This window comes from Pseudomonas sp. 20P_3.2_Bac5, assembly GCF_025466035.1.
In the GTDB taxonomy this organism is placed as follows: Bacteria; Pseudomonadota; Gammaproteobacteria; order Pseudomonadales; family Pseudomonadaceae; genus Aquipseudomonas.
In genome coordinates this window covers 55,122-112,792 of record NZ_JANLOA010000126.1, presented here as the reverse complement: position 1 = coordinate 112,792, position 57,671 = coordinate 55,122, and the positions used below count along the sequence as shown (strand labels likewise).

The 57,671-nt window shown below is 64.5% G+C and carries 49 protein-coding genes (2 of these 49 cut by a window edge); 34 read left to right on the top strand and 15 right to left on the bottom strand.

Annotated elements, in window-relative coordinates:
• Positions 1–154: the 3' portion of a hypothetical protein gene (locus NTD88_RS23620; protein ID WP_095156276.1), read on the top strand. Its footprint begins 107 nt before the window's first position; only the last 154 of its 261 coding nucleotides appear in the window; its start codon lies beyond the left edge, outside the window; the stop codon is at positions 152–154.
• Between the two features lie 94 nt (positions 155–248).
• Here the strand turns inward: NTD88_RS23620 and NTD88_RS23615 are convergent, their stop codons facing one another.
• A complete protein-coding gene (locus NTD88_RS23615; RefSeq protein WP_095156277.1) occupies positions 249–1,352 on the bottom strand; it encodes a GlxA family transcriptional regulator in 1,104 nt (367 codons plus the stop codon).
• A gap of 393 nt (positions 1,353–1,745) precedes the next feature.
• A complete protein-coding gene (locus NTD88_RS23610; protein WP_110970385.1) occupies positions 1,746–3,122 on the bottom strand; it encodes an L-serine ammonia-lyase in 1,377 nt (458 codons plus the stop codon).
• A gap of 450 nt (positions 3,123–3,572) precedes the next feature.
• On the opposite strand from NTD88_RS23610, the gene NTD88_RS23605 reads away from it, so the two are divergent.
• From NTD88_RS23605 to NTD88_RS23590, 4 genes are all read left to right on the top strand, one after another.
• On the top strand, positions 3,573–4,520 hold the full coding sequence (locus NTD88_RS23605) for a choline ABC transporter substrate-binding protein (protein ID WP_095156279.1): 948 nt from the start codon (positions 3,573–3,575) through the stop codon (positions 4,518–4,520).
• Between the two features lie 66 nt (positions 4,521–4,586).
• The gene (choW, locus tag NTD88_RS23600) at positions 4,587–5,435 is read left to right on the top strand and encodes a choline ABC transporter permease subunit (protein WP_410017310.1); all 849 of its coding nucleotides are present in this window, start codon (positions 4,587–4,589) and stop codon (positions 5,433–5,435) included.
• Entirely contained in the window at positions 5,432–6,610 is a 1,179-nt protein-coding gene (gene choV, locus NTD88_RS23595; RefSeq protein WP_110970383.1) for a choline ABC transporter ATP-binding protein, read from the top strand. The genes choW and choV overlap by 4 nt, the downstream gene beginning before the upstream one ends.
• A 124-nt stretch (positions 6,611–6,734) precedes the next feature.
• On the top strand, positions 6,735–8,294 hold the full coding sequence (locus NTD88_RS23590) for a sensor domain-containing diguanylate cyclase (RefSeq protein WP_262156325.1): 1,560 nt from the start codon (positions 6,735–6,737) through the stop codon (positions 8,292–8,294).
• A gap of 88 nt (positions 8,295–8,382) precedes the next feature.
• Here the strand turns inward: NTD88_RS23590 and NTD88_RS23585 are convergent, their stop codons facing one another.
• On the bottom strand, positions 8,383–10,329 hold the full coding sequence (locus NTD88_RS23585) for a BCCT family transporter (protein WP_262156390.1): 1,947 nt from the start codon (positions 10,327–10,329) through the stop codon (positions 8,383–8,385).
• A 480-nt stretch (positions 10,330–10,809) separates the two neighbouring features.
• Between NTD88_RS23585 and betI the strand changes: the two genes are divergently transcribed.
• From betI to selO, 6 genes are all read left to right on the top strand, one after another.
• Positions 10,810–11,475, top strand: coding sequence for a transcriptional regulator BetI (gene betI, locus NTD88_RS23580; protein ID WP_262128892.1), 666 nt, complete (start codon positions 10,810–10,812; stop codon positions 11,473–11,475).
• Between the two features lie 29 nt (positions 11,476–11,504).
• Positions 11,505–12,977: a betaine-aldehyde dehydrogenase gene (gene betB / locus NTD88_RS23575; RefSeq protein WP_262156326.1), complete on the top strand. Its 1,473-nt coding sequence runs from the start codon at positions 11,505–11,507 to the stop codon at positions 12,975–12,977.
• 83 nt (positions 12,978–13,060) lie between these two features.
• Positions 13,061–14,758 (top strand): choline dehydrogenase, encoded by a 1,698-nt coding sequence (betA, locus tag NTD88_RS23570; protein WP_262128890.1) that lies wholly within the window; start codon positions 13,061–13,063, stop codon positions 14,756–14,758.
• Between the two features lie 192 nt (positions 14,759–14,950).
• Positions 14,951–16,693, top strand: a complete 1,743-nt coding sequence (locus NTD88_RS23565; protein ID WP_095156287.1) for a potassium/proton antiporter — start codon at positions 14,951–14,953, stop codon at positions 16,691–16,693.
• Positions 16,694–16,733: 40 nt separating this feature from the next.
• A complete protein-coding gene (gene mscK, locus NTD88_RS23560) occupies positions 16,734–20,075 on the top strand; it encodes a mechanosensitive channel MscK (RefSeq protein ID WP_262128888.1) in 3,342 nt (1,113 codons plus the stop codon).
• Positions 20,076–20,133: 58 nt separating this feature from the next.
• Positions 20,134–21,594, top strand: a complete 1,461-nt coding sequence (gene selO / locus NTD88_RS23555; protein WP_262156327.1) for a protein adenylyltransferase SelO — start codon at positions 20,134–20,136, stop codon at positions 21,592–21,594.
• A 174-nt stretch (positions 21,595–21,768) separates the two neighbouring features.
• Here the strand turns inward: selO and NTD88_RS23550 are convergent, their stop codons facing one another.
• Positions 21,769–22,542 (bottom strand): ParA family protein, encoded by a 774-nt coding sequence (locus tag NTD88_RS23550; RefSeq protein WP_175652732.1) that lies wholly within the window; start codon positions 22,540–22,542, stop codon positions 21,769–21,771.
• A gap of 318 nt (positions 22,543–22,860) precedes the next feature.
• Between NTD88_RS23550 and NTD88_RS23545 the strand changes: the two genes are divergently transcribed.
• The 22 genes from NTD88_RS23545 to NTD88_RS23440 are packed head-to-tail and all read left to right on the top strand — an operon-like array spanning position 22,861 to position 41,756.
• Positions 22,861–23,577 (top strand): beta-ketoacyl synthase chain length factor, encoded by a 717-nt coding sequence (locus NTD88_RS23545; RefSeq protein WP_262156328.1) that lies wholly within the window; start codon positions 22,861–22,863, stop codon positions 23,575–23,577.
• Positions 23,553–24,368: a lysophospholipid acyltransferase family protein gene (locus NTD88_RS23540; RefSeq protein ID WP_262156329.1), complete on the top strand. Its 816-nt coding sequence runs from the start codon at positions 23,553–23,555 to the stop codon at positions 24,366–24,368. The genes NTD88_RS23545 and NTD88_RS23540 overlap by 25 nt, the downstream gene beginning before the upstream one ends.
• Complete coding sequence (locus tag NTD88_RS23535) at positions 24,340–24,609, top strand: phosphopantetheine-binding protein (protein WP_095156293.1); 270 nt, start codon at positions 24,340–24,342, stop codon at positions 24,607–24,609. The genes NTD88_RS23540 and NTD88_RS23535 overlap by 29 nt, the downstream gene beginning before the upstream one ends.
• 9 nt (positions 24,610–24,618) lie before the next feature.
• Positions 24,619–24,873 (top strand): acyl carrier protein, encoded by a 255-nt coding sequence (locus tag NTD88_RS23530; RefSeq protein WP_095156294.1) that lies wholly within the window; start codon positions 24,619–24,621, stop codon positions 24,871–24,873.
• The gene (locus NTD88_RS23525) at positions 24,870–25,415 is read left to right on the top strand and encodes a hypothetical protein (protein WP_262156330.1); all 546 of its coding nucleotides are present in this window, start codon (positions 24,870–24,872) and stop codon (positions 25,413–25,415) included. Before NTD88_RS23530 ends, NTD88_RS23525 begins: the two co-directional genes overlap by 4 nt.
• The gene (locus NTD88_RS23520) at positions 25,412–27,085 is read left to right on the top strand and encodes an acyl-CoA synthetase family protein (RefSeq protein WP_262156331.1); all 1,674 of its coding nucleotides are present in this window, start codon (positions 25,412–25,414) and stop codon (positions 27,083–27,085) included. The genes NTD88_RS23525 and NTD88_RS23520 overlap by 4 nt, the downstream gene beginning before the upstream one ends.
• Entirely contained in the window at positions 27,078–27,812 is a 735-nt protein-coding gene (locus tag NTD88_RS23515; protein WP_095156297.1) for a glycosyltransferase family 2 protein, read from the top strand. The genes NTD88_RS23520 and NTD88_RS23515 overlap by 8 nt, the downstream gene beginning before the upstream one ends.
• Positions 27,809–28,741, top strand: a complete 933-nt coding sequence (locus tag NTD88_RS23510) for a glycosyl transferase (protein WP_262156332.1) — start codon at positions 27,809–27,811, stop codon at positions 28,739–28,741. Before NTD88_RS23515 ends, NTD88_RS23510 begins: the two co-directional genes overlap by 4 nt.
• The gene (gene hutH, locus NTD88_RS23505; RefSeq protein WP_262156333.1) at positions 28,722–30,266 is read left to right on the top strand and encodes a histidine ammonia-lyase; all 1,545 of its coding nucleotides are present in this window, start codon (positions 28,722–28,724) and stop codon (positions 30,264–30,266) included. The genes NTD88_RS23510 and hutH overlap by 20 nt, the downstream gene beginning before the upstream one ends.
• Positions 30,259–30,684, top strand: a complete 426-nt coding sequence (locus NTD88_RS23500) for an acyl-CoA thioesterase (RefSeq protein ID WP_095156300.1) — start codon at positions 30,259–30,261, stop codon at positions 30,682–30,684. The genes hutH and NTD88_RS23500 overlap by 8 nt, the downstream gene beginning before the upstream one ends.
• Positions 30,681–31,280, top strand: coding sequence for an outer membrane lipoprotein carrier protein LolA (locus NTD88_RS23495; protein WP_095156301.1), 600 nt, complete (start codon positions 30,681–30,683; stop codon positions 31,278–31,280). Before NTD88_RS23500 ends, NTD88_RS23495 begins: the two co-directional genes overlap by 4 nt.
• Positions 31,270–33,588 carry an MMPL family transporter gene (locus NTD88_RS23490; protein ID WP_262156334.1) on the top strand — a complete coding sequence of 773 codons (2,319 nt, stop codon included), beginning with the start codon at positions 31,270–31,272 and terminating at the stop codon, positions 33,586–33,588. The genes NTD88_RS23495 and NTD88_RS23490 overlap by 11 nt, the downstream gene beginning before the upstream one ends.
• Complete coding sequence (locus NTD88_RS23485; RefSeq protein ID WP_262156335.1) at positions 33,585–34,745, top strand: sodium:proton antiporter; 1,161 nt, start codon at positions 33,585–33,587, stop codon at positions 34,743–34,745. Before NTD88_RS23490 ends, NTD88_RS23485 begins: the two co-directional genes overlap by 4 nt.
• Positions 34,732–35,979, top strand: coding sequence for an NAD(P)/FAD-dependent oxidoreductase (locus NTD88_RS23480; protein ID WP_262156336.1), 1,248 nt, complete (start codon positions 34,732–34,734; stop codon positions 35,977–35,979). The genes NTD88_RS23485 and NTD88_RS23480 overlap by 14 nt, the downstream gene beginning before the upstream one ends.
• On the top strand, positions 35,976–36,719 hold the full coding sequence (locus NTD88_RS23475; protein WP_262156337.1) for a class I SAM-dependent methyltransferase: 744 nt from the start codon (positions 35,976–35,978) through the stop codon (positions 36,717–36,719). Before NTD88_RS23480 ends, NTD88_RS23475 begins: the two co-directional genes overlap by 4 nt.
• Complete coding sequence (locus NTD88_RS23470; protein ID WP_262156338.1) at positions 36,716–37,210, top strand: hypothetical protein; 495 nt, start codon at positions 36,716–36,718, stop codon at positions 37,208–37,210. The genes NTD88_RS23475 and NTD88_RS23470 overlap by 4 nt, the downstream gene beginning before the upstream one ends.
• Positions 37,207–38,406: a beta-ketoacyl-[acyl-carrier-protein] synthase family protein gene (locus NTD88_RS23465; RefSeq protein WP_262156339.1), complete on the top strand. Its 1,200-nt coding sequence runs from the start codon at positions 37,207–37,209 to the stop codon at positions 38,404–38,406. Before NTD88_RS23470 ends, NTD88_RS23465 begins: the two co-directional genes overlap by 4 nt.
• Positions 38,403–38,870, top strand: coding sequence for a hotdog family protein (locus NTD88_RS23460; protein ID WP_095156307.1), 468 nt, complete (start codon positions 38,403–38,405; stop codon positions 38,868–38,870). Before NTD88_RS23465 ends, NTD88_RS23460 begins: the two co-directional genes overlap by 4 nt.
• Positions 38,867–39,595 (top strand): 3-oxoacyl-ACP reductase FabG, encoded by a 729-nt coding sequence (gene fabG, locus NTD88_RS23455; RefSeq protein WP_262156340.1) that lies wholly within the window; start codon positions 38,867–38,869, stop codon positions 39,593–39,595. Before NTD88_RS23460 ends, fabG begins: the two co-directional genes overlap by 4 nt.
• Positions 39,595–40,821: a beta-ketoacyl-ACP synthase gene (locus NTD88_RS23450; RefSeq protein ID WP_262156341.1), complete on the top strand. Its 1,227-nt coding sequence runs from the start codon at positions 39,595–39,597 to the stop codon at positions 40,819–40,821. The genes fabG and NTD88_RS23450 overlap by 1 nt, the downstream gene beginning before the upstream one ends.
• Before the next feature lie 28 nt (positions 40,822–40,849).
• The gene (locus tag NTD88_RS23445) at positions 40,850–41,293 is read left to right on the top strand and encodes a hypothetical protein (RefSeq protein ID WP_262156342.1); all 444 of its coding nucleotides are present in this window, start codon (positions 40,850–40,852) and stop codon (positions 41,291–41,293) included.
• Between the two features lie 16 nt (positions 41,294–41,309).
• Complete coding sequence (locus tag NTD88_RS23440; protein ID WP_262128871.1) at positions 41,310–41,756, top strand: excinuclease; 447 nt, start codon at positions 41,310–41,312, stop codon at positions 41,754–41,756.
• Between the two features lie 6 nt (positions 41,757–41,762).
• On the opposite strand, the gene NTD88_RS23435 is transcribed toward NTD88_RS23440, so the two are convergent.
• Positions 41,763–42,650, bottom strand: a complete 888-nt coding sequence (locus NTD88_RS23435) for a LysR family transcriptional regulator (protein WP_262156343.1) — start codon at positions 42,648–42,650, stop codon at positions 41,763–41,765.
• Positions 42,651–42,878: 228 nt separating this feature from the next.
• Here NTD88_RS23435 and NTD88_RS23430 point away from each other — a divergent pair, with 228 nt between their 5' ends.
• The gene (locus NTD88_RS23430; protein ID WP_256587761.1) at positions 42,879–44,036 is read left to right on the top strand and encodes an MFS transporter; all 1,158 of its coding nucleotides are present in this window, start codon (positions 42,879–42,881) and stop codon (positions 44,034–44,036) included.
• Positions 44,037–44,071: 35 nt separating this feature from the next.
• Here the strand turns inward: NTD88_RS23430 and NTD88_RS23425 are convergent, their stop codons facing one another.
• From NTD88_RS23425 to NTD88_RS23380, 10 genes are all read right to left on the bottom strand, one after another.
• Complete coding sequence (locus tag NTD88_RS23425; protein ID WP_095156314.1) at positions 44,072–44,425, bottom strand: NirD/YgiW/YdeI family stress tolerance protein; 354 nt, start codon at positions 44,423–44,425, stop codon at positions 44,072–44,074.
• A gap of 106 nt (positions 44,426–44,531) precedes the next feature.
• Positions 44,532–45,596 (bottom strand): uroporphyrinogen decarboxylase, encoded by a 1,065-nt coding sequence (gene hemE, locus NTD88_RS23420; RefSeq protein WP_262156344.1) that lies wholly within the window; start codon positions 45,594–45,596, stop codon positions 44,532–44,534.
• Between the two features lie 128 nt (positions 45,597–45,724).
• Positions 45,725–47,143 carry an FAD-dependent oxidoreductase gene (locus tag NTD88_RS23415; RefSeq protein WP_110970348.1) on the bottom strand — a complete coding sequence of 473 codons (1,419 nt, stop codon included), beginning with the start codon at positions 47,141–47,143 and terminating at the stop codon, positions 45,725–45,727.
• Positions 47,144–47,230: 87 nt separating this feature from the next.
• Positions 47,231–51,676, bottom strand: coding sequence for a glutamate synthase large subunit (gene gltB / locus NTD88_RS23410; protein ID WP_175652712.1), 4,446 nt, complete (start codon positions 51,674–51,676; stop codon positions 47,231–47,233).
• A 364-nt stretch (positions 51,677–52,040) separates the two neighbouring features.
• On the bottom strand, positions 52,041–53,687 hold the full coding sequence (locus tag NTD88_RS23405; protein WP_095156319.1) for an SPOR domain-containing protein: 1,647 nt from the start codon (positions 53,685–53,687) through the stop codon (positions 52,041–52,043).
• 16 nt (positions 53,688–53,703) lie between these two features.
• A complete protein-coding gene (aroB, locus tag NTD88_RS23400) occupies positions 53,704–54,801 on the bottom strand; it encodes a 3-dehydroquinate synthase (RefSeq protein ID WP_095156320.1) in 1,098 nt (365 codons plus the stop codon).
• A gap of 100 nt (positions 54,802–54,901) precedes the next feature.
• Positions 54,902–55,420 (bottom strand): shikimate kinase AroK, encoded by a 519-nt coding sequence (aroK, locus tag NTD88_RS23395; protein ID WP_095156321.1) that lies wholly within the window; start codon positions 55,418–55,420, stop codon positions 54,902–54,904.
• Between the two features lie 4 nt (positions 55,421–55,424).
• Positions 55,425–56,693 (bottom strand): type IV pilus secretin PilQ, encoded by a 1,269-nt coding sequence (locus NTD88_RS23390; protein ID WP_410017308.1) that lies wholly within the window; start codon positions 56,691–56,693, stop codon positions 55,425–55,427.
• A gap of 20 nt (positions 56,694–56,713) precedes the next feature.
• Positions 56,714–57,595, bottom strand: coding sequence for a type 4a pilus biogenesis protein PilO (gene pilO / locus NTD88_RS23385; RefSeq protein WP_262156345.1), 882 nt, complete (start codon positions 57,593–57,595; stop codon positions 56,714–56,716).
• A protein-coding gene (locus NTD88_RS23380; protein WP_262156346.1) for a PilN domain-containing protein crosses the window boundary here: on the bottom strand, positions 57,592–57,671 show its final stretch. Its footprint extends 469 nt past the window's final position; 80 of the gene's 549 nt are visible here — the last part of the coding sequence; the start codon falls outside the window, past its right edge — the gene reads right to left on this strand; its stop codon occupies positions 57,592–57,594. The genes pilO and NTD88_RS23380 overlap by 4 nt, the downstream gene beginning before the upstream one ends.

Below are 57,671 nucleotides of genomic sequence, written 5' to 3'. Positions count from 1 at the left end.
GGTGCGCGGGCTGAGCGAGCCACAGGCCAAGGCGCTGAAAGGAATGGTCGAGCAGATGTACACCGGCAGCGCGACGATCTTGCCGGCGGTACGTCAGGCGATTGAAAAGCAGTTGTTGCCGGCGCTGGCGGAGTTCAAGGCGGCTCATCGGTAATCGAAGTCGCTCCACAAGCCACTCCAGACCTGTAGGAGCGAGCTTGCTCGCGATGGGGCCAGCGGCCCCAAGAGAATCGCGAGCAAGCTCGCTCTTACAACCTCACACTCGCAAACGTCGACTCGTTCCGCGCCTGGCTCAACGCCGCCATCGGCCCCGCCAGCGGCGAGAGCACCAGCGCCTGCGGGATCGGCATCATCGCCACCTGCTGGGCCGTATTGGAACCCACACGCTCATCCCGCGGCGGAATGCCGAAGTACTCGCGGTAGCACTTGGAGAAGTGCGGCGTGGAGACGAACCCGCACACCGACGCCACTTCGATGATCGACATCGGCGTCTGCTTGAGCAACTGCCGCGCGCGGATCAGGCGCAGCTTGAGGTAGTAGCGCGACGGCGAGCAGTGCAGGTATTTCTGGAACAGCCGTTCGAGCTGGCGCCGCGATACCGAGACGTATACCGCCAGTTCGTCCAGGTCGATTGGCTCTTCAAGGTTGGCTTCCATCAGCGCGACGATTTCCTGCAGCTTCGGCTGGTTGGTGCCGAGCATGTGCTTGAGCGGCACACGCTGGTGATCCTGTTCGTTGCGGATGCGCTCGTAGACAAACATTTCCGAAATCGCCGCCGACAGTTCGCGGCCGTGATCGCGGCTGATCAGGTGCAGCATCATGTCCAGCGGCGCGGTGCCACCGGAGCTGGTGAAGCGGTTACGGTCGAGGGTGAACAGGCGGGTGCTCATGCTCACCCGCGGGAAGGCTTCCTGCATCGCCGCCAGACATTCCCAGTGCACGCTGCAATCGAAACCATCGAGCAGGCCGGCACAGGCCAGCGCCCAACTGCCGGTGCACACCGCGCCGAGGCGGCGCGACTGGCGGGCCTGGCTCTGTAGCCAGGTGACGTGTTCACGGGTCACGGTGCGCTGGATGCCGATGCCGCCGCAGACGATCACGGTGTCCATCGGCGGCGCCTTGTGCATCGCTGCATCGGGGGTGATCTGCAGACCGTCGCTGGCCCAGACCTGGCCACCGTCCACGCTCAGGGTATGCCAGCGATACAGCTCGCGGCCGGACAACTGGTTGGCCATGCGCAGCGGTTCAACGGCGGATGCCAGGGAAATCAGCGTGAAGTTGTCCAACAGCAGGAAACCGATGGATTGGGGCGTGCGGGTTTGGGGTTGGGCCCCGGAGTTGTACGACGTCATCGCGATCTCTCCTCACACAATGCAGGTTGCGCCTCAGGCACGGGCTTTTTGTATTTGCCCCGGTTCGAATGCAGGGGCTTTGCCAATCTCAACGCAAATGCCATGCCTGAAATTGAACAGCTATTCAATAAATCCTGAAAACGACGTCGCGACACGTCTAAAAAGCGCCCTCGACCAGCCGCTCCAGTGAACGGAAAGGGCCGGTCCAGGGCTCATCGGCAGGCGTGGTGAGCAGTTCGGTAGCACTAGCGGGAAAGTTGCCCAGAAGCGACACGAAAGAGTGTCACCTGAGGTAGTACGGAGGGATTTTCAGCGTAGGAAAAACTGGCCTTTCGCCCACGCGCCAAAAGGCGGCGCGGGCGTAGGCAGGTGAGCGAAAACGGCGCAGCGCACTCAGCACTCGATGGCGCTGACCGCCAGACCGCCGCGGGAGGTTTCCTTGTACTTGTCGTGCATGTCGGCGCCAGTATCGCGCATGGTGCGGATCACCCGGTCGAGGGAAATGAAGTGCTCACCATCCCCTCGCAGAGCCATCTGCGCGGCGTTGATCGCCTTGACTGCGGCGATGGCATTGCGCTCGATGCACGGCACCTGGACCAGCCCGCCGACCGGATCGCAGGTCAGCCCCAGGTTGTGTTCCAGGCCGATTTCGGCGGCGTTTTCCAGTTGCGCCGGAGTCGCGCCGAGCACTTCCGCAAGCCCCGCCGCAGCCATCGCGCAGGCCGAGCCGACCTCGCCCTGGCAACCGACTTCGGCACCGGAAATCGACGCGTTCTTCTTGCACAGGATGCCCACCGCCGCGGCAGCGAGGAAGAAGTCCACCACACAGGCTTCGCTGACTTCATCGCTGAAGCGCATGTAGTAGTGCAGCACCGCAGGAATGATCCCGGCCGCGCCGTTGGTGGGCGCGGTAACCATGCGCCCGCCCGCAGCGTTTTCTTCGTTGACCGCCAGGGCGTAGAGGTTGACCCACTCCATCGCGCTCAGGGTCGAGCCGATCACATTGGGCTTGCCCAGCTCCTGAAGGCTGCGGTGCAACTTGGCTGCGCGGCGTTTCACATTGAGGCCGCCGGGCAGGATGCCTTCGTATTTCAGGCCGCTTTCCACGCAATCCTGCATGGCCTGCCAGAGCTTCATCAGGCCGGCGCGAATCTCCGCTTCACTGCGCCAGACCTTCTCGTTTTCCAGCATCAATTGCGACACGCGCATGTCGTTTTGTTTGCAGCGTTCGAGCAGTTCCTCGGCGCTGTTGAAATCGTAGGGCAGCACGGTGTTGTCGCTGTCCAGCACACCGCTGGCGGCCTGCGCCGCGTCGACCACAAAGCCGCCACCCACCGAGTAATAAGTGTCGCTGTGCAGCTCGCCGTCAGCGCCTTCGGCCACCAGGGTCATGGCGTTGGGATGATAGGGCAGGTTCTCGTCCAGCAGGCGCATGTCGCGCTGCCAGATAAAGGGTACGGGCAGGCGGCCGTCGAGCAGCAGGGTGTCGGTTTCGCGCAGGGTGGCGATGCGGATGCCGATCTGCGACGGGTCGATCGCGTCCGGCCATTCGCCCATCAGGCCCATGATCACGGCGTTGTCGCTGCCGTGGCCGACACCGGTGGCCGACAGCGAACCGTAGAGGCGCACTTCGACGCGGCGCACCTGCTCCAGCTCACCCCGCTCGCGCAGGCCCTGGACGAACAGAGCCGCAGCGCGCATGGGGCCGACGGTATGGGAACTGGACGGGCCGACGCCGATCTTGAACAGGTCGAACACACTGATGGCCATGGCCACGAACCTCCTGATTGGGCAGGCGTACGCAGCCCGGGCACGGAGGCCACAGCTGCTACGCTGACTGGGCGGCAATCCGCCGATTCCGCGCATCATCAGGCTTTTGGCAACACCCCTGACGTCTGCAACCGACTCACTCTTGTCCAGCAACGCCGCCCTTTGCGAGCGGCCTGAAAGCGCCGTTTTTTTGCGGTGCAGACGGGGCGAAAGAGTGTTTATCGGGGCCGATGAATCCATATGCGACCTCATTGGCACTGGATGCGACCCTGCCTGTACTGGTTACGACGCACCCTGTAGGCGTTTGTTTTTCGCTGGTAGATGATCGGTATCGACTCGATTGCACGGCACTCGTCCCGCTGTCGCCCGGCAGCCAGGCCCGACCGAATGCAGACATAAAGCACGGCGGTCCCGTGGGACGTCCGAAAAAAAACACTAAGGAGTCCATTCATGAAAGGTTCACCTTCGCTGTTACTGGCCGCGCTACTGAGCCTCCCGGCGCTGGCCCAGGCCGCCGAGCCTGAAGCGTGTCACACCGTCAACTTCTCCGATGTCGGCTGGACTGACATCACCGTGACCACCGCTGTGACCAGCGCCGTTCTCGAAGCGCTGGGCTACAAGACCCGCACCACCATGATCTCCGTCCCGGTGACCTACAAGTCGCTGGCCGACGGCAAGAACATGGACGTGTTCCTCGGCAACTGGATGCCGACCATGGAAAACGACATCAAGCAGTACCGCGATGCCGGCACCGTGGAAACCGTCCGCGCCAACCTGGAAAACGCCAAGTACACCCTCGCGGTCCCGCAGGCGTTGTATGACAAAGGCCTGAAGGACTTCGCCGATATCGCCAAGTTCAAGAAGGAGCTGGACGGCAAGATCTACGGCATCGAGCCCGGCAACGACGGCAACCGCACCATCCAGAGCATGATCGACAAGAACGCCTTCGGCCTGAAAGACGCCGGTTTCAAGGTGGTCGAATCGAGCGAGGCCGGCATGCTGTCGCAAGTCGATCGCGCAGCACGACGCGGCACCGATGTGGTGTTCCTCGGTTGGGAACCGCACCCGATGAACAAGCGCTTCAAGATGCAGTACCTGAGTGGCGGCGATGACTTCTTCGGCCCTGACTTCGGCAAGGCCACCGTGCTGACCAACACCCGCAAGGGTTACACCCAGGAATGCGCCAACGTCGGTCAACTGCTGAAAAACCTGTCCTTCACCCTGGACATGGAAAGCACGCTGATGGGCAACGTCCTCGACGACAAGACCAAACCCGACGCCGCCGCCAAGGCCTGGCTGAAAAACAATCCGCAGGTGCTCGACACCTGGCTGGCCGGCGTAACCACCGTAGACGGCAAACCCGGCCTGGAAGCGGCCAAGGCCAAACTCACGCAGTAAGCACGCCCCCGCGGCGGCACTGACCGCCGCGGGGAGTTTTCGAATCCTTGCAGGTGGACGCTCGCTATCATGCTGATCGATCAAAAAATACCCTTGGGCCAGCACATCGCGGCCTTCGTTGAATGGCTGACCCAACACGGCGCCAATTACTTCGATGCCTTCGCCGCGGCGCTGGAATGGATGATTCACGGGGTGACCGGGGCACTGACCTGGTTCAACCCGTTCGTCCTCATCGGGCTGATCGCACTGGGCGCACACCTGATCCAGCGAAAGTGGGCGCTGACCGCCTTTTGCGTGACGTCGTTCCTGCTGATCCTCAACCTGGGTTACTGGCAGGAAACCATGGAGACCCTGGCCCAGGTGCTGTTCGCCACCCTGGTCTGCGTGGCCATCGGCGTGCCGCTGGGCATCGTCGCCGCGCACAAGCCGATGTTCTATACCGCCATGCGCCCGGTCCTCGACCTGATGCAGACGGTCCCCACCTTCGTTTACCTGATCCCGACCCTGACCCTGTTCGGTCTGGGTGTGGTTCCCGGGCTGATTTCGACGGTGGTGTTCGCCATCGCCGCGCCGATCCGCCTGACCTACCTGGGTATCCGCGACGTACCCCAGGAACTGCTCGACGCCGGCAAGGCCTTTGGCTGCTCGCGCCGACAACTGCTGTCCCGTATTGAACTGCCCCATGCGATGCCAAGCATCGCGGCCGGTATCACCCAGTGCATCATGCTGTCGCTGTCGATGGTGGTGATTGCCGCGCTGGTGGGGGCCGATGGCCTGGGCAAACCCGTGGTCAACGCACTGAACACTGCCGATATCGCCCTGGGCTTCGAAGCGGGCCTGGCGATCGTCCTGCTGGCAATCATGCTCGACCGTATCTGCAAACAACCCGATGTACAGGTAAGGGGTGAGGCATGAGCATCATTCGCTTTGAAGACGTAGACGTCATCTTCTCCAATCGACCGCGTGAGGCACTCAGCCTGCTAGACCAAGGCCTTACGCGGGAGCAAATCCTCAAGAAGACCGGGCTGGTGGTGGGCGTGGAAAAAGCCAACCTGGACATCAATAAAGGCGAAATCTGCGTGCTGATGGGCCTGTCCGGCTCGGGCAAATCCAGCCTGCTGCGCTGCATCAACGGCCTCAACACCGTCAGCCGCGGCAAGCTGTACGTCGAGCATGAAGGCTCGCACATCGACATCGCCCACTGCACCCCGGCGGAACTGAAGATGATGCGCACCCAGCGCATCGCCATGGTGTTCCAGAAGTTCGCCCTGATGCCCTGGCTGACGGTGCGCGAGAACATCAGCTTCGGCCTCGAAATGCAGGGCCGCCCGGAGAAAGAGCGGCGCAAGCTGGTGGACGAGAAGCTGGAGCTGGTGGGCCTGACCCAGTGGCGCAACAAGAAGCCCGACGAACTCTCCGGCGGCATGCAGCAGCGCGTCGGCCTCGCCCGCGCCCTGGCCATGGATGCCGACATCCTGCTGATGGACGAACCGTTCTCCGCCCTTGATCCGCTGATCCGCCAAGGCCTGCAGGACGAGTTGCTGGAACTGCAACACAAGCTGAACAAGACCATCGTTTTCGTCAGCCACGACCTGGACGAAGCGCTGAAGCTCGGTACCCGTATCGCCATCATGAAAGACGGCAAGATCATCCAGTACAGCAAGCCGGAAGAGATCGTCCTCAACCCGGCGGACGACTACGTGCGCACCTTCGTGGCTCATACCAATCCGCTCAACGTCCTCTGCGGTCGCAGCCTGATGCGCACGCTGGACCAGTGCAAACGCATCAATGGCTCGGTGTGCCTGGACCCGAGCGGCGATTCCTGGCTCGACCTGGCCGAAGGCAACACCATCAAGGGTGCCCGCCAGGGCGTGAACGGCCTCGACCTGCAGAACTGGGCGCCGGGCGAAGCCGTGGAAGGCCTCGGCCGCAAACCGACGCTGGTCAACGTCAACATCGGCATGCGCGAAGCGCTGCAGATCCGTTACCAGACCGGCAACAAGCTGGTGCTGCAAGAGGACAACCGCGTGGTGGGGATTCTCGGCGACAGCGAGCTGTATCACGCGCTGCTGGGCAAAAACCACGGCTGATCCGCAGAGCCTCATCGCTGCGCTTCGGGGCGCCGAACCGCAGCGATGAGGCCCTGAAACAACATCCCGCGGAGATTCCCGCCTATTCTTATCGCGTGCCACTCTTCAGGACGTCCTGCACGCAATGAAACTCTCCACCTTCCGCTCCCTCGATCTGCGCAGCCTGATTCTGCTCCTCGCCCTGTTTTCGGCGCTGGCCACCCTGGCCAACAGCCTGGTGGTCGCCTACGGTGTGCAGCGCGACGCGCTGATCCAGTCGACCCTTGAAGCCAACCGCGCCTACGCGGCCAAGGTGGCCTCCAGCATCGACGGCTTTCTGAAATCAGCCCAGTCGCACCTGGACTACAGCGGCCACCTGCTGGTCCGCGACTTCGACAACCCCCTGCTGCTGCGCGCCGAAACCCTGCGGCTGCAGGCTCAGGATGAAGACTTCGATGCCGTGGTCATCACCGATGACACCGGCAGGGTGCTGCAGGTCTACCCCGAAGACCGGAAGATCATCGGCAGCCTGCTGCGCTCCGAAGAAATGCAGCAAGCGGTCAAGGAACGTCGCCCGTTGATCAGCCACGCCTACGAGTCGGCCGGCGGCAAACTGATGGTGTTCATCTCAAGGCCTCTGATCGACCCCGGCGGCAAGTTCCTCGGCGTACTTGGCGGCGCGGTCTACATTCACACCAGCAACGTACTGAGCGGCCTGATCTCCAGCCACTTCCACCACGACGGCACCTTCGCCTTCGTCGTCGACGAAAACCGGCGCCTGCTGCACCACCCCGACGACCCGCGCATCGGCGAAATCCTGGGCGCCAGCAAGACCGTCGATGCCGCGCTACGCGGCGAAAGCGGCAGCATGCAGATGAAAAACTACAAAGGCATCCCGATGCTCGCCGGCTACGCGCCCGTGGCCAGCGCCAACTGGGCCGTGGTCGCCCAACAACCCAGTGAGCAAGCGCTGGCCACCCTGGGTCAACTGATGAAGAACATGATCATCGACCTGCTCCCGGCCAGCCTCGTGGGAATGGCGCTGCTCTGGGGCGGCGCCCTGCTGATCACTCGGCCACTGCAGCAACTGGCGGTCAGCGCCACACAACTGTCCCAGCCACAGACCACCGAGCAGTTGCGCAAGATCGATGCCTGGTACAAGGAACCGGCGGCCATTCGCCAGGCGCTGATCACCAGCGTGCAACTGATCCAGCAGAAAATCGGCCGGCTGCGCGAACAAGCCCAGAGCGACCCGATGACCGGCCTCGCCAACCGCCGCGCGATGGATGCCACGCTGGCCCTGTTCGACCAGTCGCAACAACCCTATTCGGCGCTTGAGCTGGATATCGACTTCTTCAAGCGGGTCAACGACACCTACGGCCACGATGCCGGCGACGTCGCGCTCAAGCAGGTGGCCACGATCATCGCCCGGCATTCCCGCAGCGGGGACCTGGCGTGCCGCGCGGGCGGCGAAGAGTTCGTCCTGCTGCTGCCAGACACCGACCTCAGCGCGGCCTGCGCCATTGCCGAGCGGATCCGCGCCAGCATCGAGACCACCGCCGTGACCGGGGTTGGTCACATCACCCTGTCCATCGGCGTCGGCTGCCGCGGACCGCACGCGAACAGCGCCGCCGAAGTGCTCAAGCAAGCGGACGAGAACCTCTATCGGGCCAAGCAGGGCGGGCGTAATCGGGTGGTGGGGTAGCGGCGTCCCACAGGCTCCGCCGCCATAAATGAAAAAAAGGGCCTCACCGTCACCGGCAAGGCCCTTTCTTCATTTCAGCGATCGGCGATCAGCTATACACCCGCCCCAGCAACTGGCGGTGGCTGTCGAACTGATCCAGCACGTCACGGGTGATCTGGTCGGGCGTGAAGCCCATCAGGTCATATTCCTGACTGCCGTTGTGCAGGTAGACCTCGGCGCGGTAGAAGCGCTGGCGCACTTCGCTTTCGCCTTCCGCCGGCGCCTCGTTCGGCGCGGCCAGGTAACCGTCCAGGCTCACTTCGTAGACGAAGGGGTTGCCCTCTTCCATGGTCACGCGCAGGCCCAGGGACGAACGCGACTGACCGACGCGGGTTTCCACCGTCAGACCCATGCTGCGCAGTTGCTCGGCGGCGTCTTTCAGCGCCGGGCTGACGTGCTTGTCCATGAAGCGCTGGACCATCGCCTGGGTCGGTTGCAGGTCGAGCTGGCTCAGCCGCTCGCTGAAACCACGACGACCGCGCGCGGCCAGTTCGGCCTGTTCCTGCTCGACCTGGCTGTCCTGTTTCATCGCCTTGTACAGGCCGAACATGAACACCACCAGCACCACCGAGAACGGCAGGCCGGCCAGCACCACCATGGTCTGCATCGCCTCGAAGTTGCCGGCGAAGAGCAGGCCGACGGTGACGATGGTGATGATCGCGGACCAGAGGATACGCAGCCAGTGCGGCGCGTCTTCGTCGACGCTGCCGCCTTTGCACGACAGGTTGGCCATCATCACCGCGCCGGAGTCGGCGGGGGTCAGGAACAGCACGAAACCGACGAACACCGCGACGCCGACGACAATCTTCGCCGCCGGGAAGTGCTCCAGCAGTTGATAGATCGACATCGACGGCTGCTCCAGCGCCGTTCGTCCCAGCTCCACCGCGCCGTGGTTCATCACCAGGTCCAGCGCGGTGTTACCGAAGATCGACAGCCACGCCAGGGTGAAGCCCAACGGGATCAGCAGCACACCGGCTACCAGTTCGCGCACGGTGCGACCGCGGGAGATCCGGGCGATGAACATGCCGACGAACGGGCCCCAGGAAATCCACCAGGCCCAATAGAACACGGTCCACAGGCCCAGCCAGCGTTCCGACTTGGCCGCATCGCCTTCATAGACGTAGAGGTCGAAGGTCTTGAGGATCGCGCCGTTGAGGTAGTCACCGATGTTCTGCACGAAGCTATTAAGCAGGTGCAGGGTCGGGCCGTTGAGCAGGACGAACAGCAGCAGGCCGCTGAACAGAATGATGTTCAGGTTGGACAGGCGGCGGATGCCGTTTTCCACACCCGACACCGCGGCGATGGTCGCCACCGTGCTCATGACCAGGATCACGATCAGCAGGTTGGTGTTGCTGTGCTCCATGCCGAACAGGTATTCCAGGCCCGACGACACCTGCATCGAACCGATGCCCAGGTTGGTCACCAGGCCCAGCAGGGTCACGAACATGCCGAAGATGTCCACGGTATGCCCGGCGGCACCCTTGACCCAACGCTCGCCGACCAGCGGGTACAGCGCCGAGCGCAGCGCCAGCGGCTGATTGTGACGGTAGGCGAAGTAAGCCACGGCCAGACCGACCAACGCGTAGATCGCCCAGCCGTGCAGGCCCCAGTGCAGGAAGGTCAGTTGCAGGCCAGCGCGGGCCGACTGCAGGCTGGCCGAAGCACCTTCGGGCGGATTGTAGTAGTGATCCAGCGGCTCGGAAGCACCGAAGTACAACAGCGAGATGCCGATGCCGGAGGAAAACAGCATGCCGGCCCAGGCGCCGTAGCTGAAGTCCGGCTTGTCATCCTTGCCGCCGAGCTTGAGCTTGCCGTAGGACGAAAAGGCGATGGCGATGACGAACACCAGGTAGCCACCGATCACCAGCATGTAATACCAACCGAAGCTGCGCGACAGCCAGGCCTGAGCCTGACCGAGCACATGGCCTGCGGTTTCCGGAACTGCGATCAGCAAGGCAGTCAACAACAGGATCAGCAGGGTGGAGGTGAAAAACACCACGCTGTTGACCCGGACCCTCTCGACGGGGGTCTTTATCAGGGAGGCAGAACTCATTGCACGGATGCTCCAGGCGGTGCGTGAGAAAAAGTGAAACGACCCGTTCACCCGCGCAATTGGTGCAATAGCCCTATTGCGTCAGGTGTTATAAAAGCACCTTGAAAAACCGTGGTCCCAAATCGAATGCGTTGAAAAACAGGCTGAAAACCCCGGCTCGAGGGTTGCGCCGCGCGGCCACTGGCCGGACGGCAACGCTGTTCAACGGTGCGTCTATGCGCGTGAAACACCATGTTTTACGGGGCTCCACGGCTTTCCGGGGTGCCAATTCGTGCCTTCTGACGGGCTCAAAATCCTGTCAATGGCACAAATTGTCGCAGAGCTTATTCTTTGTTGATTGAACGTTCAATCAAAACAAAATAGACTGGCCTTCGCCGAGTCAGCCGCTTGTCGTCTGCTCGCAGGCCTGAGGAGATTTGCCAGATGCCCAAGGTCGGTATGCAACCCATTCGCCGCCAGCAGTTGATCGAAGCCACACTCACGGCTATCGACCAGGTCGGCATGGGTGATGCCAGCATTGCGCTGATCGCCCGTTTGGCCGGTGTGTCGAATGGCATCATCAGTCACTACTTTCAGGATAAGAACGGCCTGATCGCAGCGACCATGCAATATTTGATGACGGTGTTGAGCGAGGGCGTCGCCGCCCGCCGCCAGGCACTCACGGACGACAGCCCGCGTGCCCACCTGCAGGTGATCATCGAAGGCAACTTCGACGCCAGCCAGGTCAATGGCCCGGCAATGAAAACCTGGTTGGCGTTCTGGGCCACCAGCATGCACCAGCCGTCCTTGCACAGGTTGCAGCGGATCAACGATCACCGCCTGTATTCCAACCTGTGCAGCCAGTTCCGCCGAGTATTGCCGCTGCCCGAAGCACGCAGCGCAGCCCGCGGCCTGGCAGCGTTGATCGACGGTCTGTGGCTGCGCGGTGCGCTGTCCGGAGACGCCTTCGACACCACCCAGGCGCAACAAATCGCTTACGAATACATGGATCTACAACTGGCGAAACAGACGAGCCCGGACGTACAGAACCAGGCCTCTGAAACCCCGCGCAGCAAGACCCGAAAGAAATCGGGAGTCGCCGCCGGATAGCCAAAACACATTGCACTTGCGAGGACACTATGGCCCGTTTCGAAACGCAAAAACTCTACATTGATGGTGGTTATGTCGACGCTGGCAGCGATGCCACTTTCGAAGCCATCAACCCGGCCAACGGCGAAGTCCTCGCCCATGTGCAACGTGCTACCGAGGCTGACGTCGAGCGCGCCGTCGAAAGCGCCGAGCGTGGCCAGAAAGTCTGGGCGGCGATGACCGCCATGCAGCGTTCGCGCATCCTGCGCCGCGCCGTCGACATCCTGCGCGAGCGCAACGACGAGCTGGCCGCCCTGGAAACCCTGGACACCGGCAAGTCCTACTCGGAAACCCGCTACGTCGACATCGTCACCGGCGCCGACGTGCTGGAATACTACGCAGGCCTGGTCCCGGCCATCGAAGGCGAGCAGATCCCGCTGCGCGAATCGTCGTTCGTCTACACCCGTCGCGAGCCGCTGGGCGTCACCGTCGGTATCGGCGCGTGGAACTACCCGATCCAGATCGCCCTGTGGAAATCCGCCCCGGCCCTGGCCGCCGGCAACGCGATGATCTTCAAGCCAAGCGAAGTCACCTCGCTGACCACTCTGAAACTGGCCGAGATCTACACCGAAGCCGGCCTGCCGGACGGTGTGTTCAACGTCCTGACCGGCAGCGGCCGCGAAGTCGGCACCTGGCTGACCGAGCACCCGCGCATCGAGAAAGTCTCCTTCACCGGCGGCACCGTCACCGGCAAGAAAGTCATGGCCAGCGCCTCCAGCTCCTCGCTGAAGGAAGTGACCATGGAACTGGGCGGCAAATCGCCACTGATCATTTGCGACGACGCCGACCTGGACAAGGCCGCCGACATCGCCATGATGGCCAACTTCTACAGCTCCGGTCAGGTCTGCACCAACGGCACCCGTGTGTTCGTTCCGGCGTCGTTGAAGGCCGCTTTCGAAGCGAAAATCGTTGAACGTGTCGCCCGCATCCGCGTCGGCAACCCGGAAGACGAGAACACCAACTTCGGTCCGCTGGTCAGCTTCGCGCACCTGGAAAACGTCCTCGGCTACATCGCCAAGGGCAAGGAAGAAGGTGCCCGCGTCCTGTGTGGCGGCGAGCGCCTGACCGACGGCGAATTCGCCAAGGGCGCCTTCGTCGCGCCGACCGTGTTCACCGACTGCTGTGACGACATGACCATCGTCAAGGAAGAAATCTTCGGCCCGGTCATGAGCATCCTCAGCTACGAAACCGAAGAAGAAGTGATCCGTCGCGCCAACGACACCGAATACGGCCTGGCCGCTGGCGTCTGCACCAACGACATCAGCCGCGCCCACCGCATCATCCACAAGCTCGAAGCCGGCATCTGCTGGATCAACGCCTGGGGCGAGTCGCCGGCGGAAATGCCGGTCGGTGGCTACAAGCAATCCGGCGTCGGCCGCGAAAACGGCGTCAGCTCGCTGGCCCAGTACACCCGCATCAAGTCGGTACAGGTCGAGCTGGGTTCCTACACCTCGGTGTTCTAAGCGCCCTTTTGTAGCCGCGCCCGGTCCTTGCTGGCCGGGCGCCTCCCACTCTCCCCGCCTCCTGCCCAATGAGGGAACTGAACATGTCCCATATTTTCGACTACATCATCGTCGGTGCCGGCTCGGCCGGTAACACCCTGGCGACCCGCCTGACCGAAGACGAAGGCGTCACCGTCCTGCTGCTGGAAGCCGGCGGCCCGGACTACCGCGCCGACTTCCGCACCCAGATGCCGGCCGCACTGGCCTTCCCGCTACAAGGCCGCCGCTACAACTGGGCCTACGAGACCGATCCCGAGCCGCACATGGACGGCCGCCGCATGGAATGTGGTCGCGGCAAGGGCCTGGGCGGTTCTTCGCTGATCAACGGCATGTGCTACATCCGCGGCAACGCTCTGGACTTCGACGGCTGGGCCAAGCTGCCCGGCCTTGAAGACTGGACCTACCTGGATTGCCTGCCGTATTTCCGCAAAGCGGAAACCCGCGACATCGGCCCGAACGACTACCACGGCGGCGACGGCCCGGTCAGCGTGGCCACGCCGAAAGCCGGCAACAACCCGCTGTTCCACGCCATGGTCGAAGCCGGCGTGCAAGCCGGTTACCCGCGCACCGAAGACCTCAACGGCTACCAGCAGGAAGGCTTCGGTCCGATGGACCGCAGCGTGACCAAGAACGGCCGTCGCTCCAGCACCGCCCGCGGTTACCTGGACACCGCCAAGAAGCGCTCGACCCTGACCATCGTCACCCACGCCCTGAGCGACCGCGTGCTGTTCGAAGGCAAGCGCGCCGTTGGCGTGACCTACCTGGTCGGCGCCAGCGAAGAGCGCGTGGAAGCCCGTGCGCGCAAGGAAGTCATCGTCTGCTCCGGCGCCATTGCCTCACCGCAACTGCTGCAACGTTCCGGCGTCGGCGCCCGCGCGCTGCTGGAAAGCTTCGATATTCCGGTGGTCCACGACCTGCCGGGCGTCGGCGAAAACCTTCAGGACCACCTGGAGCTGTACCTGCAATACGCCTGCACCCAGCCGGTGTCGCTGTACCCGTCGCTGTTGTGGTGGAACCAGCCGGCCATCGGTGCCGAGTGGCTGTTCAAAGGCACCGGTATCGGCGCCAGCAACCAGTTCGAGGCCGGTGGTTTCATTCGTACCCGCCCGGAATTCGAATGGCCGAACATCCAGTACCACTTCCTGCCGGTGGCGATTAACTACAACGGTTCCAATGGCGTGAAGGAACATGGCTTCCAGGCGCACATGGGCTCGATGCGTTCGCCGAGCCGTGGCCGTATCCAGTTGAAGTCGAAGGATCCGCGCCAGCACCCGAGCATCCTGTTCAACTACATGGCAACCGAGCAGGACTGGCAGGAATTCCGCGACGGCATCCGCCTGACCCGCGAAATCATGGCTCAGCCGGCGCTCGACGCTTACCGTGGCCGCGAAATCAGCCCGGGCGAGCACGTGCAGACCGATGAGCAACTGGACCAGTTCATCCGCGAGCACGCCGAGACCGCGTTCCACCCGTCCTGCTCTTGCAAGATGGGCGACGACGAGATGGCGGTGGTAGACGGCCAGGGCCGAGTGCACGGGATGGAAGGTCTGCGAGTGGTCGATGCGTCGATCATGCCGATCATCATCACCGGCAACCTCAACGCCACGACGATCATGATCGCCGAGAAAATCGCCGACAAGATCCGCAATCGCCAGCCATTGCCGCGCAGCACCGCCAAGTACCATGTGGCCAATGGCGCACCGGTGAAGGGCAAGCCGGCTCGCGAGTTCAAACAGGGTTGAGTGTATTTGGGCCTGCTTTAGGCGCCTAACCGTCGCGATCAGGCCAACACATGAAAGGCACCTCCCGCAGGTGCCTTTTCTACATCTGCGGAAACGCTTTACAGCCCGCCAATTCATCAGGTTAGAATCGGTTGGCACGCGACCTGCTTATCAGACAGGTCCTCTTCCCCGCGATGTCCCGGAGTAACGCCTTTGGATGCGAGCACCATCAACAGCCTGTTCTTGATCGGCGCTTTGCTGGTGGGTGCAAGTATTCTGGTCAGCTCGCTGTCGTCACGGCTGGGCATCCCTATCCTGGTCATCATCCTCGCGGTCGGCATGGTCGCGGGTGTCGATGGTGGCGGGATCATCTTCAACAACTACCCCGTCGCCTACCTCGTGGGCAACCTGGCGCTGGCCGTGATCCTGCTGGACGGCGGTCTGCGCACCCGGGTGGCAAGTTTCCGCGTGGCACTCTGGCCGGCATTGTCGCTGGCAACGGTGGGCGTGCTTATCACCACCGGCCTCACCGGCATGGCAGCGGCCTGGCTGTTCGACCTGAACCTCATGCAAGGCCTGCTGATCGGCGCCATCGTCGGCTCCACCGACGCCGCTGCGGTGTTCTCGCTGCTGGGCGGCAAGGGCCTGAACGAACGGGTCACCGCCACCCTGGAAATCGAGTCCGGCAGCAACGACCCGATGGCCGTGTTCCTCACCGTCACCCTCATCGACATGATCGCCAGCGGCCAGACCGGCCTGCACTGGAGCCTGTTGCTGCACCTGGTGCGCGAATTCGGCATCGGCGGCGTGCTCGGCCTGGGCGGCGGCTGGCTGATGCTGCAACTGGTCAACCGGATGAACCTGGCCGGCGGCCTCTACCCGATTCTGGTGATCGCCGGCGGCCTGGTGATCTTCTCCATGACCAACGCCCTGCACGGCAGCGGCTTCCTCGCCGTCTACCTGTTCGGCCTGGTGCTGGGCAACCGCCCGATCCGCAGCCGCCACGGCATCCTGCACATGCTCGACGGCATGGCCTGGCTGTCGCAGATCGGCATGTTCCTGGTCCTCGGCCTGCTGGTCACGCCCCACGACCTGCTGCCCATCGCCCTGCCGGCGCTAGCCCTGGCGCTGTGGATGATCCTGTTCGCCCGGCCGCTCTCGGTGCTGGTCGGCCTGCTGCCGTTCAAGGCCTTCCATGGCCGCGAAAAAGCCTTTATTTCCTGGGTTGGCCTGCGCGGCGCGGTGCCGATCATTCTCGCCGTGTTCCCGCTGATGGCCGGCCTGCCCCAGGCCCAGCTGTACTTCAACCTGGCGTTCTTCATCGTGCTGGTCTCGCTGCTGGTGCAGGGCACCAGCCTGCCGTGGGTCGCGCGCCTGCTGAAAGTGACCGTACCGCCGGACCCGGCGCCAATCTCGCGTTCGGCCCTGGAAGTGCACATCACCAGCGAGTGGGAGCTGTTCGTCTACCGCCTCGGCGCGGAAAAATGGTGCATCGGCGCTGCCCTGCGCGAGCTGAAAATGCCCGAAGGCACCCGCATCGCCGCCCTGTTTCGCGGCCAGCAACTGCTCCATCCGTCGGGTAGTACGGTGCTCGAAGTCGGCGACCTGCTCTGCGTGATCGGTCACGAACACAACCTTTCGGCCCTCGGAAAACTGTTCAGCCAGGCGCCGCAACGTGGCCTCGACCTGCGCTTCTTCGGCGACTTCGTGCTCGAAGGTGACGCAGAACTGGGGGCTGTAGCCGCGTTGTACGGTCTGCAACTCGACGGCCAGGACCCGCAAATGCCGCTGGCACACTTCATCCAGCAGAAGGTCGGCGGTGCGCCGATCGTCGGTGACCAGATCGAGTGGAACAACACGACCTGGACCGTTGCGCTGATGGAAGGGAACAAGATCCAGAAAGTGGGGATCAAATTCCCGGAAGGTAGCCGACCCGGCCCCGGGTTGTTCCTCTAAACTTCAGTCTTTCCAGCCTGGTTGCACGAATTCTCTGCCTATGTCCCTGCGCACACTGTCCTGCGCGGCCCTGCTCGGGCTGTGCCTGTCTCTCTCCTTCGCCTTCGCGGCGGAGCCACCCACCACCGCCAGCGTCCAGCACAGCCTCGACAAGATCGCCGAGCGCAAACTGCCGGAGGCCGACCAGAAAGCGCTGCAACAGGTGCTCGAACAGACCCTGTCGCTTCTGGCCAGCAAGGACGACTACGACAAGCGCCTGACCGCGCTCAAGCAGCAACTGGCCGACGCGCCGAAGCAGACCGCCGAGAACCAGCGCGAACTGGCCAGGCTGCTGGCCAGCAAGTCGGTGCCGGTGGCCCAGCGCTACGCCGCGATGAGCGTGCCGCAGCTGGAACAGGTGCTCTCCGAGCGCACCACCGAGCAAGGTGAACTGCAAAAGGCGCTGTCCGAAGCCAACAGCCTGATCATCAATTCCCAGACCCGCCCCGAGCGCGCCCAGGCCGAGATCAGCAACAACCAGACCCGCAGCCAGCAGATCAACACCAGCCTCAAGCTCGGCAAGGACGGCGGCAAGGCCCTCTCCGCCGACCAGCGCAACCAACTCAATGCCGAGCTGGCTTCGCTCAATGCCCTGACCCTGCTGCGCCGCCAGGAACTGGCCGGCAACAGCCTGCTGCAAGACCTCGGCAACAGCCAGCACGACCTGCTGATCGAACGCGCCGCGCGCATGGAGCAGGAAATCCAGGACCTGCAGACGCTGATCAACGAGAAGCGCCTGGCCCAGTCGCAGCAGACCGTCACCGAACAATCGATCGAGGCGCAGAAGGCCGGCGGCAGCACGCTGCTGGCGACGGAAAGCGCCGCCAACCTGAAGCTCTCCGACTACCTGCTGCGCAGCACCGACCGCCTCAACGAGCTGACCCAGCAGAACCTCCAGGCCAAGCAGCAACTGGACAGCCTGACCCAGGCCGACCAGGCCCTCGACGAGCAGATCAGCGTGCTCAAGGGCAGCCTGCTGCTGTCGAAGATCCTCTACAAACAGAAGCAGGCGCTGCCGCACCTCAAGCTCGACCGCGACCTGGCCGACCAGATCGCCGACATCCGCCTCTACCAGTTCGAGGTCAACCAGCAGCGCGAACAGATCAGCACGCCGAGCCAGTACGTCGACAAACTGCTGGAAAACCAGCCGGCCGAACAGGTCACGCCGAACCTGCGCAAGGCCCTGCTGGAAGTCGCGATCACCCGCTCCGACCTGCTGGAACGGCTGAACCGCGAACTGAGCGCGCTGCTCAACGAATCCATCACCCTGCAACTGAACCAGAAGCAACTGCTGAGCACCGCGCAGAACCTGCGCGCCACCCTCGACGAACAGATGTTCTGGATTCCCAGCAACAAGCCGCTGGACCTGGAATGGCTGCGCAGCGTCCCCGAGCGCCTGCAAAAACAGGTGGTGAGCCTGCCGTGGGGCGCCGGAATCAACGAGCTGGCCGACGGCCTGCTGCAACGCCCGCTGCTGTTCCTGCCGTTGCTGCTGCTGATCGGCGCGCTGCTCTGGCGGCGCAAATACCTGTATCAGCAACTGAGCAAGGTCCACGGCGACGTCGGCCACTTCAAGCGCGACAGCCAGTGGCATACGCCCCAGGCCATCCTGATCAACATTCTCCTGGCGCTGCCGGTCAGCCTGTTCCTGGCGCTGTGCGGCTATGCCCTGCAGATCGACGCCCGCGGCCAGAACGCCAACCTCGGCGCCGCGCTCTGGCAGATCGCCCAGGCCTGGCTGGTGTTCTACACCGCCTATCGGGTGCTGGCCCCGGGCGGCGTCGCCGAGCTGCATTTCCGCTGGGAAAAACCGCAGGTCGAGTTCCTGCGTAGCTGGATTCGCCGCCTCGGCACCGTGGTCCTGGCCCTGGTCGGCGTGGTGGCGGTGGCCGAGCACCAGCCGTCGGCGCTGGCCGATGACGTGCTGGGCATCGGCGTCGTACTGACCTGCTACGCGCTGATGGCCTGGCTGCTCAGCCGCCTGCTGCTGAGCAGCCCGACCCACCGCAACACCTCGCTGTTCCGCAAGGCCGTGGGCGTGGCGTTCACCGCACTGCCGATCGCGCTGTTCGTCGCCGTGTGCTTCGGCTACTACTACACCGCGCTGAAACTCACCGACCGGCTGATCGACACCCTGTACCTGCTGATGTTCTGGCTGGTGATCGAAGCCGCCTTCGTCCGCGGTCTCGCCGTGGCGGCGCGGCGCCTGGCCTACCAACGGGCGCTGAGCAAGCGCCAGGCGGTCAAGGAAGGCCTGGACGGCGAAGTGGTGGTGGAAGAGCCGACCCTGGACATCGAACAGGTCAACCAGCAGTCCCTGCGCCTGATCCGCCTGGCCCTGCTCGGTGGCTTCCTCGCCGCGCTGTACTGGGTCTGGGCCGACCTGATCAGCGTGTTCGCGTACCTCGACAACATCACCCTGTACGAATACACCAGCGGCACCGGCGCGAGCATGAGCATGGTGCCGATCAGCCTCGGCGACCTGATCGGCGCCCTGGTGATCATCGGCATCACCATCGCCCTGGCCGGCAACCTGCCGGGGCTGCTGGAAGTGCTGGTGCTGTCACGCCTGAACCTGGCGCAAGGCAGCGCCTACGCCACCACCACCCTGCTCTCCTACGTGATTGCCGGGGTTGGTTTCGTCTCGACCCTGTCGGCCCTCGGCGTGAGCTGGGACAAACTGCAATGGCTGGTGGCCGCGCTGTCGGTGGGCCTGGGCTTCGGCATGCAGGAGATCTTCGCCAACTTCATCTCCGGCATCATGATCCTGTTCGAGCGCCCGGTACGGATCGGCGACACCATCACCATCGGCAACCTGTCGGGCACGGTGAGCAAGATCCGCATCCGCGCCACCACCATCACCGACTTCGACCGCAAGGACATCATCGTCCCGAACAAGACCTTCATCACCGGCCAGTTGATCAACTGGTCGCTGACCGACACGGTCACCCGGGTAACCCTCAAGCTCGGCGTCGACTACGGTTCGGACCTGGACCTGGTGCGCACCCTGCTGTTGCAGGCGGCCAATGAAAACCCGCGGGTGCTCAAGGAGCCGGCGCCGATCGTCTACTTCCTCAACTTCGGCGAAAGCACCCTGGACCACGAACTGCGCATGCACGTGCGTGACCTCGGCGACCGCAACCCGGTGCTGGACGAGATCAACCGCTACATCAACAAGGAGTTCAAGCGGCAGCACATCAACATCTCGTTCCGCCAGATGGAGATCTACCTGAAGAACACCCAAGGCCAGGAGTACAAGCTGGTCCCGACCGAAGCCAAGGAGAAAACCATCCTGCCGCCACCGGAAAACCACGACGGCGCGGCGGACAACAAGCCCGCCTGACTGGACGCCAACGGCCATACCCTTGCAGAATGCTCAGGTTTTCCCAAGGAGATGGCCGTTGAAAGCCCTCGACGAACTGACCTTCGACAATCGCTTCGCCCGCCTGGGTGATGCGTTCTCTACCTCGGTGCTGCCCGAGCCGCTGGACGACCCGCAATTGGTGGTCGTCAGCGAGGCCGCCATGGCCCTGCTCGACCTCGAACCCACCGAGGCCCATTCCCCCGTCTTCGCCGAAATATTCAGCGGCCACAAGCTGTGGTCCGAAGCCGAGCCGCGGGCGATGGTGTATTCCGGCCACCAGTTCGGCTCCTATAACCCGCGCCTGGGTGACGGGCGCGGGCTGTTGCTCGGTGAAGTGCGCAACGACGCCGGCGACACCTGGGACCTGCACCTCAAAGGCGCCGGCCAGACGCCCTGGTCGCGTATGGGCGACGGCCGCGCGGTGCTGCGCTCCTCCATCCGCGAGTTCCTCGCCTCCGAAGCGCTGTTCGCGCTGGGCATTCCCAGCAGCCGGGCCTTGTGCGTGATCGGTTCGAGCACCCCGGTGTGGCGCGAAACCAAGGAAAGCGCGGCCATGCTGCTGCGCATGGCGCCAAGCCATATCCGCTTCGGCCACTTCGAATACTTCTACTACACCCGCCAGCCAGAGCAGCAGCGCATCCTCGCCGAGCACGTGCTGAACCTGCACTTCCCGGAATGCCGCGACGCCGACGAGCCTTACCTGGCGATGTTCCGCACCATCGTCGAGCGCAACGCGGAACTGACCGCCAAGTGGCAGGCCTACGGCTTCTGCCATGGCGTGATGAACACCGACAACATGTCGATCCTCGGCATCACCTTCGACTTCGGTCCGTTCGCCTTCCTCGATGATTTCGACGCCGGCTTCATCTGCAACCACTCCGACGACCAGGGCCGCTACAGCTACAGCAACCAGGTGCCGGTCGCCCACTGGAACCTCAGCGCGCTGGCCCAGGCGCTGACGCCGTTCATCAGCGTCGAGGCGCTGCAGGAAAGCCTTGGGCTGTTCCTGCCGCTGTACGAAGCGCACTACCTCGACCTGATGCGCCGCCGCCTCGGCCTGACCACCGCCGAGGATGACGACAAGGTGCTGATCCAGCGCCTGCTGAGCCTGATGCAGCCCGGCGCGGTGGATTACACGCTGTTCTTCCGCAAGCTGGGTGACCAGCCGGTGGAACAGGCGCTGAACGTGGTGCGGGATGATTTCATTGATTTGGCGGGCTTTGATGGCTGGTCGGCGGATTACCTGGCCCGCGTGGCGCGGGAACCCGATAACGCCAGCGGGCGTCGCGAGCGCATGCATGCCGTGAACCCGCTGTACATCCTGCGCAACTACCTGGCGCAGCGCGCCATCGAAGCGGCGCAGGGCGGGGATTTCTCGGAAGTGCGGCGGCTGCATGAAGTGCTGACCCGGCCGTTCGAGGAACAACCGGGGATGGAAGCCTATGCCGAGCGGCCGCCGGAGTGGGGCAAGCATCTGGAGATCAGTTGTTCTTCCTGAGCTAGCGCCGACCGCACATCGCGACGGTTCGGCGCCCCGGCAAGCTCGCCCCTACAAACCTGCGCACCTGCGCCATCCGCAAATCGCGAGCAAGCTCGCTCCTACAGGTCACACCAGCTCAGAATCCTGTAGGAGCGAGCTCGCTCGCGATCGAGCTTCAGGACAAAAAAGCTCTCAAGCGTTCTCCTCAAGCAACGAATGCAACTCAACAAACTGCTGAGTCAGCTTATGCCGCGGCTCAAGGTGAATCAGCGGCAGATTGGCCTCATGTGACTCACGCATCTTCACCGAGCTGTTGAGGTACACCGGCAACACCGGCAAGCCCTCGGCCAGCAGCTCATCAAGCATCTGCTGCGGCAGGCTCGCACGGGGCTGGAACTGGTTGACCACGATCCCCTCGACCTGCAGGTCTTCGTTGTGGTCTTCCTTCAGCTCTTCGATTTCCGCCAGCAGCCCATACAGCGCCTGACGCGAGAAGCTGTCGCAGTCGAAGGGAATCAACACGCGATCAGCAGCAATCAGCGCGGACACCGCGTAGAAGTTCAGCGCAGGCGGGGTATCCAGGTAGATCCGGTCGTAATCCTCGGCCAGCTCATCGAGCAACTTACGCAGCTTGTTGATCTTGTGCTTGGCCTCAAGCTTGGGCTGCAAGTCGGCCAGCTCCGCGGTAGCGGTAACCACGTGCAGGTTGTCGAACGGCGTTTCGTAGATATCGACCTTGTTCTTCTTGGCAAACGGCCCGGAAGACAGGGTCTGCTTGAAGAAGTCGGCAATCCCCATGGGAATGTCCTCGCCGGTGAGGCCGGTGAGGTACTGGGTGGAGTTGGCCTGGGCATCCAGGTCGATCAGCAGGGTCCGATAGCCTTCATTGGCACTCACCGCCGCGAGATTGCAGGCGATGCTGGACTTGCCCACGCCACCTTTCTGATTGAACACCACGCGCCGCATGGAAAGACCTCCGTGTATCAGGGAATGTCCGAGTATGTGATTCCGCCACCGACTTGACCAGCGCTGTGACGCTCAAGAATCGGGGTAGCCGACCGACAACCCGATACCACCGCCTGTCGGGAAAGCCCCGCGCCCGGGAATACCACGGGCAAGCTTGGGTCTGACGGTCCCAGTCAAGCCATTTTATTTGACAGTTTGTTTGCTACGAGCCCACTGCACCCGGATAATGCGCGGCACTCGGCGATAGTGTCGCCCCTGCTGGCCGTTGCCCCGAGTCCCCCCTCGGCAAGGAAGTCCCTCAGGGCGAGAATCAACACCGTGATCAATTTCAATATCAGCCAGTGGCGCGCTTGGGCGCCGGGCCTTCAAACGGTGGGCGACTGGCAGCAATGGAGCCAGGGCGCCAGCATCGCCGATGACGGCGTGCAAGCGCCGGACGTGTCGTTCCTGCCGGCCATGCAGCGCCGTCGCCTCAGCCGCCTGGCACGCATGGCGTTCGCCGTGGGCTGGCCGTTGGCCGAGGGTCTGGACGACCTGCCGCTGGTCTTCGTCTCCCGCCATGGCGAGACACCCCGCACCTTCGAAATCCTCAGCGACCTCGCCAACGGCGAACCACTGTCGCCCACCCAGTTCAGCCTGTCGGTGCACAACGCGGTGATCGGCCTGTGGTCGATCCTGCGCGGCGAACGCAGCGAGATGAGCGCCATCGCCGCAGCCGACGACGGTTTCGAGCAGGGCGTGCTGGAAGCCGCCGGGCTGCTGCACGACGGCGCGCCCGCCGTGCTGCTGATCGTGGCCGAAGAAACACCGCCCGAAGCCTATCGCCCGTGGATCACCGATGTGCCGTTCGCCTACGCCGTCGGCCTGCTGCTGACCCCGGGCGACGACTGGAGCCTGTCCCTGGCCCCGCCATCGGGCAGCGCCGGCGTCGCCGAACCTCACGCCTTGAGCTGGCTGCGCAGCCGGCTCGATGACCAGTCCGCTTTCCAACACTCGCTGAAGGGCCGCACATGGAACTGGCAACGCAAGGCCTGAGCCGTCCGAAGGACGCCTACCTCTGGCGCCTCGTCGCCACGGCCATCAGCTTCCTGCTGTTCGGCCTCGGCGGGATGTGCCTGCGCTTGCTGGTGTTTCCGCTGCTGGCCTGCCTGCCCGGTGACAGCGTCCGCCACCGGCAACGCGCGCGCCACACCATAAGCTGGCTGTTCTGGCGATTCATCCGGTTCATGGCCGCCTGCGGCGTGCTCACCTATGAAGTCAGCGGCGCGGAAAAGCTCGGCCGCCCCGGCCAGATGATCATCGCCAACCACCCGTCGCTGATCGACGTGGTGTTCCTCATCGGCCTGGTGCGCCAGGCCAACTGCGTGGTCAAGCAGAGCCTGTTCCAGAACCCGTGCACCCGCGGCCCGGTGTCCTCGGCGCAGTACATCAGCAACGACGGCAGCATGGACATGCTCGACGCCGCGGTCGGCGCCCTGCAAAGCGGCCAGACGCTGATCATCTTCCCCGAAGGCACCCGCACCGTGCCCGGCCAGGCCCCGGCCTTCCACCGTGGCGCCGCGGCCATCGCCCTGCGCGGTGCGCATTTCATTACCCCGGTCACCATCCGGGTCAACCCCAGCACCCTGACCAAGGCCGAGCCCTGGTACCGGATACCGCCGCGCCGGGTGCACTTCAGCCTGCACGTCGGCGCCGATATCACTATCCAGGATTTCGCCAGCCAAGGCCCGGCACCCCAGGCCTCGCGCAAACTCAACGACCATCTGCACCAGTACTTCATCAAGGAGCTCGCCGAAGATGAGCGATCCAACCCACCTGAACAATGACATCAAGCTGTTGATCATCGAGGCCCTCGGCCTGGAAGACATCAGCGCCGCAGACATCGGCGACGACCAGACGCTGTTCGGCGAAGGCCTCGGCCTGGATTCGGTCGACGCCCTCGAACTGGGCCTGGCCATCCAGAAGCGCTATGGCATCAAGATCGACGCCGACGCCAAGGACACCCGCAACCATTTCACCAGCGTGGCCAGCCTTGCGGCTTTCGTCACCGCCAAACAGGCAGCCTGAGACCGCACCATGCAAACTCGCGAAGACATCTTCAACATCCTGCGCGACGCGCTGGTCGAACTGTTCGAACTGGACGCCGCGCGCATCACCCTGGACGCCAACCTGTACCAGGACCTGGAAATCGACAGCATCGACGCCGTCGACCTGATCGACCACATCAAGCGCCAGACCGGCAAGAAAATCGCCGCCGAAGAGTTCAAGGCCGTGCGCACCGTCAACGACGTGGTCGAAGCCGTGTACCGCCTGGTCGCCCAGGAAGCATGAAGCGCCTGATCGGCCTCGGGCTGGTCCTGGCCGGTCTGCTTTATCCGTTCGCGGTGCATTTCGGCATGGAGCATTTCGCGCCGTGGCAGTTCGGCCTGCTGTTGGGCGGGCTGTGGCTGGCGCGGGCGCTGACCCAGCCGAACAACCAGGGCGGGCGCTGGATGGCCCTGGTGGCGATCGGTTTCTGCGTGCTGCTGGCGGTGCTGGACGACCCGGCGCTGCTGCGCTGGTACCCGGTGCTGGTCAGCGCGTTCATGCTCGCGCTGTTCGGCCTGAGCCTGAAATTCGGGCCGCCGATCGTCGAGCGCCTGGCGCGCCTGACCGACCCGCAGCTTCCGGACATCGCCATCCGTTACACCCGCCGGGTGACCTGGGTGTGGAGCGGCTTCTTCCTGGTCAACGGCCTGGTCGCCGCGGCGCTGACCCTGTGGGCGCCGCTGAGCTGGTGGACCCTGTACAACGGCCTGATCGCCTACGGCTTGATGGGCCTGCTGTTCGCCATTGAATGGCTGATAAGACAACGTGTGCGAGGACGCTCATGAAATGGATCAACCTTGAGCGACTGTTGCTGCCGGCTGACGCCGCGCGGCCAGTCACCTTCGCCCCGGCGCTGGATCACGCCGACCTGGCCGGACACGCCCTGCAACTGGCCGCGGGCCTGCAACGCCGGAGCATTCGCCAGGTCGCCGTGCACCTTGAAGACGCCGCGCAACTCGCCGTGGCCTTGCTCGGCGCCTGGCGCGCCGGGGTCCGGGTCTTGCTGCCGGCGGACTTGCAAGCGCAAACCCGCCAACGCTGGGCCGAACAGGTCGACCTGTGGATCAGCGAGCAGGACCACAGCCCGCAATCGCTGTTCGACACCCCGCTGGCGCCGGCCGAACTGGACCTGCGCGACTGCCATGTCAGCCTGTGCACCTCCGGCTCCAGCGGCGAACCCAAGCGCATCGACAAGCAACTGCGCCAACTGGCCGCCGAAGTGCGGGTGCTGGAAGACCTCTGGGGCGCCGACCTCGGCCCGGCCTGCATCATCGGCAGCGTCGCCACCCAGCACATCTACGGTTTGCTGTTCCGCGTGCTCTGGCCGCTGTGCGCCGGTCGCCCGTTCGTGCGCCGGCAACTGCCGTTCCCCGAAGACCTGCAACGCGCCAGCCGCGAGCACCCGGCGTTCGCCTGGGTCGCCAGCCCGGCGCTGCTCAAGCGCATGGGCGACAACCTCGACTGGCCGGCGCTGAGCCCGGTGCGCCGGGTGTTTTCCTCCGGTGGCGAACTCACCGCCAGCGCCGCGCAGGCCTTGCAGGAACGCCTCGGGCAACGGCCGACGGAAATCCTCGGCAGCTCGGAAACCGGCGGGATCGCCTGGCGCCAGGACGACAGCCTGTGGCAGCCCTTCGCCGGGATCCACCTGAGCCAGAGCGACGAAGGCGCGCTGCGCATCGCGTCGCCCTACCTGCCCGAAGGTCATGTGGAACAGAGCGCCGACGCCGTGTCGTTCGACGAGCACGGGCGCTTCCGCCTGCTTGGCCGGCTGGACCGCATCGTCAAGCTGGAAGAAAAACGTATCGCCCTGCCGACCCTGGAACAGGCGCTGCTGGAACACCCATGGGTCGAAGACACCCGCCTGGGCATGATCCAGGAACGCCGGGCCTTCCTCGGCGCGCTGGTGCAACTCAGCGCCGCCGGCCTGCACGCCTTGCGCAACCAAGGCCGGCGCACCGTCACCGAAACCCTGCGTGCGCACCTCGTCCCGCACTGCGAAGCCCTGGCCCTGCCGCGCCGCTGGCGACTGCTGCGACAACTGCCCTACACCGCCCAGGGCAAGCTGCCCCAGGCCACGGTCGATGCACTGTTGCAAGCGCCGCGGCCACACGGGCCGGACGTGCTGTCGCAAGAGCAGCAGGGCGACGAAACCCACCTGCACCTGGCGATCTCCGGCGACCTGGTGTACTTCAACGGCCATTTCCCGCAGACCCCGGTGCTGCCCGGCGTGGTCCAGGTCGACTGGGCCATCGCCCTCGGCCAGGCGCTGCTGGACCGGCCACGGCACTTCGCCGGGATGGAAGTGCTGAAGTTCCAGCAACTGGTGCGCCCCGGCGACCGTCTGCTGCTGACCCTGCGTTTCGACGCCGAACGCGGCAAACTCTACTTCGCCTACAGCAACGCGGGCGCGCCGTGCTCCAGCGGCCGGATCCTGCTGGAGGCCAGCGATGCATAAGCCCTGCGCGGTGATCCCGGTCTACAACCACGAAGGCGCGGTGCCGGCGGTGGTCGCCGACTTGCGCGCCGCCGGCCTGCCCTGCGTGCTGGTGGACGACGCCAGCAGCCCGGCCTGCGCCCGCGTGCTGCAACAGCTCGCCGAGCAGGATCAGGTGTTTCTGGTCAGCCTGACCGTCAATCAGGGCAAGGGCGGCGCGGTCATGGCCGGCCTGCGTGAAGCGGCGCGGCTGGGCTTCAGTCACGCCCTGCAGGTGGACGCCGACGGCCAGCACGACCTGGCCGATGTCAGCCACTTTCTCGAACAGTCCCGCGCCCATCCCGAGGCGCTGATCTGTGGCTATCCGCAGTACGACGAAAGCGTGCCGAAAGGCCGCTTGTACGCGCGCTACCTGACCCACGTGTGGGTGTGGATCAACAGCCTGTCGCTGCGCATTCCCGATTCGATGTGCGGCTTTCGCGTCTATCCGCTGCCGCCGGTGCTGGCCCTGATCAACGCGGTCAGCCTTGGTCGGCGCATGGACTTCGACCCGGAAATCCTCGTCCGCCTGGTGTGGCGCAACCAGCCGATGCGCTGGTTGCCGACCAAGGTCCATTACCCGCAAGACGGCCTCTCGCATTTCCGCCTGTTCCACGACAACGCGCTGATCTCGAAAATGCACACCAAGCTGTTCTTCGGCATGCTCCTGCGCGCGCCGGTCATTCTCTGGCGGCGGTGGCGGGCATGAGCGAACGACACTGGGCCGCCCACGAAGAACGCGGCAGCTTCCTGCTGATGAAACTCACTGCCTTCGGCGTCAAGCTGCTGGGCCGGCGCCTGCTCAGCCCGATCCTCTACGGCATCGTCCTGTACTTCTTCCTGTTCGGCCGCCGCGCCCGCCACAGCGCCTGGCAATACCAGCAGCACCTGGCGCAGTGGAGCGGCCAGCCAGAACTGCGGCCCAGCCATCGCCGGGTGTTCGGCCAGTTCATGGCCTTCGCCGATGCACTGCTGGACAAGCTGGACGTATGGAACGGCCGCCTCGGCCTGGAGCAGATCGAGATCGTTGATCCCGGCAACCTGCGCAGCCAGTTGCGCGCCGAGCGCGGGCAGATGCTGGTGGGCGCGCACCTGGGCAATCTCGAAGTGTGCCGGGCGCTCGCCGAACTGGGCGAACAGGTGACCATGAACGTGCTGGTCCACACCAAGCACGCCGAGCGCTTCAACCGCCTGCTGGGCGAAGCCGGGGCGACCAACCTGCGGCTGATCCAGGTCAGCGAGCTGGACCCGGCGATCATGCTGCAATTGAGCCAGCGCCTGGAGCGCGGCGAGTGGCTGGCGATTGCCGGCGACCGCGTGCCGCTGCATGGCGGGCGCACCGTCACGGTGGATTTCCTCGGCCATCCGGCGCCCTTCCCGCAAGGCCCATGGCTGCTGGCCGGCCTGCTCAAATGCCAGACGAACCTGTTCTTCTGCCTGAAGCGCGATGACCGTTACCAAGTGATCCTCGAACCCTTCGCCCCGGCCATCGAATGGCGCCGTGGCCAGCGCGATCAAGTGATCGCCGACTGGGCCGGACGCTACGCCGACCGCCTTGGCCACTATTGCCTGCAAGCGCCTCGGCAATGGTTCAACTTCTACCCTTTCTGGAAGACTGATGACGATGCATCCGCATGAGCCTGTAACGTTCGGCGAGTCGCCGCTTTCAATCGAAGACATCCAGGCCGTGAGCCAGCGCCAGGCCGAATCGCGCCTGCAGGCCGACGCCGACTACCGCGCGCGGATCGCCCGTGGCGCGCAGTTCCTCGACACCCTGCTGGACAAGGAAGGCGTGATCTACGGCGTGACCACCGGCTACGGCGACTCCTGCGTGGTGGCCGTGCCGCTGGAACACGTCGAGGCGCTGCCACGCCACCTCTACACGTTCCATGGCTGCGGACTGGGCCGCCTGCTGGACGCCCCGGCGACCCGCGCCGTGCTCGCCGCCCGCTTGCAGTCGCTGTGCCACGGCGTGTCCGGGGTGCGCATCGAACTGCTGGAACGCCTGCAGGCGTTTCTCGCCCACGACATCCTGCCGCTGATCCCGGAAGAAGGCTCGGTAGGCGCCAGCGGCGACCTGACGCCGCTGTCGTATGTCGCCGCGACGCTCTCCGGCGAGCGCGAAGTGCTGTTCCGCGGCGAGCGCCGCCTGGCCGCGGACGTGCACCGCGAGCTGGGCTGGGAACCGCTGGTGCTGCGGCCGAAAGAAGCCCTGGCGCTGATGAACGGCACCGCGGTGATGACCGGCCTGGCCTGCCAGGCCTTCGCCCGCGCCGACTACCTGCTCAAGCTGGCGACCCGCATCACCGCGCTCAACGTGGTCGCCCTGCAAGGCAACCCGGAGCACTTCGACGAGCGCCTGTTCGCCGCCAAGCCGCACCCGGGCCAGATGCAGGTGGCCGCCTGGATTCGCCAGGACCTCGCCATCGACGCGCCGACCGCGCCGCTGCACCGCCTGCAAGACCGCTACTCGCTGCGCTGCGCGCCGCATGTGCTGGGCGTACTGGCCGACTCGCTGGGCTGGCTGCGCGGCTTTATCGAAACCGAACTGAACAGCGCCAACGACAACCCGATCATCGACGCCGAAGCCGAGCGCGTCCTGCACGGCGGGCACTTCTATGGCGGGCACATCGCCTTCGCCATGGACAGCCTGAAAAACCTGGTGGCCAACGTCGCCGACCTGCTCGACCGCCAGCTCGCCCTGCTGGTGGACGTGCGCTACAACCACGGCCTGCCGAGCAACCTGTCCGGCGCCAGCGCCGAGCGCGCCATGCTCAACCACGGCTTCAAGGCCGTGCAGATCGGCGCCAGCGCCTGGACCGCCGAGGCCCTGAAAAACACCATGCCGGCCAGCGTGTTCTCGCGCTCCACCGAGTGCCATAACCAGGACAAGGTGAGCATGGGCACCATCGCCGCCCGCGACGCGCTGCGGGTGCTGGAACTGACCGAACAGGTCGCCGCCGCGACCCTGCTGGCGGCCAACCAGGGTGTCTGGCTGCGCGGTCGCGAAGCCGATGCCCGCGACCTGCCGCCCGCGTTGGCGGCGATGCACGACCAACTGCTCGGCGACTTCGCCCCGGTGACCGAGGACCGCGCGCTGGAAAGTGACCTGCGCCTGTGCCTGCAACGCATCGCCGCACAACACTGGAGGCTGCATGCGTAGTCAGGGAGTCCTGCACGTCGACACCGAAGTGCTGGTGCCGTTCTTCGACGTCGACAGCATGCTGGTGGTCTGGCACGGGCATTACGTCAAATACCTGGAAGTGGCGCGCTGCGCCCTGCTCGACCACCTCGGCCACAACTACCAGCAGATGCTCGCCTCGGGCTACGCCTGGCCGGTGATCGACCTGCAACTGCGCTACGTGCGCGGCGCGGTGTTCGGCCAGCGCCTGAACGTGCGCGCCAGCCTGGTGGAGTGGGAAAACCGGCTGAAGATCAACTACCTGATCAGCGACGCCGCCACCGGCGAGCGCATGACCCGCGCCAGCTCGGTGCAGGTCGCGGTGCATATCGAAAGCCGCGAGATGCAACTGGCCTCGCCCCAAGTGATGCTGGACGCCGTGAACAAGGTGCTGTCATGAAGCCGCTGCTGCGAAGCCTGCTCTGCCTCGGCCTGCTGACCGCCAGTGCGCTGGCCCAGGCGTTCGACCTGAACGACCTGCGCACGCAATTGAGCGCGCCGGAAGTGATCAAGGGCGAGTTCATCCAGGAAAAACACCTGCGCGCCCTGCCCCAGCCGCTGCTGAGCAAGGGCCGCTTCGTCCTGGCCCGCGACCACGGCCTGCTGTGGCTGCTGCAAACGCCGCTGCAACAGGATTACCGGCTCAACGCCAAGGGCATCGCCCGCCGCGATGCGTCCGGCTGGCAAATGCTGCCGACGCGCACCGCCGGCACCGAGCAGAACAAGCTGTTCTTCGCCGTGCTGCAAGGCGACAGCAGCGGCCTGGAGCGGGATTTCGAGCTGAGCCTGCAAGGCGACGCGCAGCACTGGCAATTGCGGCTGGTGCCGAAGTCGCTGCTGATCAAGCAGATCTTCAACCAGATCGACATCGACGGCGGCCGCTACGTCGAGCGCATCCAGTTGCAGGAGACTCAGGGCGACAGCACGGTGCTGCGCATGCCCTCGAGCGCCAGCGCCAGCCTGACCGACGCGGAGCGCCACGACCTTGTCGACTGAGCGCCTGCTGCCGCGACTGTTTCTGCTGATCCTCTGCACCGTCCTGTTGCTGGCGGGCTGGCAGTGGCATCGCGGCGCGCCGCTGTCCGCCGACCTGATGAGCCTGGTCCCCGGTGCCACCGAAGACCCGCTGGTCAAACGCGCCGAGCAGCGCATGCAGGAGCCGCTGAACCGCGAAATGCTGGTGCTGGTCGGTCACCCCGAACGCGATAAAGCCATCGCCCTCGCCGCGCAATTGGGCGAGCAATGGCAGGCCAGCGGCCTGTTCGAAAAGGTTCAGTGGAGCTTGCAGACCGACCTCGCCGCGCTGCGTGCGCAATTGCTGCAAGGCCGTCTGGCGATGCTCGCGGCGGCGGACCGGCGCACGCTGGTGGAAGCGCCCCAGACCTTTATCCAACAGCGCGTGCAAAGCCTGTTCGACCCCTTTTCCGGCTTCAGTCTGGTGCCGAGCCAGGACGACTGGCTCGGCCTGACCGGGCGTATCCAGAACAGCCAGCCGCGCCCGGCGGCGGTCCAGTTCGATACCGCCAGCGGCAGCCTGATCGCCGAGGCCGACGGCCAGCACTGGGTGTTGCTGCGTGCCCGCACCCAAGGCAACGCCTTCGACATGCAACTGCCGTTGCAGGTGGCCGGGCTGCTCGCCGACGGTCGCCACCTCGCCGACCAGCACGGCGCCCGGCTGATCGCCGCCAGCGGCCTGCTCTACGCCGCCGACGGCCAGCAGCAGGCGCAGCGCGAAATGACCTGGGTCGGTGGCGGCGCCACGCTGGGCATCATTCTGCTGTTGCTGCTGGCGTTCCGTCGGCCACGGGCGCTGCTGGCCTTCGTCCCGGTGCTGGTGGGCATGCTGTTCGGCGCCACCGCCTGCGTCGCCCTGTTCGGCCAGATGCATGTGATGACCCTCGTCCTCGGCTCCAGCCTGATCGGCGTGGCGGTGGATTACCCGCTGCACTACCTGTCGAAAAGCTGGAGCCTGCGCCCCTGGCACAGTTGGCCCGCGGTGCGCCTGACCCTGCCGGGCATGAGCCTGAGCCTGGCCACCAGTTGCATCGGCTACCTGGCGCTGGCATTCACGCCGTTCCCGGCGCTGACCCAGATTGCCGCCTTTTCCGCCGCCGGCCTGATCGGCGCCTACCTGAGCGCGGTGTGCCTGCTGCCGGCGCTGCTCAAAGGCGTCGAGCTGCAACCGGCGCAATGGCCGCTGACCCTCGCCACCGCGCTGGTCAACCTGCGCGAAGCACTTCTGCGCCGGGTGCCGAGCCCGGCCCTGCTCGGCGTGTTGCTGCTGTTCTGCCTCGGCGGCCTGTGGCACCTGGACACCCGCAACGACATCCGCCAGTGGGTCGGCAGTTCGCCGCGCCTGCTTGAAGAGGCCAAGGACGTCGCGCGCATCACCGGCTACCAGCCCACCAGCCAGTTCTATCTGGTGCGCGGCGCTGACCAGAGCCAGTTGCTGTCGCGCTTGCAGGCACTGGGCACGCGCCTCGATCAACAAGTCCAGGCCGGCACGCTGAAGGGTTACATGGCGCTCAGCCAGGCCATCGCCAGCCCCGCCGATCAGCAACAGGTGCGCGACGCGCTGGCCCGCCTGCCCGAACACTGGCAGCCGCTGCTGGACGTCGGCGTGCCGCCCGCCACGCTGGAAAACGAACTGAAAAACCTGCAAGCCCTGCCGACGCTGGATATCGATCAGGTCCTGGCCGGTCCGCTGGGCGAAGCCTGGCGTCCGCTCTGGCTGGGTGCCGACGACCAGGGCGTGGCGGCCATCGTCAGCCTTCAGGGCCTGAGCGATCCGGCCCTACTGCGCGAGCAAGTCGTGGACCTCGATGGCGTGCAACTGGTGGACCGCCTCGGCGACCTCAACCGCCTGTTCGCCGCGACCCAGATCAGCGCCGCCGAGTTGAAGCTGTTGTCTTGCGTGCTGATCGCCCTGCTGCTGATTCTGCCGTTCGGCTTCGGCGGCGCCCTGCGCATCGTCGCCCTGCCGCTGCTGGCGGCGCTGTGCAGCCTGGCCAGCCTCGGCTGGCTGGGCCAGCCGCTGACCCTGTTCAGCCTGTTCGGCCTGTTGCTGGTCACCGCCATCAGCGTCGATTACTCGATCCTCATGCACGAGCACATCGGCGGCAGCGCCGTCAGCCTGCTCGGCACCCTGCTGGCGGCCACCACCACCTGGCTGTCGTTCGGCCTGCTGGCGGTGTCGAGCACGCCGGCGGTGAGCAATTTCGGCCTGGCCGTGAGCCTCGGCCTGGCCTTCAGTTTCGTATTGGCCCCTTGGGCCGCCAGCCGCCACAGGGAGACGTCGGCATGACCATTCTGCTGTTCTGGGCCCTGGCCCTGTTGCTATTCCTGATCGCCAGCGAGATTGGCCGGCGCCTGGGCCTGATCAGCATCGTCAGCCAGTTGCTGCTGGCGACCCTCGGCCTGCCGCTGCTGATGCTGTTCTGGGTCGAGCCGAACTGGCAGCTCAGCGGCGCGGAACTGGTCGCGCCCGGCTGGCTGAAAACCCTCTACGGCATGAGCTTCGCCCTGCTGCTGGGGCACATCCTCTCGGATGTGGTGGAGCTGAAATTCGACCGGCAGAGCCTGAAGATCGCCCTGCCCAGTTTCCTCGTGCCTTTCGCCTGCGGCCTGGCCTGCGGCGCGTGGCTGCTGCCCGAGCAGCCATGGCTGACTTCGCTCGCCCTCGGCCTGGTCTTCGCCATCACCGCCATTCCGGTGCTGTACCTGTACCTGAGCAATATCGACTACCCGCCCGCCGCCACGCGCCGGCTGATGCAGGCGGCGATCATGATCGACGTGGTCTGCTGGCTGCTGTTCGGCCTGGGCAAGGGCAGCCTGCAACCGCTGAGCCTGATCCTGCCGCTGCTCGGCGCCTGCCTGCCGTTGCCGCTGTACGCCCTCGGCCTGCGTCGGCCCGGGTTCTACGGGCTGCTGTTCCTGGCCCTGCTGTTCATCGCCGAGCACTACCGCCTCAACGCGCTGATCTTCGGCATCGGTTACCTGTGCTGCCTGGCCTGGCTCAAATTGCCGCTGCGCATGCCGTTGCCGGCGCGGTGGATCAAGCGCCTGCAGAACGGCGTGGCGATTCCGCTGATCCTCACCTTCGGCATCATCCAGATTGACATCCATCACGTCCTGCAGGGCTTCAATGCGGTACATCTGGCCGCCCTGCTCTTGCTGCCGATCGTCAGCAAACTGCTGGGCAACTGGCTCGGCCTGGGCTGGGCGGGACCTTCGTTCGAGGGCGCGAGCAAGTGGCGGGAAACCCTGCTGCTGAACATTCGCGGCCTCAGCGAAATCGTCTTTCTCAACCTGCTCCTACAACAGCAGTTGATCAGCCCGGCGCTGTACTTCGCGCTGATGCTGATGAGCCTGGTCGCCACACTCATGCCCGCCATCGCCGGGCTGCACCGCATTCCTCTCAAGACTATCCCGACGGCAAGGAGGCCTTATGCCGAACACTGAACTGCAACAACGCCAGGTCCTGATCATCGGCGCCGGCCCGTCCGGCGCGATCGCCGCCGCCCTGCTCAAGCGCCACGGCCATGACGTGCTGATCATCGAGCGCCAGCGTTTCCCGCGTTTCTCCATCGGCGAAAGCCTGCTGTCGCACTGCCTCGATTTCGTCGAGGAAGCCGGCATGCTCGACGCCCTCGAAGCGGCCGGGTTCCAGCGCAAGAATGGCGCGGCCTTCGCCTGGGGCGACGAGTACAGTGCCTTCGATTTCGGCCAGACCTTCTCTCGCGGCAAGCCGACCACCTTCCAGGTGCAACGCGCGCGCTTCGACCAGTTGCTGGCCGACCAGGCCGCCCTGCAAGGCGTCGAGATCCGCTACGAAGAAGAAATCATCGCCGCGGACTTCGAACGCGAGCAGCCGCACCTGAGCGTCCGGCGCCTGGACGGCAGCGAGTACCGCGTCGAGGCGCAGTTCGTCCTCGATGCCAGCGGCTACGGCCGCGTGCTGCCGCGCCTGTTGGACCTCGAAGCGCCGTCCAGCTTCCCGGTGCGCCAGGCGGTGTTCACCCATATCGAAGACCGCATCGACCACCCAGGCTTCGACCGCGAGAAGATCCTCATCACCACCCACCCCGAGCACCGCGACATCTGGTTCTGGACCATCCCGTTCAGCGACGGTCGCTGCTCCCTCGGCGTGGTCGCCGCCGCCGAGCATTTCGCCAATGCGCCGAGCGACCTGGATGACTGCCTGAAAGGCTTCGTCGCGCAGACCCCGAGCCTGTCCAAAGTGCTGGCCAACGCCGTCTGGGACACCCCGGCGCGGACCATCGGCGGCTACTCGGCCAACGTCAAGACGCTGCACGGCAAAGGCTTCGCCCTGCTGGGCAACGCCGCCGAATTCCTCGACCCGGTGTTCTCCTCTGGGGTGACCATCGCCATGCGTTCGGCGAGCATGGCCGCGGCCGTGCTGCACCGTCAGTTGCAGGGCGAAACGGTGGACTGGGAAAGCGAGTTCGCCACCCCGCTGAAACGCGGCGTGGACACCTTCCGCGCCTATGTCGAGGGCTGGTACAACGGCGGCTTCCAGGACGTGATCTACCACCCGGGCAGCTCCGACGAGATCCGCGCCATGATCAGCTCGATCCTCGCCGGTTACGCCTGGGACCAGAAGAACCCCTTCGTCAGCGAACCCAAGCGGCGCCTGCGCATGCTTGCCGAGGTCTGCGCAAGGACGGCGGCATGAGCGAGCAACCGTTCTTCAGCGACAAGTACGTCGAGGAAACCCGCTTCGGCTTCTGGTTCCTGCGCAGCCACACCTGGCAGCACCATGTGCTGCGGGTGGCGATCAACGACCTGCGCACGCTGTTCGATCAAGAGCCGCCCAAGGCGCCGGTGCTGCTGGACGTCGGCTGCGGCCAGGGCCGGTCGTTCCGTCGCCTCAACGAAGTGTTCGCGCCCGGCCAGTTGCAAGGCACCGACGCCGACCCGCACAGCCTCGAACTGAGCCAGGCCGAGGCCCGCCGCCTGGGCCTGGACGTGGAGCTGCGCGGCAGTGACTGCGCGGCGCTGCAATTCGCCGACGCCAGCGTCGATATCCTGTTCTGCCACCAGACGTTCCATCACCTGGTCGAACAGGAAAAAGCCCTCGCCGAGTTCTGGCGCGTGCTCAAGCCCGGTGGCTACCTACTGTTCGCCGAGTCCACCGAGGCGTATATCGACACCTGGGTGATCCGCTGGCTGTTCCGCCATCCGATGCATGTGCAAAAGAGCGCCGAAGGGTACCTGCAGATGCTCCGCGACCAGGGCTTCGCGTTCACCCCGCGCAACGTCTCCTACCCGTACTTGTGGTGGAGCCGCTCCAGCGACTTCGGCCTGCTGGAGCGCACCGGCCTGCGCAAGCCGCCGCCCGTTGGCCAGCGTGAGGAAACCCTGGTCAACGTGGTGGCGCGCAAACCGCTGAACCCGGAAGCGCCGGCCTCATGAAACGCCTGTTGCCGTTTCTCGTCCTGAGCATCTGCCTGTTGCTCGGCGCCTGCGCCAGCAACGCGCCGCTGCCCGAACCGTTGCCGCCACTGGCGCTGCCGATGCAGTTGCATGTGCAGCGCGAACAGGCCGGGGAACGCCAGGACTGGTTGCTGGTGATCCAGCGCGAAGACCAGCGCCTGCGCTGGTCATTGATGGATTTGCTGGGCATTCCCCAGGCCCGGCAATTGCTGGACCAGGGCACGTGGCAGGCCGACGGCCTGCTGCCGCCCAACCCAGCCGCCCGTGAATTGTTCGCCGCGCTATTGTTCGCCCTGACCCCGGCCGATCAACTGCAACGCCTCTATCCCGCCGCGCGCCAGCAAGATACCCAGCGCTGGCTGGGCGAGCGCTGGCGGGTCGACTATCGACAAGCCGACGACTTCACCTTGAACCTTGGGCAGGGCCTGCGTTATCTAGTCAGCCCCCTGCCCCGCGAGAACACGCCATGACCGCTTATCTGAATGCCCTGGGCCTGGTCTGTGCCCTTGGCCGCGATCAGGCTGAAGTTGCCCGCGGCCTGTTCGCCGGTGACTGCTCCGGCATGCGCGAGGCCGATGGCTGGGTGGCCGGACGGCGCATCCCGGTAGCGGCGGTGCCCGGCGAACTGCCCGTGCTGCCGGCGCATCTGGCGCACCAGCAAAGCCGCAACAACCAACTGCTGTACGCCGCGTGCCTGCAGATCGAAGCGCCGCTGCGCGAGGCGATCGAGCGCTTTGGTGCGCTGCGGGTTGGCGTGGTGCTCGGCACCAGCACCTCCGGGATCGAGGAAGCCAGCCAGGGCATCGCCCAGCACCTGCGCGAGCAGCATTTCCCGCCGAGCTACGACTACGCCCAGCAGCAACTCGGCGCACCGGCCGCCTTCCTCGCCAACTGGCTGGAATTGAGCGGGCCGGCCTATGTCATTTCCACCGCCTGCACCTCCGGCGCCCGGGCCCTGATGAGCGCCCGCCGCCTGCTCGACCTGGGCCTGTGCGACGCGGTGATCTGCGGCGGCGTCGACAGCCTGTGCAAGCTGACCCTCAACGGCTTCAGCGCCCTTGAGGCGGTCAGCGCACAACGCTGCAACCCGTTCTCGGTCAACCGTGACGGCATCAATATCGGCGAAGGCGCGGCGGTGTTCCTGATGACCCGCAACGCCAACCCGACAGGCGCCACCGTCGCCCTGCTCGGCGCCGGCGCCAGCTCCGACGCCCACCATATTTCCGCGCCCGACCCCGAAGGCGCCGGCGCCTTGCAGGCGATGCGCAAGGCGCTGGAAAATGCCCGCCTGGAACCCACGCGGATCGATTACCTGAACCTGCACGGCACCGCCACCCGGCACAACGACGCCATGGAGAGCCTGGCGGTCAACGCCCTGTTCGGCGAGCGCCTGCCCTGCTCGTCGAGCAAGCCCATGACCGGCCACACCCTCGGCGCCGCCGGCGCGCTGGAAGCGGCGTTCTGCTGGCTGGCGCTGGCCGCCGACAACCGCGAAGGCCGCTTGCCGCCGCACGTCTGGGACGGCGCGCGCGACCCGCAACTGGCGCCGCTGAACCTGCTCGGTGGCGACCAGCGCCTGCCGCTGCAAGGCCCCCGGCACCTGATGAGCAACTCGTTCGCCTTCGGTGGCAACAACGTCAGCCTGATTCTCGGAGACACCCCATGATTGCCTGGCCACTGGCCGAACTGCTGCCCCATGCCGGCGACATGATCCTCATCGACGGGATCGAGTCGTTCGACGAGGAGCAGATCCACGCCCACGTCACCGTCCGCCCCGGCGGCCTGTTCAATCGCCCGGACGGCAGCCTGCCGGCCTGGGTCGGCATCGAACTGATGGCCCAGACCGTGGCCGCCTACGCCGGCTGCCGCGCGCGCCAGCAGGGCAAGCCGGTGGAACTGGGCTTTTTGCTCGGCACCCGCAAGTTCCAATGTGATGTCGAGCATTTCCCCGCCGATTCGCACCTGCGCATCCACGCCCAACGCTCGCTGGAAGACGAGAACGGCATGGGCGTGTTCGAGTGCCATCTGCACGGCCCTGGCATTTACGCCACGGCCCGCCTGAACGTTTTTCGCCCGCCACAGGCCGCCACGTACCTGGCCGAGGCGGGCTCCGAGGAGTCCCCGCAATGACTGACACCATCCTGGTCACCGGCTCCAGCCGTGGCATCGGCCGGGCCATCGCCCTGCGCCTGGCCCGCGCCGGCCACGACCTGGTTCTGCACTGCCGCAGCGGCCGCGCCGAAGCCGAGGCCGTCGCCGAGGACGTCCGCGCCCTTGGCCAGCAGGCCCGGGTGCTGCAGTTCGACGTCGCCGACCGCGCCGCCTGCGCCGCCATTCTCAACGACGACGTGGAAACCCACGGCGCCTATTACGGTGTGGTGTGCAATGCCGGACTGACCCGCGACGGCGCCTTCCCGGCGCTGACCGAGGACGACTGGGACGAAGTGCTGCGGACCAACCTCGACGGTTTCTACAACGTCCTGCACCCACTGATGATGCCGATGATTCGCCGCCGCGCGCCGGGCCGCATCGTCTGCATCACCTCGGTGTCCGGGCTGATCGGCAACCGCGGCCAAGTCAACTACAGCGCTTCCAAGGCCGGCGTGATCGGCGCCGCCAAGGCCCTCGCCATCGAGCTGGGCAAACGCCGTATCACCGTCAACTGCGTGGCGCCGGGGCTGATCGACACGGCGATGCTGGACGAGCACGTGCCGGTCGATGAACTGCTGAAAATGATCCCGGCGCAGCGCATGGGCACCCCGGAAGAAGTCGCCGGCGCGGTGAATTTCCTTATGTCGGCGGAAGCCGCCTACATCACCCGCCAGGTCCTGGCGGTCAACGGAGGCTTGTGCTGATGAAACGCGTGGTCGTCACCGGCATGGCCGGTATCACCTCACTGGGCAGCGACTGGCCGACCATCGCCGCCAACTTCGCCGCCAATCGCAGCGGCATCCGCCGCATGGACGAGTGGGACCGTTTCGAAGAACTCAACACCCGCCTGGCCGGGCCGGTGGATGATTTCGCCGTCCCCGCCAACTGGACCCGCAAGCAGTTGCGCAGCATGGGCCGCGTCTCGCGGATGGCGGTGGCGGCGTCGCAGAACGCGCTGCGCGACGCCGGCCTGCTCGACGACCCATCGATCCGCGACGGGCGCATGGGCGTGGCCTGCGGCTCGTCCACCGGTAGCACCGAAGACATCAAGGCGTTCGGCAACATGCTGCTCAACTCGGTGGCCGAGGGCCTCAACGCCAACTCCTACGTGCGCATGATGCCGCACACCACGGCGGCCAATATCAGCATCTTCTTCGGCCTGACCGGGCGCCTGATCCCGACGTCCAGCGCCTGCACCAGTGGCAGCCAGGGCATCGGCTACGCCTACGAGGCGATCAAGTTCGGCCGCCTGCCGATGATGCTCGCCGGCGGCGCCGAGGAACTGTGCCCGACCGAGGCCATGGTCTTCGACGCGCTCTACGCCACCAGCCTGAAAAACGACGCCCCGCAGACCACACCGAGCCCGTACGACAGCGGTCGTGACGGCCTGGTGATCGGCGAAGGCGCCGGCATGCTGGTGCTGGAAGAGCTGGAACACGCCCTCGCGCGCGGCGCGCACATCTACGCCGAGATCGTCGGCTTCGGCAGCAACGCCGACGGCCAGCACACCACTCGCCCGGAACAGGTGACCATGCGCCGGGCGATGGAACTGGCCCTGGAAGATGCCGCGCTGGCGCCCGAGGCGATCGGCTACGTCAACGGCCACGGCACTGCCACCGAACAGGGCGACATCGCCGAAACCCTGGCCACCACCAGCCTGTTCGGCCCACGAATGCCGATCAGCTCACAGAAAAGCTTCCTCGGTCACACCCTGGGCGCTTGCGGCGCACTGGAGGCGTGGTTCAGCATCGAAATGATGAACAGCGACCGTTATGTGCACACCCTGAACCTGGAAACCGTCGACCCGCGCTGTGGCGAACTGGATTATCTGTGTGGCGAGTTCCGCGCGATGAGCCATGGTTATGTCATGAGCAACAATTTCGCCTTTGGCGGGGTCAATACCTCGCTGATTTTCCGTCGCTGGTCCTGAACACCTGACAACACCTGGAGAGAAAGGAATGTCTTCACTCATTCGCGCGGCCCTGATGGGCCTGGTTCTGATCGGCCTCGCCGGCTGCACGAGCAAACCCCTGCTGACCCCGAAAGAACTGCTGGTGGTCGGCCACACCTACAGCCATGAAGAGATCAAGAAAGCCATCCTGACCGGCGCCGCCGAGCGCGGCTGGACCGTGCGCAACATCGGCGACGAGGTGATCCAGGCCGATATCCTGGTACGCAACACGTTCTACGCCCGCGTCGATATCACCTACAGCCTCAGCAACTATCGCATCGACTACCGCGACAGCCGCGAGATGGACTACAGGGACGGCAAGATCCACCGCAACTACAACCGCTGGGTCAAGAACCTGGACAAAAGCATCCTGCGCGCGCTGAAACGCATCGAAACCGACCGCATGGTTCAGCGCGCCGTCAGTGAACAACAATCGAGCACCGCTCACTAATCAAGGAGAGACATAGATGCGTCTGAAAACCTGGACCGCCACCACCGCCCTGCTGCTCTGCGCCCTGCCAGGCCTGAGCCAGGCGCGTGATACCGCGCTGTTCCTGCCCTTCGAGAAAGTCGTCCAGCAGATGACCGCCGAGAAGAAGCTGGACGGTTCGGTGAAGTTCTACCTGGCCGGCGTGCAGCCACGCGGCAAGGTCACCGTGGTGAGCCCGAGCGCAGTCACCAACAAGAAGACCAACGCCTTCAACAAGACTGACGAAGCCGCCTGCGAGTGGGCCCTGCAATCGGCGCTGCTGACCATGCAGGACGCCGCGAAGAAGGTGAACGCCAACGCCGTGACCAACATCGCCAGCTACTACAAGAAGAACGAGCGCAAAGACGCCACCACCTACGAATGCCACGCGGGTGCTGTCATGGCCGGTGTCGCGATCAAGGGCGACCTGTCCCGCGTCGACTGATTACGGTCACGCTTTGCGGGTGAGCAGCTCGACGAAGGCCCCGGCCATCGCCGAGGCCTGCTCCCGGCGCTGCACCAGCCACACCGCGGTCACCGCCTCGGCATCCAGCAGCGTGCGGTAGACCACCCCGTCGATCCGCATGCGCTGGAACGACGCCGGCAACACCGACACCCCCAACCCCGCCGACACCAGCCCGATGATGGTCATCACCTCGCCGGCTTCCTGGGCAAAGTGCGGGCTGAATCCGGCCTGCCGGGCCAGGCTGAGCAACTGCGCATGCAGGCCGCTGCCATAACTGCGGGGGAAAAATACGAAAGGTTCGTGGGCCAGGTCCGCCAAGTGCACGCCTTGTTCGCTGCCCTGCGCCAGCGGATGGGCGGCATTGAGCACCGCTACCAGCGGCTCGCGGAACAGTTCGGTGGCGATCAGACTGTCCGGCAGCGGCAAGGGCCGCATCAGCCCCACCTCGATGCTTTCATCCAGCAACGCATCGGCGACGTCGCGGCTGCTCATCTCCTTGAGGTTCAAGTGCACCGCCGGAAAACGCTGGCGGAAACTGTAGATCGCCTTGGGAATGCTGGAGTTGAACGGCGCCGACGAGGTGAAGCCGATCTTCATTTCACCCAGCTCACCCAACTGCGCGCGGCGCGCCACGTCGGCGGCCTTGTCCACCTGCGCCAGCACCTGGCGCGCCTCTTCGAGAAACAGCCGGCCCGCCTCGCTCAGCTCCACTCGTCGGTTGGTGCGCTCGAACAGCCGCGCGCCCAGCTCCTGTTCCAGCGCCTGGATCTGTTGGCTCAACGGCGGTTGGGATATCCCCAGCACCTGCGCGGCCCGGCCAAAATGCAGCTCTTCGGCGACAGCGATGAAGTAACGCAGGTGGCGCAATTCCATAAGGACTCCAATAGGTCGTAAAACCTCTTAAACAGGTCGAACAATATATTGGAAATGATCATTAGCCAGCTATATGCTTTTTTGCAGTTGCCCCCGAGGCCGCACCCCGCCGAGGTTTCCGTGAAAACTGCTGTCGCGCCACACGCCCACGAAGTTCCCCCCGCCCCGCTCAACGACGCGGCCGCCACGCTGCAAGACATCTGGATCGAAAAAGGCACCCCGGCCTTTATGCGCACCGTGCTGGCGCTGTTCTGCGGCGGTTTCGCCACGTTCGCCCTGCTCTACTGCGTGCAGCCGATGATGCCGCTGCTGTCGAAGGAATTTTCCATCAATGCCGCGCAGAGCAGCCTGGTGCTGTCGGTGTCCACCGGCTTGCTGGCGTTCGGCCTGCTGATTACCGGGCCGATTTCCGACCGTATCGGGCGCAAGCCGGTGATGGTCTTCGCGCTGTTCTGCGCCGCGCTTTGCACACTCGCCAGCGCGCTGATGCCGACCTGGGAAGGCGTGCTGGCAATGCGCGCGCTGGTGGGGCTGTCGCTGAGCGGGCTGGCCGCGGTGGCCATGACCTACCTGAGCGAAGAGATTCATCCGCAACACATCGGCCTGGCCATGGGCCTGTACATCGGCGGCAATGCCATTGGCGGCATGAGTGGCCGGCTGATTACCGGCGTGCTGATCGACTTCGTCAGTTGGCACACGGCAATGCTGGTGATCGGTGGCCTGGCCCTGATCGCGGCGGCGGTGTTCTGGAAGGTCCTCCCCGAGTCGCGCAACTTCCGCGCCCGCTCGATGAACCCGCGCAGCCTGCTGGACGGCTTCGTCCTGCACTTTCGCGATGCCGGTCTGCCGTGGCTGTTCCTGGAAGCCTTCTTGCTGATGGGTGCGTTCGTCACCCTGTTCAACTACATCGGCTATCGCCTGCTGGCCGAGCCTTATCACATGAGCCAGGCGCTGGTGGGGCTGCTGTCGATCGTTTACCTGTCGGGCATCTACAGCTCGGCGCAGATTGGTGCGCTGGCGGACAAGCTGGGCCGGCGCAAGGTGTTCTGGGGCACCATCGTGCTGATGTTCAGCGGCATGCTGATGACCCTGTTCACCGCTCTGCCGCTGGTGATCGTCGGCATGCTGGTGTTCACCTTCGGCTTCTTCGGCGCCCACTCGGTGGCCAGTAGCTGGATTGGCCGGCGCGCGCTGAAGGCCAAGGGGCAGGCCTCGTCGCTGTACCTGTTCAGTTATTACGCGGGGTCGAGCGTGGCGGGGACGGCGGGCGGGGTGGCGTGGCATTACGCCGGGTGGAATGGGATCGGGGTGTTTATCGGTAGCTTGCTGGTGGTGGCGCTGGGTGTGGCGGTGTACCTGAGCAAGCTGCCGCCGAAGGCCGCGTAAAATCTGGGGCCGCTATGCGGCCCCAAAATGCAGGATCAGTTCACGATCTCAACCACATCCACATCAATCTCCCGCGACATCAGGTGCTTTTCCACCTCTCCGGTGAGCTTGACCTTGGTCTTGTCATTGAACGCCACGGGCGGCAGGTCTTCGTTGTCGATTTCGACGGTGATGCTGCCGGTGTTGTCCTTGAACTCGTACTTGTCGTCGTTGTTGACCTTCTTGATCACATAACCAGTCAGCACGACCGGGGTGTCATCGGCGGCATCATTGGCCGCGGCCACGGTGGTGACGGATTGCGCACCCGGGCCGGTATAGCCGGCACCAGCCGCCAGGGCCGCGGTGCTGAACAGAGGAGCGAGGATAAGGGCGAGGTAACGGGTTTTCATGGTTCTGATCCTTGGCAGGTTTTGATGGGATCAGATTACCGGGCACGCCTGAATTGAAGCTTAATCCGCATAGAAAAACGCCCGGCTTGTGCCGGGCGTTTCACTTTTACTGGTGGTACTGGGCTGACAGCTCATGCACCGCGTTGATGAACGCGCCGGCATGCTCGGGATCGACTTCCGGGGTGATGCCGTGGCCGAGGTTGAACACGTGGCCGGTGCCATGGCCGTAGCTGGCGAGGATGCGCGCCACTTCGGCACGGATGGCTTGCGGCTTGGCGTAGAGCACGGTCGGGTCCATGTTGCCCTGCAGCGCGACCTTGTCACCGACGCGACGGCGGGCGTCGCTGATTTCACAGGTCCAGTCCAGGCCCAGCGCGTCGGCGCCGGCCTCGGCGATGCTTTCCAGCCACATGCCGCCGTTCTTGGTGAAGAGGATCACCGGCACTTTGCGCCCTTCGTGCTCGCGGATCAGGCCGCTGACGATCTTGCGCATGTAGGCCAGGGAGAACTCCTGGTACGCCGCCGCCGACAGGTTGCCGCCCCAGGTGTCGAAGATCTGCACCGCTTGCGCACCGGCGAGAATCTGGCCGTTGAGATAGCTGGTGACCGACTGTGCCAGCTTGTCCAGCAGCAGGTGCATGGCTTGTGGGTTGTCGTAGAGCATGGCCTTGGTCTTGCGGAAGTCTTTCGACGATCCGCCTTCGACCATGTAGGTCGCCAGGGTCCACGGGCTGCCGGAGAAACCGATCAGCGGTACACGGCCGTTCAGTTCGCGGCGGATGGTGCTGACCGCATCCATCACGTAGCCCAGGTCTTTCTGCGGATCAGGAATCGGCAGCGCCTCGATGTCGGCCAGGGTGCTGACGACTTTCTTGAAGCGCGGACCTTCGCCGGTCTCGAAGTACAGGCCCTGGCCCATGGCATCGGGGATGGTGAGGATGTCGGAGAAGAGGATCGCGGCGTCCAGCGGGTAGCGGTCCAGCGGCTGCAGGGTCACTTCGCAGGCAAATTGCGGGTTCATGCACAGGCTCATGAAATCACCGGCCTTGGCGCGGCTGGCGCGGTACTCCGGCAGGTAGCGGCCGGCCTGGCGCATCATCCACACCGGGGTGACGTCTACGGGTTGCTTGAGCAGGGCGCGCAGGAAACGATCGTTCTTCAAGGCAGTCATGTCGGCATCCGGAAAAAAAGTGCGGGCATTTTCTCAGACAGACAAAGAAAAGGCACGGTGGAGACCGTGCCTTTTGTCTATCAGAGTGCCCTGGGTCAATAGTTTTTATTGTTGCGCCCAGTGGTATATCACACGCCCAGGTAGTCGAGAATCCCTTCGGCGGCGTTGCGGCCTTCGAAGATTGCCGTTACCACCAGGTCGGAACCGCGGACCATGTCGCCACCGGCGAAGATCTTCGGGTTGCTGGTCTGGTGCTTGAACGCGCCCTTCTCGGGAGCGACCACGCGGCCCTGGCTGTCGGTCTGGATACCGAACTGCTCGAACCATGGCGCCGGGCTGGGACGGAAACCGAAGGCGATGACCACGGCGTCGGCCGGGATGATCTCTTCGGAGCCCGGGATCGGCTCAGGGCTGCGGCGGCCGCGGGCGTCCGGTTCGCCGAGACGGGTCTCGACCACTTTCACGCCTTCGACCTTGTCTTCGCCAACGATGGCGATCGGCTGACGGTTGTAGAGGAACTTCACGCCTTCTTCCTTGGCGTTCTTCACCTCTTTGCGCGAGCCAGGCATGTTCGCTTCGTCGCGGCGATACGCACAGGTCACGGCCTTGGCGCCCTGGCGGATGGAGGTGCGGTTGCAGTCCATCGCGGTGTCACCACCGCCCAGCACCACGACCTTCTTGCCCTTCATGTCGACGAAATCTTCCGGCGACTTTTCGAAGCCCAGGTTGCGGTTGACGTTGGCGATCAGGAAGTCCAACGCGTCATGCACGCCCGGCAGGTCTTCACCCGGGAAGCCGCCCTTCATGTAGGTGTAGGTGCCCATGCCCATGAACACCGCATCGAATTCTTCGAGCAGTTGTTCCATGGTCACGTCCTTGCCCACCTCGGTGTTCAGACGGAACTCGATACCCATGCCGGAGAAGACTTCGCGGCGATTGCTCAGCACGGTCTTTTCCAGCTTGAACTCGGGGATGCCGAAGGTCAGCAGGCCACCGATTTCCGGGTTCTTGTCGAACACCACCGGGGTCACACCGCCGCGCACCAGGATGTCGGCGCAGCCCAGGCCAGCAGGGCCGGCGCCGACAATGGCGACGCGCTTGCCGGTTGGCTTGACCTTGGACATGTCCGGACGCCAGCCCATGGCGAAGGCGGTGTCGGTGATGTACTTCTCCACCGAGCCGATGGTGACCGCGCCGAAGCCGTCATTGAGGGTGCATGCACCTTCGCAGAGACGGTCCTGCGGGCAGACGCGACCACAGACTTCCGGCAGGGTGTTGGTCTGGTGCGACAGTTCCGCGGCCGCGAGGATGTTGCCTTCGGAGACCAGCTTCAACCAGTTGGGGATGAAGTTGTGCACCGGGCACTTCCACTCGCAGTACGGGTTACCGCAACCCAGGCAACGGTGGGCCTGTTCGGCCGATTGTTGGGGTTTGAAAGGCTCGTAGATTTCCACGAACTCTTTCTTGCGCTGGCGCAGCAGCTTCTTCTTTGGATCCTTGCGCCCGACTTCGATGAACTGGAAGTCATTACTCAGACGTTCAGCCATTTTTCAAAACCTCTTTACCGCAGCTGCACGCTGCAAGACGATCACGTTAGCCGGCGGGCCCCGCGGGGCACCGCCGCTTGCAACTGCTTATTGCGGGTTGGCCCGGGTGCTGGAGAGCAGGTTCTTCAGGTTTGCCGCCTTCGGCTTGACCAGCCAGAAGCGACGAACGTAGTCGTCCAGGTTCTCCCAGAGCTCGCGGCCCCATTCGCTACCGGTTTCTTCGACGTACTCGGTCAGCACGCGGTGCAGATGGCTGCGGTAAGCCTCCATCGCCTCGCCGGTGATCCGCTGGATTTCCACCAGCTCATGGTTCAGCTTGTCGACGAAGCTGTTGTCCATGTCCAGTACGTAGGCGAAACCGCCCGTCATGCCGGAGCCGAAGTTGTAGCCGGTCTTGCCCAGGACGCAGACAAAACCACCGGTCATGTATTCGCAGCAGTGATCGCCGGTGCCTTCGACGATGGTGTGGGCACCGGAGTTGCGCACGGCGAAACGCTCGCCCGCGGTACCGGCGGCGAACAGCTTGCCGCCAGTGGCGCCGTACAGGCAGGTGTTGCCGATAATGGCGCTGTCCTGGGTGGCAAACGGGCTGCCGGCTGGCGGCACGATGGTCAGCTTGCCACCGGTCATGCCTTTGCCGACGTAGTCGTTGGCGTCACCTTCCAGGTGCATGTTCAAGCCACCGGCGTTCCACACGCCGAAGCTCTGACCAGCAGTGCCCTTGAAGCGGAAGGTGATCGGTGCCTTGGCCATGCCCTGGTTGCCGTGCAGACGGGCGATCTCACCGGAAATCCGCGCGCCGATGGAACGGTCGCAGTTGCAGATATCCAGGTCGAATTCGCCGCCGCTCAGGTCGCGGATCGCCGGAAGGGCCATCTGCACCATCTTCTCGGCCAACAGGCCCTTGTCGAACGGCGGGTTGCGGTCAACTCCGCAGAACTGCGGCTTGTCGGCCGACACGTGCGGGCTGCCCAGCAGCGGGCTGAGGTCGAGGTGTTTCTGCTTCTCGGTTTCGCCCGGCAGCATTTCCAGCAGGTCGGTACGGCCGATCAGCTCACCGAGGCTGCGCACGCCCAGGCGGGCCAGCCACTCACGGGTTTCTTCGGCGATGTAGGTGAAGAAGTTCACCACCATGTCGACGGTACCGATGTAGTGGTCCTTGCGCAGCTTGTCGTTCTGGGTCGCTACGCCGGTGGCGCAGTTGTTCAGGTGGCAGATGCGCAGGTATTTGCAGCCCAGGGCGATCATCGGCGCGGTGCCGAAGCCGAAGCTCTCGGCGCCGAGGATGGCCGCCTTGATCACGTCGAGGCCGGTTTTCAGGCCGCCATCGGTCTGTACCCGGACCTTGCCGCGCAAGTCGTTGCCGCGCAGGGTCTGGTGAGTTTCGGCCAGGCCCAGTTCCCACGGGGCGCCAGCGTACTTGATCGAGGTCAGCGGCGACGCACCGGTACCACCGTCATAACCGGAGATGGTGATGAGGTCGGCGTAAGCCTTGGCCACACCGGCGGCGATGGTGCCGACACCGGCTTCCGCCACCAGCTTGACCGATACCAGCGCCTGCGGGTTGACCTGCTTGAGGTCGAAGATCAGTTGCGACAGGTCTTCGATCGAGTAGATGTCATGGTGCGGCGGAGGCGAAATCAGGGTCACGCCCGGAACCGCGTAGCGCAGCTTGGCGATCAGGCCGTTGACCTTGCCGCCTGGCAGTTGACCACCCTCGCCCGGCTTGGCGCCTTGAGCAACCTTGATCTGCAGCACTTCGGCGTTGACCAGGTACTCGGGGGTGACACCGAAACGACCGGTGGCGACCTGTTTGATTTTCGAACTGCGGATGGTGCCGTAGCGGGCCGGATCTTCGCCGCCCTCACCGGAGTTGGAACGCGCGCCCAGGCGGTTCATTGCCTCGGCCAGCGCTTCGTGGGCTTCCGGCGACAGCGCGCCCAGGGAGATGCCGGCGGAGTCGAAGCGTTGCAGGATCGCTTGCAGCGGTTCGATTTCGCTCAGGTCCAGCGCCTGGTCGGCGGTCTTCACCTTGAGCAGGTCGCGGATCATCGACACCGGACGGTTGTCCACCAGCGCGGTGTATTCCTTGAACTTCTCGTAGTCGCCTTGTTGCACGGCGGCTTGCAGGGTGTTGACCACGTCCGGGTTGTAGGCGTGGTATTCGCCGCCGTGGACGAACTTCAGCAGACCTCCCTGCTGGATCGGCTTGCGCGGGCTCCAGGCTTCGGCGGCGAGCAGTTTCTGCTCGTTCTCGATGTCGACGAAACGCGCACCTTTCAGGCGGCTGGCAACGCCACAGAAGCTCAGGCCAACCACTTCTTCCGACAGACCAACCGCTTCGAACAGCTGTGCTCCGCGGTACGAGCCGACGGTGGAGATACCCATCTTCGACAGGATCTTCAGCAGGCCCTTGGAGATGCCTTTGCGGTAGTACTTGAAGACTTCGTCCAGATCGCCCAGCACTTCGCCGGTGCGGATCAGGTCGGCCAGCACTTCGTAGGCCAGGTACGGGTAGACCGCCGAGGCGCCGAAGCCGAGCAGCACGGCGAAATGATGCGGGTCACGGGCAGTGGCGGTTTCGACCAGGATGTTGCTGTCGCAACGCAGGCCTTTTTCGGTCAGGCGGTGGTGCACGGCGCCCACAGCGAGCGAGGCGTGAGCCGGCAGCTTGCCCGGTGCGATATGACGGTCGGTCAGCACCAGTTGGGTCTTGCCAGCGCGCACGGCTTCTTCGGCCTGGTCGGCGATGTTGCGCACCGCAGCTTCCAGACCCAGGCTTTCTTCGTAGTTGAGGTCGATGACATGACGCTCGAAGCCAGGGCGGTCGAGGTTCATCAGCGAACGCCACTTGGCCGGCGAGATGACCGGCGAGCTGAGGATCACCCGCGACGCATGCTCGGGCGATTCCTGGAAGATATTGCGCTCGGCACCGAGGCAGATCTCCAGCGACATGACGATGGCTTCACGCAGCGGGTCGATCGGCGGGTTGGTCACCTGCGCGAACTGCTGGCGGAAGTAGTCGTAGGTCGAACGCACGCGCTGCGACAGGATCGCCATCGGCGTGTCGTCGCCCATGGAACCCACGGCTTCCTGGCCCTGCTCGCCGAGCGGACGCAGCACTTGGTCACGTTCTTCGAAGGTGACCTGGAACATCTTCATGTATTGCTTGAGCTGGTCGGTGTCGTAGCTCGCCGCGCCTTGGTCGTCGCTCAGGTCGGCCTGAATGCGCAGGGCATTCTGGCGCAGCCAGCGCTTGTACGGATGGCGCGACTTGAGGCGGTTGTCGATGGCGTCGGTGTCGAGGATCTGGCCGGTTTCGGTGTCCACGGCAAAGATCTGGCCCGGGCCGACACGGCCCTTGGCGATGACATCTTCAGGCTTGTAGTCCCACACGCCGATTTCCGACGCCAGGGTGATGTAGCCGTTCTTGGTGGTGACCCAACGCGCCGGCCGCAGGCCGTTGCGGTCGAGCAGGCAGACCGCGTGACGACCTTCGGTCATCACCACGCCGGCAGGACCGTCCCACGGCTCCATGTGCATGGAGTTGTATTCGTAGAAGGCGCGCAGGTCGGCGTCCATGGTCTCGACGTTCTGCCACGCTGGCGGAATGATCATCCGCACGCCACGGAACAGGTCGATACCACCGGTGACCATCAGTTCGAGCATGTTGTCCATCGAGGACGAGTCGGAACCCACGCGGTTGACCAGCGGGCCCAGCTCTTCCAGATCCGGGATCAGTTCGTTCTCGAACTTGGTGCGACGGGCCTGGGCCCAGTTGCGGTTACCGGTGATGGTGTTGATCTCGCCGTTATGGGCGAGGAAGCGGAAGGGCTGCGCCAGCGGCCACTTCGGCAGGGTGTTGGTGGAGAAGCGCTGGTGGAACACGCAGATCGCGGTCTGCAGGCGCTCGTCACTGAGGTCCGGATAGAAGGCGGTGAGGTCCGCCGGCATCATCAGGCCTTTATAAATGATGGTCTTGTGCGAAAAGCTGCAGATGTAGTGGTCGGTGTCTTCGGCGTTGGCGACCGAAGAGCGGCGACGGGCACTGAACAGCTTGATGGCGAATTCCTGATCGCTCAGGCCTTCACCGCCGACGAACACCTGTTCGATCTGCGGCAAGCGCTCGAGGGCGAGGCGGCCGAGAACGCTGGTGTCGATCGGGACCTTGCGCCAGCCCACCAGTTGCAGGCCGGCAGCGAGGATCTCGCGGTTCATGTTTTCGCGCGCGGCTTCGGCTTTGGCGTCGTTCTGATTGAAGAACACCATGCCCACGGCGTACTGCTTGGGCAGTTCGTTGCCGAAATGCTCCTTGGCAACTGCGCGCAGGAACGCATCGGGCTTCTGCATCAGCAGACCGCAACCGTCGCCGGTCTTGCCGTCGGCGTTGATCCCACCGCGGTGGGTCATGCAGGTCAGGGCTTCAATAGCCGTTTGCAAAAGGTGGTGGCTGGGTTCGCCCGTCATATGGGCGATCAGGCCAAAACCACAGTTGTCCTTGAATTCTTCGGGATGGTACAGACCTGTTTTCATAGACACATTCTCACCAGGTTCGCCTCTCACAAAGGCAAATCTCTTTTTAATACAACCACTTACCATCCACGCCGAACGAACGCCAGCTTTGCGGGGGCAATACGGGTGCCATTGTTGCACAGCGACAGGGACGCCCACAAATTTGCTGACGAATCAGCGAAAATCCATGTCGCATTTTTGAATGTTTTTAAGCGAGTGCCGTGGTAACGGCGATGCTCGAGTCTGAAGCGTTTCAGCCTGGACTGCAACACGAGCTTGTGGCCGGCAGTCTGGGACAGAAAAGCCTGCCGCGTTCGACGCAGCAGGCTTGACTTGGGTTCAGGAGTCGCTCAGCAGGTGGCGGGGGTAGTGCCACCGAGCTATTTCAGCGGGTCGACAGGTCTTGTTGGACGCTGGCGACAGTGCGAGGCCAAGGTTTACCAGCCTGGACCTTGGCTGGCAAGGCCTTGATTGCATTGAGGGCTGCATCGCGGCTGGAGAAGTTGCCGTAGGTCACGACGTAGAGCGGCTTGCCCTGAAGGTTTTTCTTGAAGTAGCGATAGTCGCCACCCTCGGCTTTCACGTAGGCCTGGGCGGTGGCTTCGGAACTGGTGCCGAGAATCTGCACAACGTAGTTGCCCGGTGCTTGCGAGGCATACCAGCCACCACCGGCCGTGCCGGCAGGTGCCGCAGCCGGCTTGGCGGCGGGTTTTTCCGCAGGTTTGACGGCAGGAACGGCGGGCTTGGCAGTCGCCACTTCAGTCACGGGCTTGGGCGCAGGTGCAACCGGCTTGGCGGCTGCTGGAGCGACAGGCTGGTGAGCAGGCGCAACCGGCTGTGCGGAGGCGATGGTCTGAGACGGCTGGATCGGCTGCGCCGGGGTCGGCGCCGGGCCCGCTACCGCGCCCGCAGGCGGGGCGATGGTGGTCACCGTCGGCGGTTGCAGCGCGGTGTTGCCGGCAGGACCGGACTCTTCACCCTCACTCATGCCCGCCGCTTCAGCCAACGGGCCGCGCATTACCGGTTGCGACTGACCAACCAGCGGCAGTGGCATTGGCTGCGACGAACCAGCGAACTCGATCGCCGGGCCGCCATTGTTCGACTGTGCATTGCTCGGCTGCCCCTGCCCCAGCGGCAGTTGCGCCTGCTCGGCGGGTGCGCCGGTCTTTGGCTGGTCGCCTTTCTTCGGCATCAGCACGGCGGCGCCGACAGCGATCACTACTACGGCAGACAGCGCCAGCACATGTTTCTTCGGCATAGAGAACCCCACAGATGGTCGCTTCGCCGTCGAGCGGCTGGCGATCATGGCTTCGATCAAGGTATCGCGGGCGACCTGGTTGATGACCCCAGGCCAGCCGTCGGAGTTGTGGTGAATATCGACGACCTGCTCACTGGTGAACACCTCGATGCCACGCCCCGCACCTTCCAGACGTTGCTCCAGGTACTCCCGGGTCTCGTCTTCGGTGTAGGGTTGCAGCTCGATGACATGAAAACGCTCTTCCTCGATTTCCAGCGCTTCCAGGCCGGCGATCAGTGACGGCTCGCCGAACAGGAACACGTGGGGGCGACCTTCCGCGGTGCCCGCCGCCAGTTCCAGCAACGCTTGGAGTGCCGACTCGCCAAGTTGTTCCGCATCGTCGACCAGCAAATAGACTTCCTGGCCGGTCAGGCCCAGTTGCACCACCTGGGCGAGAATCAGCGGCACTTCAGCCTTGGCCACACCCAGCGACTGCGCCACCTGGGCGAGAACGCCGGCCGCATCGCTGGCGCTGCGAGCGGAAACCACCACGCTCTGCACCGACTGCTTGTTGGTGCTGGCCACCAGGGCCTGGCGCAGCAAGGTCTTGCCGGCGCCTTGCGGGCCGGTCACCACCAGCAACAACTGGCTGTAACGGGCGAGGTGGTGCAGTTGCCCCAGGACCGGCTTGCGCTGGGCAGGGAAGAATTTGAACCCGGGGACGCGAGCGGCGAAGGGGTCGTGATTCAACTGATAGTGGCCGAGAAAGGCCTCGTCGGCATGCAAACTGGTCATCGGACTCTCATCAACCTCAAAGCTGGGCCACGATTGCGCGGTAATCCGCCGCCAGCGTGGCCTGAAGAATCTCTTGCGGATAGTCGTCGGTTACCACGGCCTCGCCCATGTGACGCAGCAAAACCAGACGCAGACGGCCATCAAGCACTTTTTTGTCCACCGACATGTGTTGCATGAACTGCGCCGGCGTCATTTCCTCCGGCGGTACCACCGGCAATCCGGCGCGCTGCAGCAGGCGAATGCCACGGTCGCGTTCCTGCTGACTGATCCAGCCAAGGCGCATGGACATCTCCAGGGCCATGACAGTACCGGCTGCCACTGCTTCGCCATGCAGCCAGACACCATAGCCCATGTGCGTCTCGATGGCGTGGCCGAAGGTGTGGCCGAGGTTCAGCGTAGCGCGCACTCCGGTCTCGCGCTCATCGGCGCCGACCACGGCGGCCTTGGCTGCGCAGGAGCGGCGGATGGCTTCGGTCAGGGCGACAGCGTCGACGTTGCGCAGGGCATCGACATGCTCTTCGAGCCAGCCGAGGAAAGGTTCGTCGCAAATCAGCCCGTACTTGATCACCTCGGCCAGCCCCGCAGACAACTCGCGCGCCGGCAAGGTGCGCAGGCTGTCGGTATCGATCAACACCGCGTTGGGCTGATAGAAGGCGCCGACCATGTTCTTGCCCAGCGGGTGGTTGATGCCGGTCTTGCCGCCCACGGACGAGTCGACCTGGGACAGCAGCGTGGTCGGTACCTGGATGAAGTCCACGCCACGCTGGTAGCAGGCGGCGGCGAAGCCAGCCATGTCACCGATAACGCCGCCACCGAGGGCGACCACAGTGGTACGACGATCATGCCGTGCGGTGAGCAGGGCATCGAAAATCAGTTGCAGGGTTTCCCAGTTCTTGAAGGACTCGCCGTCCGGCAGCACCACCGGCAATACCGAGTAAGCACCAAGGGTACGGCTCAGGCGTTCGAGGTACAGCGGCGCGACGGTCTCGTTGGAAACGATGGCGACCTGCCGACCCGCGATATGCGGTGCCAGCAGTTCGGGTTGATCCAGCAGGCCCCCACCGATGTAGATCGGGTAGCTGCGTTCGCCCAGTTCGACCTTAAGTGTCTGCATGTGTCCCCACAAAGAACAAAGGCGCGGGCTCGAACATTCGGCCCGCGCGATAACGGATTGCCCTGTCACGGCATGACTGGTCGCCGAGGATAGTCATGCGCTAACGGGGCGGCAACTTCTGCAAGCGCTCAAGAATGTCCAGCACCACCATGCGTGGTGGCCGCTCGTCGGTTTCGACCACCAGGTCGGCAATCTCCCGATACAGCGGGTCGCGCATCGTCAGCAACGCTCGCAGGGTTTCCTCGGGATTCGCGGTACGCAGCAAGGGGCGATTGCGATCGCGGGCGGTACGTCCCACCTGTTGCTCCACCGAAGCATGCAGGTAGATCACCCGGCCGCCATCGTGCAAAGCCTTGCGGTTGGCATCGCGCATTACCGCGCCACCACCGGTCGCCAGGACGACGCCGTCGGCAGCGCACAGCTCGGCGATCATGGCCTGCTCGCGGTCACGGAAACCCGGCTCACCTTCTTTGTCGAAGATCCATGGGATATTGGCGCCCGTGCGCAATTCAATTTCCTTATCGGAATCCTTGAATGGCAGGCGTAGCTCTTTGGCCAGCAGGCGGCCGATGGTGCTTTTGCCAGCACCCATCGGCCCAACAAGTATCAAATTTCGCACAGAATCAATGACTCACAGCAATCGCCTGGTCATTCATGATACGCGGAGTCAGGAAGACCAGCAGCTCGGATTTTTTCTCGATGATGGCGGAGCGACGAAACAGCCGCCCAACATACGGCACATCGCCCAAAAATGGCACCTTATCCTGCACATTACTTTTGGTTGTCGAGTACACGCCACCGATGACGATGGTCTGGCCATCAGCAATCTGCACCCGCGCGTTCAGCTCGTTCTTGCGGATTGGCGGTACCGTGCCCTGAAGATTGAGGTAGTCCGGCTCGTCCTTGGTGACCTTGACCTGCATGCTCACCCGCCCGCCGGGCATGATCTGCGGCGTGACTTCCAGCGACAGCGACGCCTCGCGAAAGGTGGTCGATGTAGCGCCATTGGCCCCCGATTCCTGATAAGGCACCTCGCTGCCCTTGAGAATCCGCGCGGTTTCCTTGTCGGCGGTCATGACCTTGGGCTGGGAGATGATTTCGCCGTTTCCGGACTTCTCCATGGCGTTCAGTTCCAGATCCAGCAGCCGGCCATCGCCCACCAGGCCGAAGCCGATGCCTGACGTCGCCTTGTCCAACCCCAGATCGACGAAGGTTGGCGCCTCAGCCCCCACGGCTTTCAACCTGCCGCCCGCCAGCGAGCCGCCCCAGCGCACGCCCAACCCTCGCTCGTAGTCGACATTCACCTCGACGATACGGGCTTCGATCATGATCTGACGGACCGGAACATCCAGTTGCCCAAGCAACTGTCGCAGGATTTCCAGCCGCTCCGGACTCTGACTGGTGATCAGCATATTGGTGCGCTCATCGACGCTGATTGCACCCCAGGGCGCTTCGTCCGGGCTGTCCTGCAACAGCGGCTGGAACAACGCGGCAATATCCGTGGCCCGGGCGTGATTGACCTGCAGCAGGGCCTGCTCCCGCAACCCGGATGATGGCAGCCCCGCATTGTTCAACTCCGCCAGCGGCGCCACCATCAGCACGTTGCCCTCCAAGCGCTTGCCGAGCCCCTTGCTGCGCAGCACCGTATCGAGCGCCTGATCCCATGGCACGTCCTGCAAGCGCAGGGTCACAGAGCCTTGCACCGCGTCGCTGACCACCAGATTGACCCCGGTGAAGTCAGCCAGCACCTGCAACACCGCACGCACCTCGACATCCTGGAAATTCAGCGAAAGCGGCTTGCCGCTGTGACCTCCAGGCGCAGATACCGCGCCGACAAGGGGCGAAAACAGCACCAGCACGCATAACCCCAAGGACCTGAACATCCTGTTCATTCCGTCTCCTTTCACGCTAATCATCCCTCGGCCACCGATCCCAGGCGCAGTACGCGCGGGATCGGCCCAGCCGCTTCCGGCGCGATCAACTCGATCCGCCCCTCATCAATACTCGCTACCCGTTCCGGCCCCAGCAGATCACCCTCGCGCAGCGGATAAAGCACCTCACCGACCCGGACCAACGCCACCTGCCCTTGCTGGCCACGCAGATGCCCGACCATCGTCACCCCCGCCAAAGGCGCGGCCTCGCTCGCCAACGGCTCAGCGGCCGTGAATGGATCACGAGGCTCCGCAGACTGAAGCATCGACACCTCAGGCAAGGTATCAACCAGCGCAGCGCGGTAAGCCTGGAGGCGCAGTTGCACAACCAGCGGCCCGGAGGGACGGTCATCAGGTGCCGCCAGATGCAACTCCTGCAGCGCGACCAGCCGACCAAGCCCGGCAAGCCCCGAGAGAAACCCCTGTAACGCCGAGTAGTCCCCCGTGGCCTGCACCTGGATAGGAAGTTCGACGTGGTGCTCCCGTGTCCTGGCGTCCTCGACCGTCACCTGCTCGAACGTCAGCCCCACACCCAGGCGCGCCAGGTTTTGCAGCAGGCTCGCCAAGCCGTCGTCATCGAACAACTCGCGCCGATCACCCGCCAGTTCCGCCTCCAGTTGCCGCACCTGCTGCTGATGCGTTTCCAGGCGTGCCGCCAGTGCGGATCGGCCTTCCCAGTGGGACTGCGACTGACTGTGGCTAACTTCGGCCTGCTCAATGCGCTCAACCAGACCACGCCCATAAATGACGAAGCCCGCCAGCGGAATGATCAACAGGCAGCCGCCCATCAGCAGCGCCTTCACTGGCCAGGAGTACTTCACCAGCCTCGACCATACCGGCCCAGTGCTCAGCGACACGCTCATGACGGTTCTACAGCCGCGGCCGGGCGCAGGCTGACCGCTATCTGAAAGCGCTCGCCCTGGCTGGACGACTTCACCT

Coding starts and splice junctions, on each gene's coding strand:
- NTD88_RS23605 (WP_095156279.1), top strand. CDS start 3,573: ATGAAAGGTTCACCTTCGCTGTTACTGGCCGCGCTACTGAGCCTCCCG.
- NTD88_RS23445 (WP_262156342.1), top strand. CDS start 40,850: ATGTCTTCACTCATTCGCGCGGCCCTGATGGGCCTGGTTCTGATCGGC.
- pilO (WP_262156345.1), bottom strand. CDS start 57,595: ATGAGCGTGTCGCTGAGCACTGGGCCGGTATGGTCGAGGCTGGTGAAG.
- NTD88_RS23615 (WP_095156277.1), bottom strand. CDS start 1,352: ATGACGTCGTACAACTCCGGGGCCCAACCCCAAACCCGCACGCCCCAA.
- NTD88_RS23475 (WP_262156337.1), top strand. CDS start 35,976: ATGAGCGAGCAACCGTTCTTCAGCGACAAGTACGTCGAGGAAACCCGC.
- NTD88_RS23430 (WP_256587761.1), top strand. CDS start 42,879: ATGCGCACCGTGCTGGCGCTGTTCTGCGGCGGTTTCGCCACGTTCGCC.
- NTD88_RS23425 (WP_095156314.1), bottom strand. CDS start 44,425: ATGAAAACCCGTTACCTCGCCCTTATCCTCGCTCCTCTGTTCAGCACC.
- NTD88_RS23500 (WP_095156300.1), top strand. CDS start 30,259: ATGCGTAGTCAGGGAGTCCTGCACGTCGACACCGAAGTGCTGGTGCCG.
- betI (WP_262128892.1), top strand. CDS start 10,810: ATGCCCAAGGTCGGTATGCAACCCATTCGCCGCCAGCAGTTGATCGAA.
- NTD88_RS23480 (WP_262156336.1), top strand. CDS start 34,732: ATGCCGAACACTGAACTGCAACAACGCCAGGTCCTGATCATCGGCGCC.
- NTD88_RS23535 (WP_095156293.1), top strand. CDS start 24,340: ATGAGCGATCCAACCCACCTGAACAATGACATCAAGCTGTTGATCATC.
- NTD88_RS23495 (WP_095156301.1), top strand. CDS start 30,681: ATGAAGCCGCTGCTGCGAAGCCTGCTCTGCCTCGGCCTGCTGACCGCC.
- NTD88_RS23515 (WP_095156297.1), top strand. CDS start 27,078: ATGCATAAGCCCTGCGCGGTGATCCCGGTCTACAACCACGAAGGCGCG.
- NTD88_RS23610 (WP_110970385.1), bottom strand. CDS start 3,122: ATGGCCATCAGTGTGTTCGACCTGTTCAAGATCGGCGTCGGCCCGTCC.
- betA (WP_262128890.1), top strand. CDS start 13,061: ATGTCCCATATTTTCGACTACATCATCGTCGGTGCCGGCTCGGCCGGT.
- NTD88_RS23460 (WP_095156307.1), top strand. CDS start 38,403: ATGATTGCCTGGCCACTGGCCGAACTGCTGCCCCATGCCGGCGACATG.
- NTD88_RS23435 (WP_262156343.1), bottom strand. CDS start 42,650: ATGGAATTGCGCCACCTGCGTTACTTCATCGCTGTCGCCGAAGAGCTG.
- betB (WP_262156326.1), top strand. CDS start 11,505: ATGGCCCGTTTCGAAACGCAAAAACTCTACATTGATGGTGGTTATGTC.
- NTD88_RS23390 (WP_410017308.1), bottom strand. CDS start 56,693: ATGAACAGGATGTTCAGGTCCTTGGGGTTATGCGTGCTGGTGCTGTTT.
- NTD88_RS23590 (WP_262156325.1), top strand. CDS start 6,735: ATGAAACTCTCCACCTTCCGCTCCCTCGATCTGCGCAGCCTGATTCTG.
- NTD88_RS23525 (WP_262156330.1), top strand. CDS start 24,870: ATGAAGCGCCTGATCGGCCTCGGGCTGGTCCTGGCCGGTCTGCTTTAT.
- NTD88_RS23405 (WP_095156319.1), bottom strand. CDS start 53,687: ATGACCAGTTTGCATGCCGACGAGGCCTTTCTCGGCCACTATCAGTTG.
- NTD88_RS23550 (WP_175652732.1), bottom strand. CDS start 22,542: ATGCGGCGCGTGGTGTTCAATCAGAAAGGTGGCGTGGGCAAGTCCAGC.
- NTD88_RS23530 (WP_095156294.1), top strand. CDS start 24,619: ATGCAAACTCGCGAAGACATCTTCAACATCCTGCGCGACGCGCTGGTC.
- hutH (WP_262156333.1), top strand. CDS start 28,722: ATGACGATGCATCCGCATGAGCCTGTAACGTTCGGCGAGTCGCCGCTT.
- NTD88_RS23440 (WP_262128871.1), top strand. CDS start 41,310: ATGCGTCTGAAAACCTGGACCGCCACCACCGCCCTGCTGCTCTGCGCC.
- hemE (WP_262156344.1), bottom strand. CDS start 45,596: ATGACTGCCTTGAAGAACGATCGTTTCCTGCGCGCCCTGCTCAAGCAA.
- NTD88_RS23510 (WP_262156332.1), top strand. CDS start 27,809: ATGAGCGAACGACACTGGGCCGCCCACGAAGAACGCGGCAGCTTCCTG.
- NTD88_RS23470 (WP_262156338.1), top strand. CDS start 36,716: ATGAAACGCCTGTTGCCGTTTCTCGTCCTGAGCATCTGCCTGTTGCTC.
- mscK (WP_262128888.1), top strand. CDS start 16,734: ATGTCCCTGCGCACACTGTCCTGCGCGGCCCTGCTCGGGCTGTGCCTG.
- NTD88_RS23450 (WP_262156341.1), top strand. CDS start 39,595: ATGAAACGCGTGGTCGTCACCGGCATGGCCGGTATCACCTCACTGGGC.
- NTD88_RS23540 (WP_262156329.1), top strand. CDS start 23,553: ATGGAACTGGCAACGCAAGGCCTGAGCCGTCCGAAGGACGCCTACCTC.
- NTD88_RS23485 (WP_262156335.1), top strand. CDS start 33,585: ATGACCATTCTGCTGTTCTGGGCCCTGGCCCTGTTGCTATTCCTGATC.
- gltB (WP_175652712.1), bottom strand. CDS start 51,676: ATGAAAACAGGTCTGTACCATCCCGAAGAATTCAAGGACAACTGTGGT.
- choV (WP_110970383.1), top strand. CDS start 5,432: ATGAGCATCATTCGCTTTGAAGACGTAGACGTCATCTTCTCCAATCGA.
- fabG (WP_262156340.1), top strand. CDS start 38,867: ATGACTGACACCATCCTGGTCACCGGCTCCAGCCGTGGCATCGGCCGG.
- aroB (WP_095156320.1), bottom strand. CDS start 54,801: ATGCAGACACTTAAGGTCGAACTGGGCGAACGCAGCTACCCGATCTAC.
- NTD88_RS23465 (WP_262156339.1), top strand. CDS start 37,207: ATGACCGCTTATCTGAATGCCCTGGGCCTGGTCTGTGCCCTTGGCCGC.
- NTD88_RS23520 (WP_262156331.1), top strand. CDS start 25,412: ATGAAATGGATCAACCTTGAGCGACTGTTGCTGCCGGCTGACGCCGCG.
- NTD88_RS23415 (WP_110970348.1), bottom strand. CDS start 47,143: ATGGCTGAACGTCTGAGTAATGACTTCCAGTTCATCGAAGTCGGGCGC.